General features: G+C 41.3%; 47 protein-coding genes (1 of these 47 cut by a window edge). 20 read left to right on the plus strand and 27 right to left on the minus strand.

Annotation, left to right across the window (positions count from 1 at the left end):
• Window positions 1–88: 88 nt before the first annotated feature.
• From QZ574_RS09570 to QZ574_RS09590, 5 genes are all read left to right on the plus strand, one after another.
• Window positions 89–1,285: a phosphoglycerate kinase gene (locus QZ574_RS09570; protein ID WP_297089217.1), complete on the plus strand. Its 1,197-nt coding sequence runs from the start codon at window positions 89–91 to the stop codon at window positions 1,283–1,285.
• Window positions 1,286–1,428: 143 nt separating this feature from the next.
• Complete coding sequence (locus QZ574_RS09575) at window positions 1,429–1,857, plus strand: C-GCAxxG-C-C family protein (RefSeq protein ID WP_297089219.1); 429 nt, start codon at window positions 1,429–1,431, stop codon at window positions 1,855–1,857.
• Window positions 1,858–2,002: 145 nt separating this feature from the next.
• Entirely contained in the window at window positions 2,003–2,188 is a 186-nt protein-coding gene (locus tag QZ574_RS09580; protein ID WP_297089221.1) for a DUF2892 domain-containing protein, read from the plus strand.
• 254 nt (window positions 2,189–2,442) lie between these two features.
• Window positions 2,443–5,037 (plus strand): glycoside hydrolase family 2 protein, encoded by a 2,595-nt coding sequence (locus tag QZ574_RS09585; RefSeq protein ID WP_297089222.1) that lies wholly within the window; start codon window positions 2,443–2,445, stop codon window positions 5,035–5,037.
• A 131-nt stretch (window positions 5,038–5,168) separates the two neighbouring features.
• A complete protein-coding gene (locus QZ574_RS09590; protein ID WP_297089224.1) occupies window positions 5,169–5,699 on the plus strand; it encodes a hypothetical protein in 531 nt (176 codons plus the stop codon).
• Between the two features lie 57 nt (window positions 5,700–5,756).
• Here QZ574_RS09590 and kbl read toward each other — a convergent pair whose 3' ends face one another.
• On the minus strand, window positions 5,757–6,944 hold the full coding sequence (gene kbl / locus QZ574_RS09595) for a glycine C-acetyltransferase (RefSeq protein ID WP_297089226.1): 1,188 nt from the start codon (window positions 6,942–6,944) through the stop codon (window positions 5,757–5,759).
• A 161-nt stretch (window positions 6,945–7,105) separates the two neighbouring features.
• Between kbl and gltX the strand changes: the two genes are divergently transcribed.
• Window positions 7,106–8,632: a glutamate--tRNA ligase gene (gltX, locus tag QZ574_RS09600; protein WP_297089227.1), complete on the plus strand. Its 1,527-nt coding sequence runs from the start codon at window positions 7,106–7,108 to the stop codon at window positions 8,630–8,632.
• Window positions 8,633–8,701: 69 nt separating this feature from the next.
• On the opposite strand, the gene QZ574_RS09605 is transcribed toward gltX, so the two are convergent.
• The 5 genes from QZ574_RS09605 to QZ574_RS09625 are packed head-to-tail and all read right to left on the minus strand — an operon-like array spanning window position 8,702 to window position 14,709.
• The gene (locus tag QZ574_RS09605) at window positions 8,702–8,947 is read right to left on the minus strand and encodes an LPXTG cell wall anchor domain-containing protein (protein ID WP_297089229.1); all 246 of its coding nucleotides are present in this window, start codon (window positions 8,945–8,947) and stop codon (window positions 8,702–8,704) included.
• Window positions 8,948–8,972: 25 nt separating this feature from the next.
• A complete protein-coding gene (locus QZ574_RS09610; protein ID WP_297089231.1) occupies window positions 8,973–10,916 on the minus strand; it encodes a phospholipid carrier-dependent glycosyltransferase in 1,944 nt (647 codons plus the stop codon).
• The gene (locus QZ574_RS09615; protein WP_297089233.1) at window positions 10,909–11,826 is read right to left on the minus strand and encodes a glycosyltransferase family 2 protein; all 918 of its coding nucleotides are present in this window, start codon (window positions 11,824–11,826) and stop codon (window positions 10,909–10,911) included. Before QZ574_RS09615 ends, QZ574_RS09610 begins: the two co-directional genes overlap by 8 nt.
• An 8-nt stretch (window positions 11,827–11,834) precedes the next feature.
• Window positions 11,835–13,175 (minus strand): Gfo/Idh/MocA family oxidoreductase, encoded by a 1,341-nt coding sequence (locus QZ574_RS09620; RefSeq protein WP_297089235.1) that lies wholly within the window; start codon window positions 13,173–13,175, stop codon window positions 11,835–11,837.
• Window position 13,176: 1 nt separating this feature from the next.
• Window positions 13,177–14,709, minus strand: coding sequence for an SUMF1/EgtB/PvdO family nonheme iron enzyme (locus QZ574_RS09625; RefSeq protein WP_297089237.1), 1,533 nt, complete (start codon window positions 14,707–14,709; stop codon window positions 13,177–13,179).
• Window positions 14,710–14,966: 257 nt separating this feature from the next.
• On the opposite strand from QZ574_RS09625, the gene QZ574_RS09630 reads away from it, so the two are divergent.
• Window positions 14,967–17,471, plus strand: coding sequence for a LamG-like jellyroll fold domain-containing protein (locus QZ574_RS09630; RefSeq protein ID WP_297089239.1), 2,505 nt, complete (start codon window positions 14,967–14,969; stop codon window positions 17,469–17,471).
• On the opposite strand, the gene QZ574_RS09635 is transcribed toward QZ574_RS09630, so the two are convergent.
• Window positions 17,468–18,862 (minus strand): tryptophanase, encoded by a 1,395-nt coding sequence (locus QZ574_RS09635; RefSeq protein WP_297089241.1) that lies wholly within the window; start codon window positions 18,860–18,862, stop codon window positions 17,468–17,470. The genes QZ574_RS09630 and QZ574_RS09635 overlap by 4 nt on opposite strands.
• Before the next feature lie 334 nt (window positions 18,863–19,196).
• Between QZ574_RS09635 and QZ574_RS09640 the strand changes: the two genes are divergently transcribed.
• Window positions 19,197–19,964: a beta-phosphoglucomutase family hydrolase gene (locus QZ574_RS09640; RefSeq protein WP_297089243.1), complete on the plus strand. Its 768-nt coding sequence runs from the start codon at window positions 19,197–19,199 to the stop codon at window positions 19,962–19,964.
• Window positions 19,965–20,006: 42 nt separating this feature from the next.
• Here QZ574_RS09640 and folK read toward each other — a convergent pair whose 3' ends face one another.
• The 10 genes from folK to QZ574_RS09690 form a co-directional block, all read right to left on the minus strand.
• The gene (gene folK / locus QZ574_RS09645; protein ID WP_297089245.1) at window positions 20,007–20,390 is read right to left on the minus strand and encodes a 2-amino-4-hydroxy-6-hydroxymethyldihydropteridine diphosphokinase; all 384 of its coding nucleotides are present in this window, start codon (window positions 20,388–20,390) and stop codon (window positions 20,007–20,009) included.
• Window positions 20,387–20,740, minus strand: a complete 354-nt coding sequence (locus QZ574_RS09650; RefSeq protein WP_297089248.1) for a dihydroneopterin aldolase — start codon at window positions 20,738–20,740, stop codon at window positions 20,387–20,389. Before QZ574_RS09650 ends, folK begins: the two co-directional genes overlap by 4 nt.
• Before the next feature lie 2 nt (window positions 20,741–20,742).
• Entirely contained in the window at window positions 20,743–21,471 is a 729-nt protein-coding gene (locus tag QZ574_RS09655) for an SDR family NAD(P)-dependent oxidoreductase (RefSeq protein ID WP_297089250.1), read from the minus strand.
• 104 nt (window positions 21,472–21,575) lie between these two features.
• Window positions 21,576–22,187, minus strand: a complete 612-nt coding sequence (locus QZ574_RS09660; RefSeq protein ID WP_297089252.1) for a riboflavin synthase — start codon at window positions 22,185–22,187, stop codon at window positions 21,576–21,578.
• A 92-nt stretch (window positions 22,188–22,279) separates the two neighbouring features.
• Window positions 22,280–23,752, minus strand: a complete 1,473-nt coding sequence (gene cysS, locus QZ574_RS09665; RefSeq protein ID WP_297089254.1) for a cysteine--tRNA ligase — start codon at window positions 23,750–23,752, stop codon at window positions 22,280–22,282.
• A gap of 115 nt (window positions 23,753–23,867) precedes the next feature.
• A complete protein-coding gene (locus QZ574_RS09670) occupies window positions 23,868–24,524 on the minus strand; it encodes a lipoprotein signal peptidase (protein WP_297089256.1) in 657 nt (218 codons plus the stop codon).
• A gap of 87 nt (window positions 24,525–24,611) precedes the next feature.
• Window positions 24,612–24,986: a TraR/DksA C4-type zinc finger protein gene (locus tag QZ574_RS09675; RefSeq protein ID WP_297089258.1), complete on the minus strand. Its 375-nt coding sequence runs from the start codon at window positions 24,984–24,986 to the stop codon at window positions 24,612–24,614.
• A 92-nt stretch (window positions 24,987–25,078) separates the two neighbouring features.
• Entirely contained in the window at window positions 25,079–28,516 is a 3,438-nt protein-coding gene (ileS, locus tag QZ574_RS09680; protein ID WP_297089260.1) for an isoleucine--tRNA ligase, read from the minus strand.
• A gap of 932 nt (window positions 28,517–29,448) precedes the next feature.
• The gene (locus tag QZ574_RS09685; protein WP_297089261.1) at window positions 29,449–29,763 is read right to left on the minus strand and encodes an isoamylase early set domain-containing protein; all 315 of its coding nucleotides are present in this window, start codon (window positions 29,761–29,763) and stop codon (window positions 29,449–29,451) included.
• Between the two features lie 402 nt (window positions 29,764–30,165).
• A complete protein-coding gene (locus tag QZ574_RS09690; RefSeq protein ID WP_297089263.1) occupies window positions 30,166–30,960 on the minus strand; it encodes a BtpA/SgcQ family protein in 795 nt (264 codons plus the stop codon).
• A gap of 135 nt (window positions 30,961–31,095) precedes the next feature.
• On the opposite strand from QZ574_RS09690, the gene QZ574_RS09695 reads away from it, so the two are divergent.
• Both QZ574_RS09695 and QZ574_RS09700 read left to right on the plus strand, forming a co-directional pair.
• Entirely contained in the window at window positions 31,096–31,809 is a 714-nt protein-coding gene (locus tag QZ574_RS09695; protein WP_297089265.1) for a DUF1080 domain-containing protein, read from the plus strand.
• An 82-nt stretch (window positions 31,810–31,891) separates the two neighbouring features.
• On the plus strand, window positions 31,892–32,821 hold the full coding sequence (locus tag QZ574_RS09700) for a CPBP family intramembrane glutamic endopeptidase (protein ID WP_297089267.1): 930 nt from the start codon (window positions 31,892–31,894) through the stop codon (window positions 32,819–32,821).
• A 60-nt stretch (window positions 32,822–32,881) separates the two neighbouring features.
• Here QZ574_RS09700 and QZ574_RS09705 read toward each other — a convergent pair whose 3' ends face one another.
• From QZ574_RS09705 to QZ574_RS09735, 7 genes are all read right to left on the minus strand, one after another.
• Window positions 32,882–33,619, minus strand: a complete 738-nt coding sequence (locus QZ574_RS09705) for a hypothetical protein (RefSeq protein WP_297089270.1) — start codon at window positions 33,617–33,619, stop codon at window positions 32,882–32,884.
• Between the two features lie 235 nt (window positions 33,620–33,854).
• The gene (locus tag QZ574_RS09710; RefSeq protein WP_297089272.1) at window positions 33,855–34,616 is read right to left on the minus strand and encodes a succinate dehydrogenase/fumarate reductase iron-sulfur subunit; all 762 of its coding nucleotides are present in this window, start codon (window positions 34,614–34,616) and stop codon (window positions 33,855–33,857) included.
• Window positions 34,617–34,653: 37 nt separating this feature from the next.
• Window positions 34,654–36,594, minus strand: coding sequence for a fumarate reductase/succinate dehydrogenase flavoprotein subunit (locus QZ574_RS09715; protein WP_297089274.1), 1,941 nt, complete (start codon window positions 36,592–36,594; stop codon window positions 34,654–34,656).
• A 14-nt stretch (window positions 36,595–36,608) separates the two neighbouring features.
• A complete protein-coding gene (locus tag QZ574_RS09720; protein ID WP_297089275.1) occupies window positions 36,609–37,292 on the minus strand; it encodes a succinate dehydrogenase cytochrome b subunit in 684 nt (227 codons plus the stop codon).
• A gap of 443 nt (window positions 37,293–37,735) precedes the next feature.
• Window positions 37,736–38,632 carry a GTP-binding protein gene (locus tag QZ574_RS09725; protein ID WP_297089277.1) on the minus strand — a complete coding sequence of 299 codons (897 nt, stop codon included), beginning with the start codon at window positions 38,630–38,632 and terminating at the stop codon, window positions 37,736–37,738.
• A gap of 9 nt (window positions 38,633–38,641) precedes the next feature.
• Window positions 38,642–39,997 carry a uroporphyrinogen decarboxylase family protein gene (locus QZ574_RS09730; RefSeq protein ID WP_297089279.1) on the minus strand — a complete coding sequence of 452 codons (1,356 nt, stop codon included), beginning with the start codon at window positions 39,995–39,997 and terminating at the stop codon, window positions 38,642–38,644.
• Window positions 39,998–40,187: 190 nt separating this feature from the next.
• Window positions 40,188–40,856 carry a corrinoid protein gene (locus QZ574_RS09735; RefSeq protein ID WP_297089280.1) on the minus strand — a complete coding sequence of 223 codons (669 nt, stop codon included), beginning with the start codon at window positions 40,854–40,856 and terminating at the stop codon, window positions 40,188–40,190.
• A gap of 154 nt (window positions 40,857–41,010) precedes the next feature.
• Here QZ574_RS09735 and QZ574_RS09740 point away from each other — a divergent pair, with 154 nt between their 5' ends.
• Window positions 41,011–41,871 carry an AraC family transcriptional regulator gene (locus QZ574_RS09740; RefSeq protein WP_297089281.1) on the plus strand — a complete coding sequence of 287 codons (861 nt, stop codon included), beginning with the start codon at window positions 41,011–41,013 and terminating at the stop codon, window positions 41,869–41,871.
• A gap of 44 nt (window positions 41,872–41,915) precedes the next feature.
• Here the strand turns inward: QZ574_RS09740 and QZ574_RS09745 are convergent, their stop codons facing one another.
• Both QZ574_RS09745 and QZ574_RS09750 read right to left on the minus strand, forming a co-directional pair.
• Window positions 41,916–45,794 carry a translocation/assembly module TamB domain-containing protein gene (locus QZ574_RS09745; RefSeq protein WP_297089283.1) on the minus strand — a complete coding sequence of 1,293 codons (3,879 nt, stop codon included), beginning with the start codon at window positions 45,792–45,794 and terminating at the stop codon, window positions 41,916–41,918.
• 3 nt (window positions 45,795–45,797) lie between these two features.
• Window positions 45,798–47,618 (minus strand): BamA/TamA family outer membrane protein, encoded by a 1,821-nt coding sequence (locus tag QZ574_RS09750; protein WP_297089291.1) that lies wholly within the window; start codon window positions 47,616–47,618, stop codon window positions 45,798–45,800.
• A 206-nt stretch (window positions 47,619–47,824) separates the two neighbouring features.
• Between QZ574_RS09750 and QZ574_RS09755 the strand changes: the two genes are divergently transcribed.
• The 4 genes from QZ574_RS09755 to QZ574_RS09770 all read left to right on the plus strand — a co-directional run bounded on the left by QZ574_RS09755 (window position 47,825) and on the right by QZ574_RS09770 (window position 51,302).
• The gene (locus QZ574_RS09755) at window positions 47,825–49,183 is read left to right on the plus strand and encodes a gluconate:H+ symporter (protein ID WP_297089292.1); all 1,359 of its coding nucleotides are present in this window, start codon (window positions 47,825–47,827) and stop codon (window positions 49,181–49,183) included.
• A gap of 106 nt (window positions 49,184–49,289) precedes the next feature.
• Complete coding sequence (locus QZ574_RS09760; protein WP_297089293.1) at window positions 49,290–49,742, plus strand: GNAT family N-acetyltransferase; 453 nt, start codon at window positions 49,290–49,292, stop codon at window positions 49,740–49,742.
• Window positions 49,743–49,744: 2 nt separating this feature from the next.
• The gene (locus QZ574_RS09765; protein WP_297089294.1) at window positions 49,745–50,122 is read left to right on the plus strand and encodes a hypothetical protein; all 378 of its coding nucleotides are present in this window, start codon (window positions 49,745–49,747) and stop codon (window positions 50,120–50,122) included.
• Between the two features lie 439 nt (window positions 50,123–50,561).
• Complete coding sequence (locus tag QZ574_RS09770; RefSeq protein ID WP_297089295.1) at window positions 50,562–51,302, plus strand: hypothetical protein; 741 nt, start codon at window positions 50,562–50,564, stop codon at window positions 51,300–51,302.
• On the opposite strand, the gene QZ574_RS09775 is transcribed toward QZ574_RS09770, so the two are convergent.
• On the minus strand, window positions 51,299–51,715 hold the full coding sequence (locus QZ574_RS09775) for a hypothetical protein (protein WP_297089296.1): 417 nt from the start codon (window positions 51,713–51,715) through the stop codon (window positions 51,299–51,301). The genes QZ574_RS09770 and QZ574_RS09775 overlap by 4 nt on opposite strands.
• A gap of 124 nt (window positions 51,716–51,839) precedes the next feature.
• On the opposite strand from QZ574_RS09775, the gene QZ574_RS09780 reads away from it, so the two are divergent.
• The 5 genes from QZ574_RS09780 to QZ574_RS09800 all read left to right on the plus strand — a co-directional run.
• A complete protein-coding gene (locus QZ574_RS09780; RefSeq protein ID WP_297089297.1) occupies window positions 51,840–52,400 on the plus strand; it encodes a peroxiredoxin in 561 nt (186 codons plus the stop codon).
• Window positions 52,401–52,433: 33 nt separating this feature from the next.
• On the plus strand, window positions 52,434–52,823 hold the full coding sequence (locus QZ574_RS09785) for a hypothetical protein (RefSeq protein WP_297089298.1): 390 nt from the start codon (window positions 52,434–52,436) through the stop codon (window positions 52,821–52,823).
• Window positions 52,824–52,897: 74 nt separating this feature from the next.
• Window positions 52,898–56,239, plus strand: coding sequence for a transcription-repair coupling factor (mfd, locus tag QZ574_RS09790; protein WP_297089299.1), 3,342 nt, complete (start codon window positions 52,898–52,900; stop codon window positions 56,237–56,239).
• Between the two features lie 163 nt (window positions 56,240–56,402).
• Entirely contained in the window at window positions 56,403–57,119 is a 717-nt protein-coding gene (locus tag QZ574_RS09795) for a hypothetical protein (protein ID WP_297089300.1), read from the plus strand.
• 200 nt (window positions 57,120–57,319) lie between these two features.
• Window positions 57,320–57,671 carry the 5' portion of a hypothetical protein gene (locus QZ574_RS09800; protein WP_297089301.1) on the plus strand. It continues 362 nt past the right edge of the window, so the window shows 352 of its 714 coding nt (coding positions 1–352); its start codon is at window positions 57,320–57,322; its stop codon lies beyond the right edge, outside the window.

A 57,671-nucleotide genomic window follows, 5' to 3' on the forward strand; every position in this document is an offset into this window, starting at 1 on the left:
AAGAGCATTAAAATTCCACTGTTTTTTCGTGCTATTAATTTTTATCTTTGGTTGAATTTTTCAAAAAACACTAAAAAAACAAAATATCATGCAAACAATTAGCAGCTATGATTTTAAAGGGAAAAGAGCCCTTATCCGCGTTGATTTTAACGTGCCATTAAACGAAAATTTTGAAATTACTGACGACACCCGAATGCGCGCTGCACTTCCTACCATCAAAAAAATTATTGAAGGCGGAGGTTCACCAATTATTATGTCGCACCTGGGACGCCCCAAAAGTGGCCCTGAAGCAAAATTCTCGTTAAAACCATTGGTAAATCACCTGAGTGAATTGCTTGGTGGTGCAACGGTAAAAATAGCTCCTGATTGTATTGGCGACGAGGTAAAAGCCATGGCTGAAGCGGTTAAACCTGGTGAGGTTTTAATTCTGGAGAACCTGCGTTTTTACAAAGAAGAAACTGCCGGCGACGAAGCATTTGCTGCTAAATTAGCTGAAAACGGCGACTGCTGGGTAAACGATGCTTTTGGAACTGCCCACCGTGCCCACGCTTCAACAGCTGTTATTGCCAAGTTTTTCCCAAATGATAAAATGTTTGGCTACCTGATTGAAAGCGAAGTAGAAAGTCTCGACAAAGTAGTTAAAGCCCCACAGCGTCCGCTAACAGCAATTATGGGTGGCGCAAAAGTAAGTTCAAAAATTACCATCATCGAAAACCTGTTAAACAAAGTTGACAACCTGATTTTGGGCGGTGGTATGACCTATACTTTTGTTAAAGCAAACGGAGGAACGATAGGAGATTCAATTTGTGAAGATGACTTTATAGAAACCGCAAAAAACATTGAAAAGCTGGCCAAAGAAAAAGGTGTTAACCTGGTAATTGCCACCGATGTTGTTGCTGCCGATGATTTTAGTAACGATGCCAACACCAAAATTTGTGCAGCCAACGCCATTGAAGACGGATGGCAAGGATTGGATGCCGGTCCGGACAGTATTGTAAAAATGAAAGAGGTAATTGAAAACTCCGGTACAATTCTTTGGAATGGCCCTGTTGGTGTATTCGAAATGGAAACTTTCTCGGCCGGAACAAAAGCCATTGGCGCAGCCATTGTTGAAGCCACTAAAAAAGGAGCCTTCTCGCTTGTTGGTGGTGGCGACTCGGTAGCTGCTGTTAACCAATTCGGCATTGCGCCGGGCGTTTCCTACATTTCAACTGCAGGTGGCGCACTGCTCGAGTACCTCGAGGGTAAAACACTTCCGGGTGTTGCAGCTGTTCGCGGCGAATAAACAAAAAACAATTACTATATTTTCAAAGGTCCGAGGCTCTTGTGCTTCGGGCCTTTTTTCGTTAAAATTACCCCTTTGTTTTCACTCTTCAACATCATTTTTGGCCTGGTCTCTGCATTTTATAACTAACTTTAAACAAAAAAATGAAAGACAAAACGCAACAGGTTAACGAAAGGTTCTCGCAGGTAAATTGTGCCCAAACAGTATTTAGCCTGCATGCCAAAGAACTTGGTATTAATGAAGAGCTGGCCTTAAAAATCTCGAGTGGTTTTGGGGGTGGAATGGCATGCGCCGAAACATGCGGTGCGGTTACCGGTGCATATATGGTTATTGGAACCAAACACGGACATGCAAGCCACAATGCAGAAGCAAAGGCTGCAACAAAAGCCAAAATAAAACAGTTTAACGAAAAATTTAAAGCGCAACACGGAAGCCTGATTTGCAAACACCTTACCGGGTTCGACATTTCAACTCCTGAAGGAGCGACAGCAGCAGCAGAACAAAATGTGTTTAGCAAAAAATGTCCGGAGTTTATTAAAACCGCCTGCAAAATTTTAGCAGTGGATTTTTGAACCGAAAACTCCCCTGCACTGTTTTTAAGCTATAAGTTTCAAAAAAAATACAGTAGAGGCAATGTGCTGAAACTCCATGAAAAGAACAAACAACTTTTTTTTGGGATGGCAAAGGCTAACAGTATAAACAATTAATATTTAAAAGATGAAAGGTAACGTAGGCTCGGTTGACAGGTTATTACGAATTATAGTTGGTTTATTAATTGCCATTGTTGGTGCAATATTCGACAGCTGGTGGGGATTAATTGGCATTGTTCCTTTAGCCACCGGACTATTTCGGTTTTGCCCGCTTTATTTGCCCTTAAAAATATCAACACTGAAAAAGGACTAAACCATTTTAGCCTCTTCGACAGCAGAAATTAGTTATCTTCAGCCCCTTGTTGTTGCCAATCAATCTGCTTACCATTGAGAGATCATTGGTTTAGATTTAGTTTATTTCATATTTCTTCATATGCTGGTTTTCTTCAAAATTTAATTTACATTCAAGGCTATTTGTAATTCATACAGTATCTATTATTTTTACCGCTAACTTTAGGTAATTAATGCTGTTTTAACCAAATTTGAAAACTAATAAACTAAAGAGCTATGATTGCAATTATCCGCTGGCCTATCCTGGCCACTTTTGCACTGCTGATATTAGCAGCTTGCACTACCAACCAAGCCGAACCAAACCTAATGATACAAAAAGAAATTAACACCAACTGGACGTTTAACCAGGTTGGACAAAACGAATGGCTGCCCGCCACTGTTCCGGGTACGGTGCATACCGACCTGCTGGCCAACAAAAAAATTGAAGACCCCTTTTACCGCTTAAACGAGCACGACTTACAATGGATTGACAAAGAAGACTGGGAATATAAAACTACCTTAACAGTTGAAGCAGCACTCCTAAAAATGGATCGCGTTGAGTTGGATTTTAAAGGCCTCGACACCTATGCTGATGTGATGCTAAACGGTCAGCAAATTGCCAGCACCGATAACATGTTTCGCGAATATACCATCAATGCCAAAAAGGTTTTAAAACCAGGCGATAACGAATTGCACATTGTTTTTCGCTCGCCCATTACCGAAGGCATAAAAAAATACGACGCACAGGGATACGTAATTCCGGTTTCGGATAACGACCTTGCAAAAATTGGACAGGTTGAAGGCGACAAACAAGTGAGTATTTACACCCGAAAAGCCGGTTACCATTTTGGGTGGGATTGGGGGCCACGACTGGTAACCAGCGGAATTTGGCGTCCCGTTTTCCTGAATGCCTGGGATGAAGCAAAAATTGAAAACCTACAGATTGTTCAGCAAGAAGTTTCTGAGGAAAAAGCAAGCTTTACGGCCATTTTTGAAGTTGATGCCGCTAAAAAAGGCAAGGCTCAAATTTCAATCAAAAACGACGACTTACAGCTTGCCAGCAAAGCAATAAACTTAGTGGAAGGAATTAAAACCTACAGTGTTGATTTTGAAATTGAGAATCCAAAATTGTGGTGGACCATTGGACTGGGCGAACCACACTTGTACAATATCGAGGGTACACTTCTTGCTGATGAAAGAACAAGCACTAAAAACACCCGGATTGGTATTAGAACATTGGAGTTGGTGCGCGAAAAAGACAAACATGGTACCTCGTTCTATTTTAAACTAAATGGGCACCCTGTATTTATGAAAGGAGCAAACTACATCCCCAACGATGTATTTTTGCCTCGGGTAACCGAAGAAAATTACCGCACCGTTGTTGAAACAGCAAAAAACTCGAACAATAATATGCTTCGGATTTGGGGTGGTGGAATTTACGAAAACGACCTTTTTTACGAACTTTGCGACGAAGCCGGAATACTGATTTGGCAAGATTTTATGTTTGCCTGTGCCATGTTTCCGGGCGATGAGGCTTTTCTGGACAATGTGCGCCACGAAGCCATTGACAACGTAAAACGCCTGCGCAACCACCCCAGTATTGCTATGTGGTGTGGCAACAACGAAATACTTGCCGCCTGGAAAGGCTGGGGCTGGGAAAATGCCGAACGTGCAAAAAGCGAAGAAAACGCTGATAAAATATGGCAGGCTTATGTAGATATTTTTCATAAAACCCTGCCCGATGTGGTAAAAGAATTCGATCCGCAGCGCAGTTACTGGGCTTCAAGCCCTTCGTCGGGCATGGGCGTTCCGGCCGACCTGGTTAACGGCGACGAACACTACTGGGGCGTTTGGTGGGGAAAAGAACCTTTTGAGACTTACGCCACCCATTTGCCCCGTTTTATGAGTGAATATGGTTTTCAGTCGTTTCCGGAAATTGCAAGCGTACGCAAATACGCCACCCCTGAAGATTACGATATTTTTTCGGAGGTGATGAAATCGCACCAGCGCTCGTCGATTGGCAACGGCACCATCGAGTATTACATGCTGAAAGAATATAAAAAACCAAAAGATTTTGAATCGTTTCTTTACGTAAACCATGTACTGCAGGCCGAAGGAATTAAATTCGGACTGGAAGGACACCGCCGCGCCATGCCTTTCTGTATGGGCAGCTTGTACTGGCAAATTAACGATTGCTGGCCGGTTGCCTCGTGGAGCTCAACCGATTATTACCAAAAATGGAAAGCCCTGCAATATTACGTAAAAAAAGGATTTAGCCAGGTTTTGGTTAGCCCTTACGAAGAAGGAATAAAATACAAAGTGGGCATTGTAAACGATCGCCTGGAACCACTGCATGCCGAACTACGTATGCGCATGGTTGATTTTAGCGGGCAGGTAATTTGGGAAGAGGCGCACCTGGTAGATATCCCCGCCAACTCAAGCGACGATTATTTTGATGTGAATAAAAACGAATGGCGCTATAAATATCGAAAACAGCTTAAAAATGTAGTATTTACCGCCGAACTAATCTCAAACGGACAGATAATTTCTAAAAACAACTATTACTTTTTACCCTTTAAAAACTTAAACGTACCGGAACCGCAAATAGAATACGCTATTTCAAAAGCTGAAAATGGTTTCGATATTGCCTTAAAAACCGACAAACTGGCTAAAAATGTTTACCTGCAGATTGAAGATGAAGAGGGCTTCTTTTCTGATAATTATTTCGACCTCGTACCCAACGAAAAAGCTACTATTCACTTAAAAACTATAATTTCAGAAGAGAAACTGAATGAAGTATTAAGCATCCGTACGCTGGATGATGCATTTTAATCCTTCAACGCACAGGATGTTCACCAGGTATTTGTCTTGCTGACCATCCTGTGTGTTGTTGACAGTTTGCTGTTTAAAACATAAGCTAATCCCCATTTTAATTCCCGGCAAAATTCTGCAATTTTAAACGCATGATTAACTTTCTTTTTGTACTCTTATTTTCTTTCTGGTCTGTTTTTTACGGACGTCCTGCCTCAAACACCGAGGTTTATCTCGATAAGGGAGGTCAGCTCATTGCATTTCAGGCTACCGGCGAAAAAGGAAAAGTACATTTTAAATACCTGGACCAGGGCAGCTATCGACTATCGCTGGTATTTCCGCAACAGGAAGGTAAATACATAAAGGAAAAAACACGGCACGAAAGTATGACCAAAGCCACTTACAACGCAAAAAACAGGGTGTACTACTACCAGGGCTCCGAAGGTTTTTTTGCCATTAAATTCACCGGAATTTCAGGTGTTAAAAGCCAAAATTTTGCGGCAATTTTTAAGGAAGAACGCGAGGAGGAAGACAAATACAACGTGATAGCCGAGTTTGGCATTCATAAAAACTGTGGTTCAATCGGTGTTTTTGTTGAGGCCATAACTGCAGCGCAGTTTAAAAAAGCTGCCGATAAAATTGGCCAGGATATTTCTACCCAATCCATACGGGGCATTAACTAGAAATGCCATCCGCAAAAATGATGCGAATGGCATTTTTATTTACAAATTGAACATTGGTTAGATAATTCCAAGTTCCTTACCCACTTTAATAAAAGCATCCACTGCACGGTCAATTTCTTCCGGCGAATGCGCTGCCGACAGCTGCACACGAATTCGTGCTTTTCCGCGAGGTACCACCGGAAAACAGAAACCAATTACATAAACGCCTTCCTTCAATAACGCGTCGGCAAATTTAATAGCCAAAGGTTCGTCGTAAACCATAACCGGCACAATGGCCGTATCGCCTTTTACCAGATCAAAACCGGCAGCCTCCATTTTTGTACGAAAATGTGTGGCATTGGCCATTGTTTTTGCAGGCAAATCGGCTCCTCCCGAAAGCATTTCAATAACCTTAAGTGTGGCTCCTACGGTTGCCGGAGCCAGGGTGTTTGAAAACAGATACGGGCGCGAACGCTGGCGCAACATATCAATTATTTCGCGACGGCCCGATGTACAACCGCCATTTCCTCCGCCCATTGCTTTTCCAAACGTGGTGGTAATAATATCAATCTCACCCAGCAAATCGTAATGCTCTGCCGTACCACGGCCTGTTTTTCCAATATAACCGGTTGCATGCGAATCGTCAACCATTACCAGGGCGTCGTATTTTTTTGCCAGTTTTACAATGTCGGGAAGTTTGGCAATATCGCCGTCCATCGAAAAAACACCGTCGGTAACAATCAAGCGGTATTTTGCACCCGAAGCATCTTTCAAACACTGCTCCAGTTCTGCCATATCCGAATGTTTATAACGGAAGCGTTGCGCTTTACACAAACGTACGCCATCAATTATCGATGCATGGTTTAACTCATCCGAAATAATTGCCGATTCGGCTCCCAGAAGTGGTTCAAAAACACCGCCATTGGCATCAAAACACGCACAATACAGTATGGTATCCTCCGTGCCCAAAAATTCCGAAACTTTTTCTTCCAATTGTTTATGTATTGACTGTGTTCCGCAAATAAAACGCACTGAAGAAAGGCCAAATCCCCAGTCGTTCATAATATCCTGAGCGGCTTTAACTACTTCGGGATTATTGGCTAAGCCCAGGTAGTTATTAGCACAAAAATTTAAAACCGATTCTCCGGTAGCCACAGAAATGGCCGAACTTTGCGAAGAAGTAATAATGCGCTCAGTTTTATAAAGACCTTGTTCTTTTAGCTCCTCGAGTTTATTTCTCAGATCATTTTTAATTTTTCCGTACATGCTTTTAATTGTTAGTTTAACGCTATACAAAGTAATGGAAACCTGTAAAATTAAACATTGATAAAAGACAGAATTTTATAAACATCTAATCTGATATCCAATAAGAAGGCGTTCTGCAAATTCTTCTATCTTTGCACAAAAAATAGCGAAAAAACGACAGAATGAGTGACAAAAAAGTACGGGTACGATTTGCCCCAAGCCCAACCGGCCCTTTACACATGGGCGGAGTGCGAACAGCCTTATTTAATTACCTGTTTGCCAAAAAACATGGAGGCGAATTTATACTCCGCATTGAAGATACCGACCAGACCCGTTTTGTTCCGGGGGCTGAGGAATACATTATTGAAAGCTTGAACTGGTGCGGATTAACTCCGGTTGAAGGCCCGGGAATTGGAGGAAAATTTGGCCCTTACCGCCAAAGCGAAAGAAAAGAATTGTATAAAAAATATGCCGATAAGCTGGTGGAAAGCGGCTGGGCATATTATGCTTTTGATACACCCGAAGAAATAGAGGCCTTGCGCAAAGATGCCGAAGCCAATAAGGAAACCTTTTCGTATGGAATTGGTACCCGCGAGCAACTGAATAATTCGCTCAAGCTATCAAACGAAGAGGTTCAGCAAAAAATTGAAGCTGGCGAGGCTTATGTTATTCGTTTTAAAATGCCTGAAAATACTGATGTTTCGGAAGATGACCTGATTCGAGGCAAAGTAACCTTTAACACCACCAAAAGCCTCGATGACAAAGTATTGTTTAAGTCGGATGGTATGCCAACTTACCACCTGGCCAACGTGGTTGACGATCACCTGATGGAGATTTCGCACGTTATTCGCGGGGAAGAATGGTTGCCATCGATGCCACTGCACGTGCTGTTGTATAAAGCCCTGGGCTGGGAAGACACCAAGCCACGTTTTGCGCACCTGCCCTTAATTTTAAAGCCGGTTGGAAAAGGCAAATTAAGCAAACGCGATGGCGACAAAATGGGATTTCCGGTTTTTCCATTGCAATGGACCGATCCGAAAACCGGCGATGTATCGCGCGGCTATCGTGAAGATGGTTATTTCCCTGAAGCTTTTATAAACCTGCTGGCTTTACTGGGCTGGAACCCGGGAACAGAGCAGGAATTTTTTACTCTGGAGGAACTGGGGGAAATTTTTAGCCTTGAGCGCGTAGTAAAATCAGGCTCTCGTTTTGATCCGGAAAAGGCAAAGTGGTTTAATAAGCACTATTTCCAGCAAAAACCGGTTGACGAACTGGCCACTTTATTTACGCCGGTTTTAAAAGAAAAAGGCATTGATGCCCCTGCCGAAAAAATAAATGCTGTGGTGGCAGAAATTAAGGAACGCTGTGAATTTGTTTCGGATATTTGGGAGCAAAGCAGCTACTTTTTTGTTGCTCCAAACGAGTACGATGCCAAAACAGTAAAAAAACGCTGGAAAGAAGATACTCCTGCAAAACTCAGCGAAATTGCCGGCATTTTTGAGAAAGTTAAGGACTGGAATGCCAATTCGATAAAAGATTCTTTTTCGGCTTTTATGAATCAGAAAGAATGGGGATTTGGAGTGGTAATGAATCCATTGCGACTGGCATTGGTTGGAGGAAACTTAGGTCCGGATTTGTTTGTAATTTGTGAATTGCTGGGAAAAGATGAAAGTATAGGCCGAATAAAAGCGGCCATTGAAAAAATATAGAATTAGTAACAACAAAAAAACCGGTTCGAAGCCGGTTTTTTTGTAATCAAACTTTAAGTCTAAACTTAATTACTTTTTCTTTTTCTTCATGAAAAAGAATACAGCTGCAGCAATAACCACCACTGCCACAACAATAATAATTACCGTTGAATTTGAACCTGATGATTGTTCAACTCCAGAAAGTAAATCTTCGTCCATGTACGAACTGTCCTGAGCACCCAAATTATCAATATAGGTACCTTCATCTTGTGCCTTTACTAACAGGCTTGGTAAACTCATAATAAACAATCCGATCATTGCAATTACTCTTTTCATTTTTCTCAATTTTTAATTTTACTACTTATTTATTCAATTTTTGTTGTACGCTACTTAACAGCTCATTGGCATTTTTATACCGTGGGTTTACAGCAATTAGCTGCTGCAGTACCTCGTAGCTATGCTTATATTCTTCCAAATCAAAATACATTTGTGCTTCAAGCAAATAAAACGGTTCGTAATACGGATGTATTGTACGGCCCTTTCTTAGCAATTCCCGAACTTCCCCGTATGCTCCATTAGCCAGTTTTAAATTTGCCAAATTTACAAACATCCAGATATTATTTGGGTCAGTTGCCAGTTCCTTTTTCATCAAAATTTCTGCTTCTTCCCATTTTCGCGTTTTTAGCAATTCAATGGCACGTAAATCATTTTTTGTATTTCGTTTTATTACTACAGCCAGCGGATTACCTTTGTGGTAAAAGGTTTTAACAATTTGCGTCGATTGCCAGGTATCGTTCTTCAGCAGGTAGGGATGAATGTAATTTACACCAAACAAGGCATAGTCCCAATCTACCGAGCTACGTTCAAGGTAACGGGTGTACTGAAAATCGACATTTAAAACCCGATTAAAATAATTGGGTAACTGACAGTTCATGGCCACCACAACCTGGCTGGTATCAATGGTTGCCAGCAAATAGTCGCTGGCTTCTTTCATTCCATGAAAATAGTAGTCGTACTCGTAATTGCCCCATGCAGCTTTATTTCCACCTGAAACAGCATTAAAGTAGACATAATCAACCGGAAAAGTTTTTGCCTGATGTTGCAAAGGCAGCAGCATAAGAACAAAAAATGCAGCTACAGCAGGGATTTTTATTCCCCTTTTCAGCTGCGATTGCCAAAATGAAAATAGGCCATTAACAGCCAAAATAACCATTAAGGGCACCGTAAATAGCATCTGTCGTACTCCGCTGTACAGATTCGAGCCGATAATCATAACATAAACCAGTGGAAAAAGGAATGTAAAAAAGACGAACAACTCAATAATGAGTTGTTCGCTTAACGGTTTAGAAAACTTATAGGTTAAAAAGGCTATAAAGTAAAGCAACCCCAGCAAAACAAATTCTGGTGTTGATAATAAAATCCATTTAATAAGATAGCTCCATGGGAGCGAGGTGCTCCAGAAAACTTCGCCTTCAAAAATCTGTTTAATACTTACCTTGTAGTGCTCCATCACCGACAAGCTTTCAAGCGGATGGCGCACCACGTCCTGCAAGGCATAGGGCCAGAATAATAGCCCAAGGAAATAACCTGTAAGTACTATTACAATTCCCTGGCCCATTAACCTTACAAAACAAGGTTTAGTTGAAACGATATACTTAAGTAAAAAAGGCTTCGAAACAAGAACCACCAAGTACCCAAATACCAAATAGGCAAATAGGATTAAACCGCCAATACGCACCGAACAGGTGAAAGCAATGGCCAGTGCCAAGCCAACGGTTGTTTTCCACCCGGGTTTTGGCAGTTGTTTTAAATATTTTATGATGAAATAAATTCCGGCGACGTAACCACTCGCAAACGGAATATCTTTTAAATTTCCAAAAGCCTGACCAAATAAACGCGGTGTCAGCAGCAACGATAACACAATGGTTGCAGCCACCCAAAACGAGTTACTGATTTCTTTTCCGAGCAAACCGGCAAATAACAACAATAAAAAGAAAAATAGGGCACCCGTAAAATGACGCGTTAAAAATTCGTTGTCGTTAGCAAATACCCGGTTAACCAGGGCTGTAAAATTATCAACCGATTGCCCGTAGTATTTTAAATTCGTTACAGGAGTATCGAGGCACGATGCATCTTTGCCACCAGTAAAATACCAGTTTACCACCTGCTTTGCATGCGGATAGTGTAACATTTCGTCGACATTAACAGCAGCCTTTGGGGCAAGCAGCGCCAAAACTACAGCTGCCAGCAACAGACTTGAACGAAACCCGTTTTCTGCAGATAATATGTCGACAAACTTACTCATACACCTCCTTTATTAAATAAACCGGACGGTTCTGTACTTCTTTGTAAATGCGGTAAATGTATTCGCCAATAACGCCCAAAAAGGTAAGCTGTACCGACCCAAAAAAACTGATGGCCAAAAAGGTTGACGACCAACCGAAAGGTGCCAGCCCGGTAAATTTTGAAACCAATGTGTAGACAATTGCCAGCAAAAAAACCACTACCCCTGACAGTCCGAGATATAAACAAAGTTTTATGGGCCATTTCGAGAAAGAATAGATGGCATCGGCTGCCAGTGCGAACAATTTTTTATTGCTCATTTTGCTTATTCCTTCCGTACGATTAGGCCGGTCGTAAAAAACTGAATCGTGCTGAAAGCCAATAAAATTGCGAATACCCGGGAAATAGCGGTTTTGTTCTGTAAATTTTAAAATGGCTGTAACAGCTCGCCGGCTAAGAATACAGAAATTTCCGGCCTGTTCCAGCTGCTTTTCCTCCGACACACTTTTAAAAATTTTATGGAAAACCCGGATGTAAAATCGTTTTGCACGTTTCTCTCCCCTGTCGTTCCGAACGGCAGAGACCACATCTCCTTTGCTTTTCTGAATTTTTTGAAAAAGGGTAGCAATCAGTTCCGGCGGGTCTTGCAAATCGCCATCCATAACCACCACATATTCGCCGTGTGCATGCTCCAAACCAGCTACAATAGCTGCCTGTAATCCAAAGTTTCGGGATAGACAGATTACTTTCAATTCCTGATATGCAGCTCTAATTTCAAGCAGCTGGTCAAGCGTGTCGTCGTTACTTCCGTCATCAACACACACCATTTCAAAAGCCTCACCTATATCCACCAGGTTTTGGTGTACTTTGGCAAGCAGTAGTTTTACTACTGCGCTTTCGTTATAAAGTGGTATGACTACGGATAGCTTCATACAATTTATTATGCTTTATGCTGAGTTCCCTGTAGCGGAACACTAATTTCCATATCAACCGGTCCCATTTCGTATTTCTCCGGACCTAACTTTTCATTCGAAGTCATCATTTCATCCCAGGTAACTTTTTGGCCGGTATAAGCGGCTGTACGCCCCATTATTGCCGTAAGCGTTGATTCGGCAGTACGATGCGCCTCAACAACCGGCTTGTTGGTACGTATGGCGGTTACCAAATGAATATGCTCTTGAATGTATGGCGAAACTTCAACAACTCCGGTTGAGCGACCATCCTTATTTTTTGGATATTCGTAAGTCCATTTTACCGAACCATCAGGATTGTAAATGGTATTTTTACAATTGGTGTATCCTTCTGTTCCCATAATCGACTCGCCCAACTGGTTGGCACAACCATCAATTTGCCGCGAGAAACTATGCGAAGAGATACCGTTGCCAAAATCAAAATCGATGCTGAAAAAATCGTACTGATCGCCTGTTAATCGGCGGTGTCTGCCACCAAAACCAACTGCAGTTTCGGGGGTTTTGCCCATAAACCAGTTAACAATATCAATATTGTGTACATGGGTATCTAAAATATGGTCGCCACCCAGCCAGCAGAAGCTGTTCCAGTTGCGCAACATATACTCCATATCGCTCCAGCCTTCTTCGCGTGTACGAAACCACACGTGCGACTGCAACCAAAATGCTTTTGCCGAAACTAAATCGCCAATAGCTCCTGAAGCCACCTGCCGGTAAGTTTCAAGGTAATCGCGACTGTGTCGACGCTGTGTACCGGTAATTACCGATAATCCCATGTTCTCGGCTTTTTTTGAGGTTGCCATTATCTGGCGCGCTCCAACCGGGTCAACACAAACCGGCTTTTCCAGAAAGACATGTTTTTTGGCTTGTACAGCTGCATCAAAATGCATCGGCCTAAAATGAGGAGGAGTAGCTAAAATTACCACATCCAGGTCAACCTCTAATAAACTTTTATACGCATCAAAACCCCAGAAACAGTTTTTCTCGGGTACTTCAACACGTTGCTTCAGCAATTTATCGCGGCAATCCCATACTTTGTCTTCAAATACATCGGCCAGTGCCACCAGGTGCAAATCATGCCCTGCAGCCAAAAAGTTCAAAGCTGCTCCGGTTCCACGGTTTCCACAACCTACCAGTCCAACCTTCAACTCCTTTCCATCAGGAGCCAGATCAATCAGTGGTGGAAATTCATAATCAACTTCTTTGTTTGCTTTTTTACAAGAACTTAGAGCATTAAGCCCTATAACACCGGCGGCACCAATCAGGGCCGATTTTTCCAGAAAATTCCTGCGTGATAGTTGATCTTTATTCATCTTATTTGGTTTTATTTTTTTCTGATTTTAATCCTTCTTCGTCGTATTCGCACACTACTCTGAATCCTACACTTTTTGAATCGGAGTACCACCATATACTTTTTGGTATTTGCGGATCGGTAACTAACCAAGCTTCCGTTCTAGTAAAATCGCGGCGCGCCACTCTCAGGTCTTTTGGCGAGTTTCTGAATGAGCCTCCCCGAACTACATGTTCCATTCCGTTTCTTGGTCCTCTCGGATTACGTACAACACCTTTCGGGTATTTTCCGTAAACTTTAGGATCGTAGAAATCAAGACAGAATTCAGCAACGTTACCCAGCATGTTTTTTAAACCAAAGGGATTGGCTTCTACCTTGTCGGGTTGCTGTGTTTTATCCGGACTATTCAGGTGCGAAATCACATACTGATTGAACACCTCGGCATTGCTACCCAATAATTTTTTTATAAAACCATCGACCTCAAAATCTTTAGGTGATCCTTCAAAGAAGTAAGGCATTTGTGTGCCGCCACGCGCTGCGTATTCCCACTCCGCCTCGGTAGGTAACCGGTACTTTTTACCGGTAACCTGGCTTAGCCAACGGCAATAGGTTTCTGCGGCATGATGGCTCATTGTAATGGCCGGACGTGTACCTTTTCCCCAGCCCTGATCAGGGGCACCCCAAGGCGGCGTAGCTCCTGAAATACCATCGGTTTCTTCATCCACCTCAACCGCTTCTTTTCTTCCCTGCGAACCGGTAGCAGTAAAAAAGGCCAGGTATTCATTCCATGAGACCTCAATCTCGCCCATCCAGAAACTATCAACCAATACTTCCCGAACAGGACCTTCATCTCTTCCACGATATGGCTCATCAGCAGGACTTCCCATTTTAAACTGGCCGCCCGGTATTGCAAGCATTTTAAACGCTACTGCTGTTCCCGGAATTTGTTCGTCAAAAGTTTCAAAAGCGTACACTTCTGCTGGCTCATTAAATATCTCTTTCGGATCAACAACTTCTTCTATTCCTGTCAACAAGCCGGTTTCTCCGCGATAATGGCCAACATCGTGGTGGCACTGCATACACGAGTTGTTTTCCGGATCGCGAATGTACTTTATATGCTGCAGGCACCCCTGCTCGCTAAGTGTTGACGGAAACATATTGGTATGACACTTTAAACAACCATCTTCGTAGACAAAACGTTTTGAGGCCTCAACCGAACGTTTTGCTGCCCAATCAATTTCTTCCGGATCCTTTGTAAGGAAGGCATATAAATCATGAAATCCGTGATAAGCCTTGCGAGTTAAAAAACGGGCGGTTTCGTCTTCAGGTGGCAAGTGGCAATCAACACAATTAACCGATACACCACTTGGGGTATTATGGTGAACAGAAAGTTTCCAACTGGTTTCTGCATGCGGATGCACATGGCATGAATTACAAAATTCGTTGGTTGACGTATAGTGCACTGTTTTGTTAAACAAAAGCAAGAAGAGTATAACACTCAATCCCCCCACAATAAACAGCATGAAATGCTTACGTTTAATCGTTTTATCAGTCATTCTTAATCAATTTGAGACACAAGTATAATCGCGCGTAATTAGCTACCTCTTAACGCTTTTACTAAAAACCTCTTAACACACTCTTAATTTTATCTTAATTCAAAATGTAACTCGCTGAATAAAAAGATGTTTTAACATGCTATTTTTTTATCAAAAAAATTTATCATCGCACATATTTTAATATATTTGAATCCAAAATAATAATAAATTAAGTACAAATAGATTGGCGACAGAGGCATAACCAACGCTTTTTAAAGATGAAATTGAAACTCTTTTTCTTACTATTTATCCTGAGCCTGATTGTACCCGAAAGCAAGGGAAACGAATTTGCAGAGAATACTTTTCTTATCGCCCGGCTAAGTCCTTCTGAATATCGGAGTAACCGGGTATGGAATTTTATGAATGCCAATAACTGGACAGGTATTGAACTGGACCTTAGCACCGATAGTGCTACCCGTACAATTTTCTTAAAAAACAGCAATATCCCATTTGAGGAAGTACTGATAAAAGTAAGTGCCCAGCTTAAAAACAATGAATCAAAAATTACGCCGCTGTTTATCAACTACAGCGGAAATGTGAACCTGCTCGACTCTATCATTAATTCGTCGGACCTGAAAAATCAGATTTTTTACCTGCCCCAGGGCGAACGGTGGCCATCGGTTGAGTACCTCGTACAAGCCAACCGACGTGCCATTTTTTTTATTGAGGGCAAACTGCAGGACGAAAGCAGAATTCTACACCATACCAACAATTATGCGCTGGAAATCAGTGCCAGTCAAATCACTCCCAACTCAGTAATTTTAAACATTGAGTCCAACATTAACAAAGAACTTTTTAACATCCGAAATTTCGATCGGCTACCAACCGGTGTTTCAACCCGGCAATTAAACAGCAACCTGGTTCCCGAATACATTAACTTTTTGTTGGAAAGCTGGACAAAATATGGCAAAAAACCCAACTTCCTTTTTGTAGGACGGAACATCTATAATTTTGGTTTTATAATCGAACACCTCAATTCGTTTGTAGCAGTAAAAGGGCAGGTTAGAACTGCCGGCAAAAACCTTGAACGTGTATACTGGAAAAATGCAGAAACACTTCTGACCGGTGGCAAATTCAGCTTTCCCATTCGTGGAGGCGAGGAAATGATTTTAACTCCATTTGTGCCGGGATTCAGTCTTACTCCTTCTCAACTTATCATTACGGCAGAAATGGTAATGCCTGAAAACTACTCAATTATGGCACATCCGCTAAATTTAAGTCAGGGGTTAATGGCCAGCTTTGATTTTGAGAATAATTTAGCAGATCGGGTAAATTCAGAACGATCGTTTACTGGAAATGGGTACTCTTTTAGCCAGGATATTGATAGGGGCACAGTGCTTCGTTTACCTGAAAATGCCAATGTAAACCTGGGCGATCCGGCTTTGTATAAATTACCAAACAGCAGTTTTACGGTAAGCTGTTTTGTGAAATTTACCGATATTCTTGAATATGGCGATAATGCCATTCTTGGCAACGATGAACGTGGTTACCGGCGAGGCTTGCACCTGGTTTTACGTTCCGGTCATCCTTACTTTGGACTTTGGGCCAACGATTACATGTCGGAAGAATTGCTGGAAAGCAACCTTTGGTACCATTTAACCTGGCGCTATATTTTGGAAACAGGCCAACAGGCGATATTTGTTAACGGACAATATGTAGGTGGTTCAGATGGTCATCCGCCCTACTCAGGAACCAACGATATACACATCGGGAAAGCCCTATCAGGAGGTGCCAGTTTGCGGGGTTATATCGATAACCTTTATATTTGGAACCGCCCTTTGGGTAATGAAGAAATAAACCGACTGGCGCTTGACGAAGAAATTGTTTACTCCAGCGATGAACAATCAACAGGTTTTTTGGAGTCAAAAAACATTGTTCTGATATTAGGACTTATCGCCTTATTTTTCCTGATTCTTATTTTCATTTTACTTCGGATTGTGCACGTACGAAAACAATCAGTACTGGTTAGCAAGCCCGAAATGCCCACTAAAAACCAAATTCAATTGTTTGGCGAATTTAAAGCCATTAACAGCAAAAACGAGGATATTTCAGAGCTCTTTACACCTAAAGTTCGCGAATTGTTTATTTATACCCTGATTCAAAACGTAAAAAGTAGCGCTGGTGCCCCTGTGGCCGATGTTGACAAAACTCTTTGGCATGGAATTGAAGCAAAAAAAGTAGCTAATAACCGGGCAGTTACACTAAATAAACTACGAAAACTACTGGCCCAGTTCGATGAAATTGAAATTATTTCGAATAACGGTTTTTTGCAACTCCAAACAACAGGCAACTTTTTTTGTGATTATGTGGAAGCCTTTAAACTTTGTAATATCCCGGAAGGAATGACAAGAGGACAGCTACAACTGTTTTTCCACCTGGTAAAAAAAGGCCGCTTACTTAAAAGAGCCAATTGGCCATGGTTGGATGAAATAAGAGGCTTTACCGGCAACCAGGTGATCGACAACCTGCTAAAACTGGCTATTATTTACAAAAAGGAAAACAAACTTAAAGAGCTTGAAAAAGTTGCACAGCGTATTATCGATTACGATGATTTAAACGAAGAGGCCATTTACCTGCAAATATGGGCTTTACAAAAAGCCAATAATCCGCACCTTGCCCGCTTTAACTTCGATTCGTTTTGTGCCAAATACGAAAAAAGCATGGGCGAAGCCTATTCAATGGATTTTAAAGCTTTCACCCACTACTTTTCTGATCAGCTTTAATCTTGATTCGTATCATCGGCATGTTCCAGTTCAACTGAAAAATGGCGCATTATTGGTGCTTCTTTTTTTATCCGGTAGCCATGATTGATGAGCTCCCGACGATCGAAAATATTTTTTAGCGCTACCGCCACTACATCCATATGGTTATTGGTATAGGTTCTGCGGGGAATAGCCAAACGCAACATTTCAAGTTTCGGGTAACGGTTTTCGCGTGTAAGCGGATCACGGTCGGCCAACAAAGTCCCCACTTCAACACCCCTCACCCCCGACTCAAGGTATAACTCAATTGCGAGTGTTTGTGCTACATATTCCTCTTTTGGCACGTGGCCTAAAAACTTTTTGGCATCAACAAAAACAGCATGCCCCCCTATGGGTTTCTGAACAGGAATATTGTTAGCAATTAACAGATTACCCAGGTATGCCACCTGTTGTATACGGTTCTCCAGATAATCATCGGTTGTCACCTCATCCAATCCAACTGCGAGGGCATTCATATCCCGTCCAGCCATACCTCCATAAGTATTAAATCCTTCAAACATGATATTAAAAACCGACGCCTGTTTATACAAAGCTTCCTCTTTTACCGCAATAAACCCGCCAATATTTACAATTCCATCTTTTTTACTGCTCATGGTCATTGCATCGGCATAAGAGAACATTTCTGCCACAATTTCCTTGATGGTTTTGTTGCGGTATTCATCTTCGCGTTGCTGAATAAACCAGGCATTTTCAGCAAAACGGGCCGAATCGAACACCACTTTAATACCGTACTTTTGCGATAAGGCATACACATCGCGCAGGTTTTGCATCGACACCGGTTGTCCGCCTGAGGTATTGCATGTTAGGGTAACAATTACCATGGGTATTTGCCCCACCGGATGTGCGGTATAAACTGCTTCCAGTTTTTCAAGGTCAATATTCCCTTTAAACGGGTGCAACGAGTCGGTATCAAAAGCTTCGTCAATGGTGCAATCAACAGCCGAAGCTTTTCGGTATTCAATATGGCCTTTTGTCGTATCAAAATGACTGTTACCGGGCACTACATTATCGGCTTTTACCAGCACCGAAAAAAGCACATTTTCGGCTGCCCTACCCTGATGGGTTGGCAAAAAATACTCAAATCCCAAAATAGTTCTGATAGCATCTTTTAAATGATAATACGATGAAGATCCCGCATAGCTCTCATCTCCTGTCATTATTGCTGCCCATTGGTTCTGGCTCATCGCTCCTGTGCCGCTATCGGTTAACAGGTCGATATAAACCTGTTCGCTTTTCAAATTAAAAAGATTATAACTGGCTTGTTTTATCCAGTCTTCACGTTGTTTACGGGTACTTCGGTAGATACGTTCTACCATTTTTATTTTATACGATTCTGCAAATGGTAATTCCATAATTCTTATAAATTGAGAAAGAATAGCCGTTCATGTAAACCACTACTAAATACTTTCCGGTAAATAAATTACGTTGATTTGCCGACTCATTTCGGCAGGATTCAGCATTACAGAAGAATAAAAGCATCCCTGTTTTTTATGTTCAGGAAGCTCCTATTATGGAGATAAGTAGCCATCAAAAATTTAATCATGACTTTTTCTTTATCGTACTGTACAAATTTAACACGCTTACAACGATAAGAAATACGATAAATATCAGTTTTAAACATTTTTAAAACGAGGGTTAAAAGAATTGCCGTAATTTTACCGCGAAACAAATTGAAAAGAAAAGAAAATGGGAAAATTAGCATTTGACGCAGTTATTTTTGATATGGATGGTGTAATTACAAAAACCGCCATAACCCATGCAGCAGCATGGAAAAAAATGTTTGACGAATACCTGCAAAAACATGCCTACGAAACCGGAGAACCGTTTAAAGAATTTACACAAGGCGATTACCTCACCTATGTTGATGGAAAGCCCCGCTATAAAGGTGTGGCCTCTTTTCTGGAATCGCGAAACATTAGCATTGCTTTTGGCGATACCAGCGACGAACCCGGCATGGAAACAATATGTGGTTTGGGCAACCGTAAAAACGAAGCATTTAACGAAGTAATAGCCCGCGACGGTGTTGAAGTTTACGAATCAACTGCCCAACTTTTAAACGACCTGCAGGCAGCCGGAATTAAATTGGGTGTTGCCTCGTCGAGTAAAAATTGTGCCCCTGTACTTGAAGCGGTTGACATGCTAAAAATATTCGGTGCCCGCGTTGATGGTGTTGTTTCGGCGGAATTGGGATTGCACGGAAAACCAGAACCAGATATTTTTACCACGGCATGCGAAATGCTGGAATCTGTTCCGGCAAAAGCCATTGTTGTTGAAGATGCCGTTTCGGGTGTTCAGGCCGGTGCTAAAGGGGAGTTTGGCTTAACGCTGGGAATTGCACGCGAAAACAATGAAAAGGAGCTTGCCGATAACGGTGCTGACTTTGTTGTTACCGACCTGGAAGAGCTTGGAGGAATTTCAGGTTTAAACAATTTGTTTTTAAAGAATAACAAGTAATAAAATTGGTCAAACTATCGATTTTATGTTGATGGTTTGACCTTATTTTTTGGATAAACCATCCAACTCATCTACACTTCTTCGTAAAAAATCGCGAGTATAATAGTCCTCATCTACGATTTCCCCGTTCCATACCAAAATATCCAGATCGATGGTTCGTGGGCCAAATTTAGGCACCGAACGGTCGCGCCCCAGCTGGTCCTCAATTTTTTTGAGAAGTTTATTCAACGATTCTCTGTCCTGCAGCGTAACGATTTTTACCGCTCCATTTGTAAAGTCTGACTGATTTTCAATGCCAATTGGTTTGGTTTTGATCATGGCTGAAACCTGAAGCACCTTTACTTCTCCTTTCAGGATTTCCAGCATTTTGGCAATATTCTCATCAGCATTAATGTTAGAGCCAATGCCAACGATTACCTCATTCATCGCGAAGCCTCCATTTCCATCGAAACCGATTCGGCAAAACGAAGGGCATGCGGTTTATCCACTTCAACACGGGCCCATTTAACCTTTTTATCTTCCATTATGGTATCCAGTATATTTTGGGTAAGCACTTCCAGCAATTTGAAACGCCCTTCCTGCACCAAGGCAATAATTTTTTTTGTAATTACTTTGTAGTTAAAAATATCTTCGGGTTCGTCTGATTCCAAAGCCGATTGCGGAATGTCTGTTTCAATTTCAAGATTGATAAGCACATCCTGCTTGTTTACCAACTCGTCGGGATTAAACCCGATATAGGTTCGAATCAACAGATTTTTTACACGTATTTTTGCCATAATTAAAGGTTTTTTCCAAGGTTTTCGCCACCGTCGGCAAACAGCAATTGCCCGGTCAGATGGTCATTTTCTAAAATATAATCCAAACTCTTCAGGATGGGGTCTACACCCCCCGGTTTTTTCATGGGTATGCCTTGCGCCAGCTTTTCCAGGTAATTTTCATCTTCATCTTCTGGAGGCAGGGTCACACCCGGAGCAATGGCATTAACCCGAATGTCGGGTGCTAATTCAAGCGCTGCCATTTTTGTTAAGTCCCAAAGGCCCTTTTTTGAAATGGAGTAAGCTGCAAAATTAGAAGCATTCACTGTTACCCGTGTATCCACAAAATTTATGATGTTTCCCGTTTTAAAATAATTGGAAAAATCGCGGATTAGAAAAAACGGCGCTTTAAGGTTAACATCCATTTGTGAGTTAAATAACTCGAGTGAAGTACCTTTCAGGTAACCTCGATCAAATACTGAAGCATTGTTTACCAGCAAATCAACAATTATATTGTTGGCTGCAAGTTGCGGAATTAAGCCTACCACTTCATCGGGATGAGCCAGGTTGGCTTGCACAGCGCTAAACTGCTGATTGGGATATTTATCCGAAAGTTCTTTTACCAACTCATCTGCACCTTTTGCCGAAGAATTGTAATGCACCACAACATTCCATCCCTTTTCTGCAAGATGTTCTGTTAACGATCGGCCAATGCGTTTTGATGCTCCGGTTATTAAAGCTGTTTGTTTCATACACAAAAGTTAGTGTTTTTTTCTAACAAGAACAGGGCTGCCAGACTTATGTTCATAAAAAAAGGCCCGCAAAACGGACCTTTTCAAAACTTAATATGGTTTTTCTATTTGCTGTATGAATTCAATTTACTCAGGTACTTGCCAATAATATCAAACTCGAGGTTAATAACCGTTCCCACTTTAAACGTGTGAAAATTGGTTACTTCCTGGGTAAAAGGAATAATGGCGACCTGAAAAGAATTGTCTTTTGAATTTACCACAGTAAGGCTAACACCATTAACTGTTACCGACCCTTTTTCAACGGTCATGTATCCTTGCCTGGCTTTTTCAATATCAAATTCGTATTCAAACGTGTAGTACCAGCTACCGTCGGCTTCTTCTACTTTAACACATGTTGCTGTCTGGTCAACATGCCCCTGAACAATGTGTCCATCCAAACGTCCATTCATCATCATGCTGCGCTCGAGGTTTACTTTCGAGCCCACTTCCAACAAACCCAAATTTGATTTCAGCAAGGTTTCCTTAATGGCTGTAACCTTGTATTTCTTTTCAGCTTTATCTACCCAAACTACGGTTAAACACACGCCGTTGTGCGATAAACTCTGGTCAACTTTCAGCTCATCGGCAAACGAACAGGTTAAGGTAAAATGTACATTCTCCTGCTCTTTTTCAATGGCTACAACTGTTCCGAATTCTTCAACTATTCCTGAAAACATAGCTTTATATTTTTATTGAAGAATGTTGATTAATTAGTTGCGATGTCTGGTCTTTCTTGATCAACTATTAATCATCATTCTGTATTCCACAATTATTTTACACTCCATTCAACACCATCCTTGGTGTCTTTTATTTCCACGCCAATTGCACCCAATTCATCACGAATTTTATCGGCAGTTCCCCAATCTTTATTGGCCTTAGCGTCTTTTCGCAGGTTAATAAGTAACTCAACAGCACCCGCCAAAACTTCGTTGTTTCCACTTTCTACAGCTCCTTCTTCTTTAAGCCCAAGAATATCAAAAACAACCTTGTTAAAAAAGGCCTTTAAATCCTCCAGATCAGATTGCGAGATTTTTTCGGTGCCCGCTTTTACCGAGTTAATCAGTTTAACGCCATCAAAAAGGTGCGCAATGGCAATCGGACTGTTCAAATCATCGTTAAGGGCAGCAAAACATTTGTCTTTTAAAGCGGCCACATCAATAGTTGAGGTAGCGGAAACAGCTAACTCCTCCAGTGTTTTTAATGCGGTCATCAATCGTTCAAGTCCTTTTTCTGAGGCCTGTAAAGCTTCATTGGAAAAATCGATTGTGCTTCGATAATGTGCCTGCAAAATAAAAAAGCGAATGGTCATTGGCGAATAGGCCTGCTCCAGAATTTCGTGCGTGCCGGTAAACAATTCATCGAGGGTGATGAAATTACCAAGTGAGCGCGCCATTTTCTGGCCGTTAATGGTAATCATGTTATTGTGCATCCAGTAACGTACTGATTCGGTTCCGCGGCAGGCGGTATTTTGTGCAATCTCACACTCGTGGTGCGGGAAAGTAAGATCCATTCCACCGCCATGAATATCAAATTGTTCGCCCAGGTACTTGGTACTCATAGCCGAACACTCGAGGTGCCACCCCGGGAAACCATCGCTCCAGCGCGAAGGCCAGCGCATAATGTGCTCAGGTGCTGCTTTCTTCCACAAAGCAAAATCAAACGAGTTTTTCTTCTCATCCTGCCCATCCAGCTTGCGAGTATTGGTTTTTATGTCATCGAGGTTACGCCCCGAAAGCTTTCCATATTTGTAATCGTCATTGTATTTTTCTACATCAAAATACACCGAACCGTTGGCTTCGTAGGCGTATCCATTTTTCAGAATACCTTCAATCACCTGAATTTGTTCGATAATATGACCTGAAGCACGCGGCTCGATACTTGGCGGCGTAACATTTAGGTCATCCATATTCCGGTGAAAAGTATTCATGTATTTCTGAACCACTTCCATTGGCTCCAGCTGCTCCAAACGCGCTTTTTTTGCAATGCGGTCTTCGCCAACACCTTCCACTTCATCTTCCAGGTGGCCCACATCGGTAATGTTGCGCACGTAACGCACTTTGTTTCCGAGGAAAGTAAGGTAGCGATACAACAAATCGAAAGTAATAAACGGACGGGCGTGCCCAAGGTGCGAATTACTGTAAACCGTTGGTCCGCACACGTACAAACCAACACGACCTTCAACCAATGGCTTAAACGCTTCCTTTTTTCGGCTAAGCGTATTGTAAATATATAGTTGACTCATAATTTTTTTTGAAAATCAGATGATGATGCAAAGGTAAAACAAAATGCCTTATTATAGTGCCAGTTTTGTACCACACGGTAGCTACAACAACCCAAATTAACCTTTGCCAAAACAATTATTCCGCCTGGTTGGCTTCGGTACTTTCATTTTGTTTTTTCTGCTCATCGAGCTTGTTAAAATACTTGCGGTAAAAAATCAGAATAGAAAATATTCCAACTGTTATAGCCGAATCGGCAATGTTGAATACCGGTCTGAAAAAGATAAACGGATTTCCTCCCACCTTTGGCAACCATTCGGGATAGCGGCCTTCAATTAAAGGAAAATAAAACATATCAACTACCCGGCCATGCAAAAAACTGGAGTAACCACCCTCTTCAGGAAACAGGCTTGCCACCTGCCCATAACTGTGGTTAAAAATTATTCCGTAAAAAAGGCTATCGATAATGTTACCAATTGCACCGGCAAAAATAAGAGCAATACAGGCAATAAACCCAAATGGCACATCTTTCTGTTTTGCCAGTTTAAATAAATACCAGCCAATGGCAATAACGGCAACAATGCGAAAAACACTCAGAAACATTTTACCGTATTCGCCGGCAAATTCAAAACCAAATGCCATTCCGTTGTTTTCAACAAAATGCAGAATAAACCAATCTTTAAACACCACAATTTCGTCGCCAATTGAAAGATTGGTTTTTATCCAGAACTTGAGTACCTGGTCAATAATTAAAATGGAAAATATTATTATCAATGACTTGATTGTACGCGACATATCCTTACCCTTTATAACAGAAATGCTCTTCGAAAACTTTTAATTTGTTTTTCGAAGAGCAAATCCGAATCTTTTTTGTTCTACTTTTTATTGTCCTTTTTTCGCATCAATACTTAGTGTTGCATGAGGAACTGCACGCAGTCTTTCTTTTGAAATTAACTTACCTGTTTCGCGACAAACACCGTATGTTTTATTTTCGATACGAATTAGAGCAGCTTGTAAATGCTGAATAAATTTTAACTGACGCTGAGCTAATTTTCCGGCTTCCTCTTTAGAAAGGGTAGCTGCGCCTTCTTCCAATACCTTAAATGTTGGCGATGTATCAGAAATATCATTTCCATCGCCTTGAGTAATCGAATTCTTGTACATGGTATAATCTTCCTGGGCTTTTTCAAGTTTAACCAGAATGATTTTTTTGAATTCCATCAACTCCTCATCCGTATATCTGTTTTTGTCTCCCATAGTTCTTGGGTTTTTAAGTTCCTCTCAAATGTTTCAACAAGGCCCTAAAGTAATAAAAAAGTCCATCATTTTAAGTGCCTGTTAACAATTATTTACTTCACTTTTTCCACCTCAATTTGCGCCATCACATCTTTGTCGATTTCTACCTCATTCGATTTTGCATCATCAACCTTATCAGTCAACTCCAGGGCATCGGCAAGTGTTTGTGCACAAATGTATTCTATGTGGTTTTCAACGGCCTGATTGTATTCGTCATGTTTTAAAACAGTGAGCTTAATCCGGTCGGTTACTTCAAAGCCACTTTCCTTCCGCAGGTTCTGTATTTTATTAATAAACTCGCGGGCAATTCCTTCCTGTTTCAACTCTTCCGAGACATTTATATCCAGGGCAATAGTCATCTGACCTTCAGTGGCTACGGTCCATCCCGGAATATCTTCGGTTTGAATTTCAACATCGTCTAACGACAACATAATCTTTTCATCACCCAATGTTAACTCATATTCTCCGGTACTTTCAAAATCCGAAATCGCGGTCTGATCCAACTGATTTACAGCCCCGGCAATTTGTTTCATCATTTTACCGTATTTCGGGCCAAGTGCTTTAAAATTCGGTTTAATTTTCTTTTTAATCACTCCGGCCGTATCGGTTAAGAACTCCACTTCTTTAACGTTAACTTCTGCTAAAATGATATTTGAAACTGCTTCAAATTGCTCTTTAAAATGCGGATTTAATACCGGCACCATAATTTTACCTAAGGGCTGGCGTACTTTCAGCTTCTCTTTTCGGCGCAGGGCCAAAATCATTGATGAAGCTTTTTGCGCTATGGCCATTTTTTCTTCCAGGTCTTTGTCAATTAAGTTATTATCGCAAACCGGGAAATTATCGAGATGCACACTCAGGTCGCTTGTCTTTCCGGTAACTTTATTTAAATCGTTGAAAAGCAAGTCGGCGTAAAATGGTGCGATTGGTGCCATTAATTTTGCAACAGCTTCCAAACAAGTGTAAAGTGTTTGGTAAGCCGAAACTTTATCTGTAGAGTATTCGCCACCCCAGTAGCGTTTACGGCTTAGGCGAACAAACCAGTTACTCAGGTTTTCGCTTACAAATTCCGAAATAGCACGGCCTGCGCGGGTTGGTTCGTAGTTTTCGTAGCTTTCGCCAACCTCTTTTATCAGCGAGTTCAGCAAGGAAATAATCCAGCGGTCAATCTCAGGACGTTTCTCAACGGGGATTTCTTCTTCGGCATATTTAAAGCCATCAACATTGGCATACAATGCGAAGAAATTGTAGGTATTATAAAGTGTTCCGAAGAACTTACGTTTTACTTCTTCCACCCCGTCGATATCAAATTTAAGGTTATCCCAGGGTTGCGCGTTGGTAATCATGTACCAGCGCAGTGGGTCGGAGCCGTATTTATCAATGGTTTCAAACGGATCGACAGCGTTACCCAAACGTTTCGACATTTTCACGCCGTTTTTGTCGAGTACCAAACCGTTTGAAATAATATTTTTAAATGCTACCGATTCATCAATCATGGTGGCAATGGCATGCAGGGTAAAGAACCAACCACGGGTTTGGTCTACACCTTCGGCAATAAAATCGGCCGGGAACACATCTTTAAACTTGTCCTTCCATTGAAAAGGATAGTGGCGCTGCGCGTAAGGCATGGCACCCGAGTCGAACCAAACATCAATCAGATCGGCTTCGCGCTCCATTTTTTGCCCTGATGGAGACACCAGAATAATATTATCGACATGCGATTTATGCAGGTCAACCCGGTTGTAATTATCTTTGCTGTAATCGCCAACTTTAAATTCGGCAAATGGATTTTCCGACATAAATCCGGCTTCAACCGCTTTGTCTATTTCGGCCATCAATTCTTCCATCGAACCGATACAAATCTCTTCCGAGCCATCTTCTGTTCTCCAGATTGGCAGTGGTGTGCCCCAAAAACGCGAACGGCTAAGGTTCCAGTCCACCAGGTTCTCCAGCCAATTGCCAAAACGCCCGGTTCCGGTTGATTTGGGTTTCCAGTTGATGGTGTTGTTTAAGGCCACCATTTTATCTTTAACAGCTGTTGATTTTATAAACCACGAGTCGAGCGGGTAATACAATACCGGTTTATCGGTTCGCCAGCAGTGCGGATAACTATGCACATGCTTTTCAATTTTGAAAGCTTTGTTCTGCTGTTTCAACATTACGGCAATGTCAACATCAACGGTAGCAGCATCTTCTTCCAGCTTGTCGTCGTATTCGTTTTTCACCGAGCGGCCGGCAAAATCATGATAGGTTTCAGTATTTACAAACTTTTCTACAAACTCAGGATCAAGATCGATGGTTGGATAAAATCGTCCTTTCCGATCAACCAGTGCCTGACGTTTTCCTTCGGTATCAACCACCACCAGTGGCGAAATGCCGTGTTGTTTGGCCACGCGGTCATCGTCGGCACCAAAAGTAGGTGCAATGTGTACAATTCCGGTACCGTCTTCAATGGTTACAAAGTCGCCGGTAATTACTTCAAAAGCTTTGCCCTCGGGCCTTACCCAATCTATCAGTTGTTCGTATTGCACACCTTTTAACTGCTCGCCGGTGTATTCGGCCAATACTTTAAAAGGTATTTTTTTATCACCGGGTTTATAATCTTCCAGTGCCAGCCCTGCATTTTTCGAATTGAAATAAACCGGGAAAAGGTCTTTTGCCAAAATTAAAGTAACAGGATCGCCGGTGTATGGATTAAACGACTGAACTTTTACATAGTTGATGTTCGGTCCCACACAAAGTGCCGTGTTCGATGGCAATGTCCATGGCGTGGTTGTCCATGCCAGGAAATACAAATCGGTTTCAACTCCTTCAAAAAGGAATTCCGATTTTTCGTTGCGCAAAGCCTTAAACTGGGCAATTGCTGTGGTGTCTTTTACATCGCGGTAGCAACCCGGCTGGTTCAGCTCGTGCGAGCTTAAACCTGTTCCGGCAGCCGGCGAGTAGGGCTGAATGGTGTAGCCTTTATACAACAATCCTTTTTGGTAGATTTGTTTCAGCAACCACCATACCGATTCAATGTATTGGTTGTCGTAGGTTACATACGGATCGTCCATATTTACCCAGTACCCCATTTTTCGGGTCAGCTCTTCCCATTCTCGGGTGTATTTCATCACCTCTTTGCGGCAGGCATCGCTGTATTCTTCAACGGTAATTTTCTTACCTATATCGTCTTTTGTAATGTTCAGCGCTTTTTCAACGCTTAATTCCACCGGCAAACCGTGTGTGTCCCAACCGGCTTTACGGTGCACACGAAAACCTTTCATGGTTTTGTAACGGCAGAAAATATCTTTAATGGCACGCGCCATCACGTGGTGAATACCGGGCATTCCGTTTGCCGATGGCGGTCCTTCGTAAAATACAAATGTTTCTTGTCCTTCGCGGGTTGAAATACTTTTATGAAAAGTATCGTCATTTTCCCAACGTTCAAGTACGTCCTTGTTTATCTGTGCTAAATCTAACTGCTTATATTCCTGAAATTTATTACTCATAAGAACACCTTATAATCCACTGATTTTAAAAAACATGCAAATATAGAAAAATTTTGATGGGTGGCGAGGATGATTCCGACCTTAATTAAAACGGACTAAAAAGCTAATATCAACCAGCTTGCCTTACAGCCCAATGCTTTTTACAAGTTGCTTACACAGTTGTGTAAATTACTGACTAATAGCGTCCTGTTAACTTTTATGGCGTCCTGTACCATTTTTATCACATCCTGTTAACTTTTTAGCCTCCCTGTTGGTTTTTGGGCTGTCCTGTTACCTTTTATTCTAATCCTGTTAAGTTTTTGGGCATCCTGTTAAACAGGATTTAGGATTTTTGTAACAGGATGGGAGAAATGGGTACAAAAATAGTCATCTAATCACCGATGAACTTCCTTGTTTACTTCTAACTTTAGATTGCTAAACCAGATTTAGCAAATGTCTTTTCAGACAGAAAATACTTTTTCCTATAGCTGAAAAAGTATTCAAAAAAGCCACCGCTGACGATAAAAAGCTAAAGATAAATTCGTTGCATTGAAAAAACGAAAAGGTTATTTTTTGATCCCGATAAATCGGGAGTTTCTTTTGATCGAATGTAAAAGGTACTGCCCGTCTGGCATGAAGACAAATTCACCCGTATTAATTAACTAATACGATTTGTGGTTCTGTTTAAATACAACTCTATACTTGTAACTTGCTTTTACCGGCTTCAAATCAAATAAAGAAAAAGCCGCTTTACCGGGAAAGATAAAGCGGCTTTGGTGGAATACCTTATGTAGATGCCCGATTAAAACCGGGTCTTACTATTTTTTGCAATCTATAGCGAAGCTAAGCAGCCGTTTTGCATCCCTTTGGGAAATTGGGCGTAACAAAACACCGAACTTAGTTTCCTGAGAAACTGTATTCTCTTACCACAGATCCGTTTTTTAATGCTTTTATTAATTCAGGTCGAGAACCGAATTAAATTCACCCTCAACAATACCGTTTGGAGCAGTACTGTCGGCTTCAGTTTCGTTTTCCCAAACCGAACCATCAATTAAATATTTAAACTGGTAGGCTTTACCGGTTTCAAGGTTCAGCGTTTGTGTAAAATCACCACTTTTCAGTTTTTTCATTGGCTCAACTTCTTCACTCCAGCCGTTAAATTCTCCAACAATTTTAACAGTTTCGGCGTTTGGCGCATCAGCTTTGGCCACACGGAAAGAAACTTTACACTCGGGTTTACTTTTCAAATATTGTTTTTTAATACTCATAATTCAATTTTTTATGAAACAAAATCTGCCAGCGGAAATGCAGGTAAGAAAAAATCAGGAAGAATTCGCATCCGGCGCCTGACGAGAATTCAAAATTCATTTAACTACCAAACAAAGCCGATTAAGCGATCTGAATCGTTTTTGTTATTAATTTCAAATTTTGTTTTAGCTCTTACTGGTTTGGATTTGAACGTTTATCAATTTGTAAATCAAATATATGGCATTAACATTAATTAACACCTTGATGAGAATTTATTTAGCCGGAGATTTAACACACTGATAAAATTAAAAACTCTAAGTATCTTCTTGTAAATCAGACGCATTGGGACAAACCTCAATGTTTACAGGCTCTGTTGTACGCTATATCTGTTAAAAATAGCGGTAGTTAAAACTAAGTAAATGCTAGCTTTTCGTGCGCAGTAAATCAACTTTTTGCATGAATGTTTTTACACGCGCCAAATCAACCGTGTTTTGCCAATGCCCATTGCACTTAAACGACGACCCTACTATAAAAGCATCGGCATAGGGCCAGTAATCTTCAATATTTTTGCTATCCAATCCGGAGCCAATAATAAGGGGAAGCTTAGTACTTTCCTGTACCTCCACAACATCATCAAGCGATGCCTGCATTCCTGTTGCATTTCCGGTAACAATTACACCATCGCTAAGGAAAAATTCGGCTGCCCGAGCCATTTCAGCAACCGACACATCAGCAGAAACTGCATGGGAAGAGTGTTTCTTTTTTATATCGGTCCATATTTTTATGTTCCCGGCTCCAATTTTCTTACGGTACCGCAACAGTTCTCCGGCATCGCTGTTCATCATTCCTTCATCGGCGAGGTGCCCAAAAACAAAACCTTCGGCACGAATAAAATCAAGTCCAGCCGCCATGGCTACTGCCAGTGCCTGTTTATTTGCGCCGGCCAGAATTTGTATTCCCAATGGCAATCCAACTTCCTGTTTAATTTTTTGGGCAACCACTGTCATGCTTGCAACAATTTCGGGCCCAACAGTACGATTCAGGTACGGTCGATCATGCATATTCTCAATCATAATGGCAGCCACTCCACCCTTTGCCAATTTTCTGGCATCTTCTACAGCGTCATTAATTATTACGTTTATTGCCACGCTGTTTTTGGGTGTTCCGGGCAGGGCAGCCACATGCACCATCCCTATTATTGTTTTATTCAATTGCATTGTTGATGTGTTTTATGCTTATAAAGTTAAATGAAAACAACGAACTTATTTCAAGGCCATTAAAAAGAAAGTTGACTTCTTTTTGTTTGCGGCAGAATTTGTACTTTTACGCTTACAACCTAAATCAATATTATAATGAGAAATTTAAACCTTCTGATTACCATTATTACTGTACTCGTTTTTTGGGGTTGTTCGAGGCCCCAACAAAAATCTGTTAACACCTTATCGAAAAAAGAAATTTCTGATGGATGGCAGCTCTTGTTTGACGGGGAAACCTTGAGCGAATGGAAAATGTTTAATGGTGGTGCAGTTTCGGGCTGGAAAATCGTTGATGGAGTTTTGCATAACTCGGGCCAGGGTTCCGATCATGGTGGCGATATTATTACCAAAAAACAATATGCCGATTTTGAATTGTACCTGGAGTGGAAAATAGCTCCCGAAAGCAATTCGGGTATTTTTTATCGCGTACAAGAGGGGCTTACCGATGCCATATACGAAACGGGCCCGGAATACCAGCTACTGGATGACAAAGGCTGGTCAAGCCCCCTTGAAGCCCACCAGTATTCGGGAGCCAATTACGGTATGAATGCTCCCGAAAATGCCCGGGTAAAACCAACAGGCGAATGGAATACAACACGAATTATTGTGAACAAGGCACATGTTGAGCATTGGCTTAACACTACTAAAGTGGTGGAATATGAACTGTGGACTGACGATTGGGCAAAGAACAAGGCACAAGGCAAATGGGCCGAAACCCCTCACTATGGTATGGCTAAAACAGGCCATATCGGGTTGCAGGACCACGGAGGATTAACCATGTTCAGAAATATAAAAATTAAAGAACTCTAACGCAAACTCCATTCCGTTCCGAAGAAACATCAGCCAAGTGGTTTGCCAATAAAAATTATCTTTGCCCAAAACATTTTCGAAAATGGAAATTACGGCATTCAGAGACTTGAGACCCTTCTCTCAATTGGTTTTTACCGCTTTTATTGTTATGGTCAGCGTTATGATATTTTTTATTTTATCGCTTGTTGTGGCCATTCCCATCTGGGGTCTGAGTACGGTATTACACCTGCCCGAAGTAAATGCTGCAACTCCTCAAAAAATCATCAGGCTCTATAAATTTATTCAGGTAGTGCAGGCTATTGGCTTCTTTATTGTTCCTCCCTTTGTTTTAGGCTACCTATTCCATGGCAAGTCAAACGATTACCTGTATCTCAACAAATCTTTTCGGTCGCAAAATGTAGTCCTGATTATTGTTCTGATGTTTATTATGGCCCCGTTTATTAACCTCGTTGGCGAACTAAACAACAATATGCGCTTTCCTGCATGGCTTTCGGGAGTAGAAAACTGGATGCGCAATGCAGAGGAACACGCTGCAGAAATAACCAATGCATTTTTAGCTGTAAAAAATATTAGCGGACTTGCATTTAACCTATTTATGATTGCCTTGTTACCTGCACTTGGCGAAGAGCTCCTGTTTCGGGGTGTTATTCAGAAAATTTTTAGCAAAATAACACGCAGTCACCATTGGGGAATATGGATTTCGGCTATACTTTTCAGTGCCCTGCACATGCAGTTTTTTGGATTTGTTCCGCGTGTGTTACTCGGTGCATTATTTGGCTACCTCCTGGTATGGAGCGGATCGATGTGGCTTCCTATTCTTGCTCATTTCCTGAACAATGCCATTGCCGTAATTGCAATTTACCTGATTAACAAACAAACAATTACGCCCAACTATGAAAACATAGGTTCTACAGCCGACAGCTACTATATGGCGGGCATTAGCCTGGCACTAACTATTGTGTTTTTGCTGATGATAAGAAAACAGAATAAGGGAAAAACAATTCCTGTTTAAAAAAACAATTCCAAACCAGAAGTACTGATTTGGAATTGACTACTTATAATTAGTTGTTGTTTATGCAAACTCAAACAATAAGTCGGTTTGCATTTCTTCGGCACTCATTTTTTTCTTTTCGTTACGGCGGAACACATAAACAATACCATACTCCTGGGCCAATTGACGTTTAACTTTTGGCGATTCAGCCTCAATACCCTCTTCTATTTCGGTCCACAGTTTACTGATGAAATCATTGGTTGTTTTTCGCAGTTTCTGCATTTTTTCAAACGATCGCAGCGTATTTCTTTTTAAGGTTTGCTGAAATACCGAAGCATCATGCAACTCTTGCACCTTAAATTTCACCAATGCAATTGATGGGTTATAGATAGCGCTTCCACCGTTCTGCATCCTTTTTTGTTCGCCTTCCACCATAATTTTTCCCCATTTCAATACTTCTTCTTCGGTATTCAATGGTGGAACTTTACCCTCAAACGAAGCCAGATCTTCGTAAAACTTAATTCCTCCGTTGATCTCGCCGCGCTCTGATGCAAATAACAAAACCTGAGTAAAATGCGAAACATACATTTTAGCCCGGTCAAAAGCCTCTTTGTAATCTTTTATATTTTCAGCCTGAAGTCGAGTGTCTAACTCGTATTGTGTAAGATGATTCTCGAAATTATTCTTTACATTCTGCAGTTGTTCTACCGAATGATTTGAAAATGCCAGCTTGCGCTCATTCTTAATCACCTTGCCAAGCGCTGCATTTAGTGCGCGCATTCTGGCTTTATCCGTTGTTGGTAAACGTCTGTATGGCATAATTATCCTTTGTGTTTATGCGAAGTTATTGATTGTGTATGGAGAATAGATGTGTTCGCCCCTGCACTTATGCACATCTATATGTTTATTATTGTAAAAAACGGAAGGTGGTTTTTAGCGAACAGCCATATTTTGACACCTTTCAGTGGCCCTATTCGCAAGAAGTTAACAGGGTTAAAAACAAAAAAGCCTCCTCAGTAACTGAGGAGGCTTTCGAGTATTTAGCTTAAAATTCTTATTCGCTAACTTTTGCACACAAGTATTCGCGATTCAAACGTGCTATGTTTGTAATAGAAATACTCTTCGGGCACTCGGCCTCGCAGGCCTGCGTATTGGTACATCCACCAAAACCAAGCTCATCCATTTTAGCAACCATGTTTTTGGCACGGCTGGCAGCTTCAACTTTACCTTGTGGCAACTTGGCCAGGTGCGAAACTTTTGCCGAAACAAACAACATAGCTGAAGCGTTTTTACAAGCTGCAACACATGCTCCACAACCAATACAAGCTGCAGCATCCATAGCCTCTTCAGAGTCTTCTTTTGGCACAGGAATAGTGTTGGCATCAGGAACACCTCCGGTATTTACCGACACGAATCCACCAGCCTGAAGAATTTTCTCGAAAGCGGTACGGTCAACTACCAGGTCTTTAATTACCGGGAATGCACGTGCACGCCAGGGCTCAATAACGATGGTTTCACCATCCTTGAACTTACGCATGTGCAACTGGCAGGTAGTAACCTCGGTGTCTGGTCCGTGCGGGCGTCCGTTAATATATAAACTACAAGTACCGCAGATACCTTCGCGGCAATCGTGGTCGAAAGCAATTGGGTCGATTCCTTCTTCAATAAGCTGGAAATTCAGAATATCCATCATTTCAAGGAAAGAAGACCCGGTTGAGATATTTTCGATTGTATAAGTTTCGAATTTACCTTTTGATTTGGCATTCTTTTGACGCCAAACTTTTATTTTGAGTTTTTTTAGAATTTTATCAGCCATAATCTTACAGATTTATGATTTATAATTATTCGATCGATTATTTGTAAGAACGCTGCGTAAGCTTCACATTCTCAAATACCAAATCTTCTTTATGCATATCCGGCTCAGTGCCCTCTCCTTTGTACTCCCAGCATGATACGTAGGTAAATTTTTCGTCGTTACGTTTTGCTTCGCCTTCTTCGGTAGCCGACTCTTCACGGAAGTGTCCACCACACGATTCGTTTCTGTCGAGCGCATCGCGAGCCATTAACTCACCAATATCGAAGAAATCGGCAACACGACCGGCTTTCTCCAACTCAGGATTAAGGTTATCCAATTCACCAGGAATACGAACATCTTTCCAGAATTCTTCGCGAATTTCCTTAATCATCTCAATCGCCTTTTTCAAACCTTCAGCATTACGGGCCATACCAACATAATCCCACATTACTTGTCCAAGTTTTTTGTGGAAATAGTCAACCGGTTTCGAACCTTTAATGTTGTATAGTTTCTCGATACGATCTTTAACCTCTTTTTCAACTTCAGCAAACTCAGGAGCATTTGTATCAGCCATCGGCGTCATAATTTCATCGGCCAGGTAATCACCAATAGTGTATGGTAATACAAAATATCCATCGGCTAAACCTTGCATCAGTGCCGAAGCACCCAAACGGTTAGCACCGTGATCTGAGAAGTTTGCTTCACCAATCGAATACAATCCGGGAACAGTTGTCATCAGGTTGTAATCAACCCAGGTACCACCCATCGAGTAGTGAATTGCCGGGTAAATCATCATTGGTTCGGTATACGGATCAACATCGGTAATTTTTTCGTACATCTGGAAAAGGTTTCCATAACGTGCTTCAATTACACTCTTACCTAAGCGCTCAATCGAGTATTTAAAGTCGAGGAACACTGCTTTTCCTTCAGCGTTTACACCAAAACCAGCATCGCAACGTTCTTTTGCCGCACGCGACGCAACATCGCGAGGTACAAGGTTACCGTACGAAGGATACCTTCTTTCCAGGTAAAAATCACGATCTTCATCAGCGATATCGTTCGGATGAAGTTCACCTTTCTGTAATTTTACTGCATCTTCTTTTTTCTTCGGAACCCAAACACGACCATCGTTACGCAACGACTCCGACATCAAAGTCAGTTTCGATTGCTGATCGCCATGAACAGGAATACAAGTTGGGTGAATCTGTACAAAACATGGGTTCGACATAAAAGCACCACGTTTGTAACATTGCCATGCGGCCGATCCGTTACTTCCCATTGCGTTGGTTGACAGGAAAAATACGTTTCCGTAACCACCTGTTGCCACAACAACGGCATGTGCACCAAAACGTTTAATCTCGCCGGAAACAAGGTCGCGGGCTATAATACCACGTGCTTTTCCGTCGATTTTTACCAGGTCCAGCATTTCGTGGCGGTTGTACATTTCAACGGCACCTTTCGAAATCTGACGGTTCAACGCCTGGTAAGCACCAATAAGCAACTGCTGACCGGTTTGCCCACGTGCGTAGAACGTACGGCTAACCAATACACCACCAAACGAACGGTTATCTAACAAACCTCCGTATTCGCGTCCAAAAGGTACACCTTGCGCCACACACTGGTCGATAATATTTGGTGAAACTTCGGCCAAACGGTAAACGTTGGCTTCGCGTGCACGGTAGTCACCACCTTTAATGGTATCGTAAAACAAACGGTAAACCGAGTCGTTATCGTTTTGATAGTTTTTTGCCGCATTAATACCACCCTGTGCCGCAATTGAGTGTGCACGTCGCGGGCTATCCTGGTAACAAAATGCTTTAACTTTATATCCTAATTCGGCCAGCGAAGCAGCTGCAGAAGCACCACCTAAACCGGTACCTACCACAATAATTTCTAATTTACGTTTGTTAGCCGGGCTTACTACTTTAATGGCTGCTTTGTGTTTATTCCACTTTTCAGCCAGTGGCCCTTCAGGTATCTTGTTATCTAAAATGCTCATAATTTTTTCCTTTCTTATTTATACAATCCTAACATAAAATAAAGTGGAATAACGGCGTAACCCACAGCAATAAGAATTGCGTAAATCTTACCAACAACTTTCCAGCGGTTTAACCAATGCTTGTTGTTTAAACCCAGCGTTTGAAAAGCCGACCAAAAACCATGTGATAAGTGAACTCCCAGTAAACCTCCGGCAATAATATACAGGATACTTAGCGGAATACTGTTGATAAATGCCGCTGAAACCAATGTATAGGCATCGTGCATGTGTACACCATGAATTTCCACTTCGCCAACATCGCCGGTAATTTTCATTTTTACATAAAAATTAACCAGGTGTATGGCCAAAAATACCAAAACCAAAGCACCCAAAACCAACATGTTACGCGATGCCCATGTGCTGGCGCCACTCATGTTCTTTTTAGCATACCTTACCGGACGTGCTTTCCAGTTTTGAAATTCAAGGAAAAATGACCAAACAATGTGAATAATGAAACCCAATCCAAGAATCGGCTCCATAATTTTAATCAAAGGGTTTGTTACCATAAAATGAGCCCCTTGATTGTACAATTCACCACTGTTATCGAAAATCAGTAATAAGTTGATGCTCAAATGGACAGCAATAAATACCATCAGAAATAATCCCGACAGACTCATCACAAACTTTCTTCCAATTGAAGCTGTTAAAAATTTGCTCATAATCTATTTTTTATTTTGGTTGTTTTTTGAATTAAGTTCAAAGCAGCACAAATGTAGACGAACGCAAATATTCTTGCAAAAAAGGAGTTCTAAATTAGCTAATTTAAAACGATTCTACAACTGATTTAATTCTGGGGTAACAAAGCAGGAAAGCACAGCGAACAGGGAATGTTTAGTTACCCTTAAGAAAGGCCTGACACAAGGGGTTTGGGCTTAACACAAAAATCATGATTCCCGGAAATTACCAACAGGAATAAAAGAAGTACAAATATTTGGCTAACTCTTCCTCGTTCTCCCGATAAAATCGGGACAAGCACTCTCTTTGTAAAGAAGGAAGATTGGGTCGAAGGCACAATCAGGGTGAGTCAATCGATTTTGAACCAGCTATTACTATTGATTTTCAAGAAACATAAACAATAAAGTACCAGACGGAAGTATGTTGCCTACAGTGCTTTAAAGGCTCTATTCCACTCGCGCAAAGTAAACTGGTCGGTAAGGGCAACCAATTCGGTGGGATGAAAGGCATCTTCCACTTCAACAATATTTATCGAATCGAAACTGCATTGAACGGCCGCCGATTTATTTCCTTCGAGTTTAACAAAACCTTTTATCCGGTAGGCTTTTGGCGCCCATTCTTTTAAAAATTGCTGAAGGGCTTGTTGTGAAACGGCCCGGGCACTTTTTATTACCATGGAGTTAACATCGGGGCGTGCCATGGGTTTTACATCGCCAAAATAAAATTTAGTAAGCGCCGTGTTACCCAACTCAAAATCAATGTTGCAAAAACTGGCGTGTTTAATTTCGGTGAATGGATTTATTTTTTTTATTTCCTGATCGATACCGGTCAGATTTTCCTGCACTAAATCGGTTTTATTTACCACTGTGATATCGGCCATTCGAATTTGGTGCAAAACACGTTGTTTCATCACGCCCAATTTCGAGAAATTAAGCGCATCAACCACACACCAGTTGGAAGCCTGGTATATTTTCTCTGAAAGTTTTCCGGCAGAAACAATTTCTGCAATAGTAGTGGTGTCGGATAATCCCGAAGCTTCAATAATGATACTATCAGGATGGTATTCGTCAATAAATTTTTCGAGCGATTTTACAAAATCACCCAACAAACAAACACAAAATACCGATCCGTTATTAATTTCCAGCAGGTTAAAATCTTCGCCCGATTTTTGCAGTTCGGCACCATCAATGTTTGATGGAGCAAACTCGTTTTGGATAATCCCGATTTTTTTTTGCGCAGCATATTGTTTTATAATGCGTTTCAGAAAGGTTGTTTTGCCACTTCCCAAAAATCCGGAAATAATATGGAACGGTATTTTGTTCATTCGCTAATTCTATTTACTGTCTATACTTTCCTGAATAGCTTTTACCAGCTCTTTTTCAGGCGGAATCTGCGAAACAAAAGCTACTTTCCCGTCAATACAGATGGTAGGAATATTTTTTACCCCCAGGGCAGCCATGTATTTCAATCCTTCTTCGTTTTTAATCGAGTGCTCAAACCAATCTACCTGGCCATCGTCGAATTTTCCGGCAGCAACTTTTACGGCATTCACCATATACTGGCAGGGTGCACACGAACCCGAGTCGAGAGTAATTACCTCAACCACCGTTTTCTTTGTTGAATAATCTTTCAGTTCAACCTGGCCAATTTCAACAGCTTTTTTATCCATTGCCCGCACCACATCTTGCTTGTACGGATCAAAAACCAATTCGGTAACTGCTTTTAGGTTGGCAACAGGTGTTTCCATAGGCAGATCGCAGCCCGGAGCCAGGATAAATCCTTTTTTCCCTCCAAGGTCGAGACACTCCAGGGCATCGCGACGCGAATCGTCTTCGTCGCCCATTAGCAGCACAACAGTAAGTTTCATGTTTCCGCCAAAGCTAATGCCTTTGTCAAGCGCAATGTCTTTTACAAAATCAAGCGGTATATTTTCGTCAATCGAAACATTGTCGGGTTTACAATCGCACATGGCCTCGATGTTTTGCTGGGCGTGGCCGCAAACAAAGAAAGAGCTTAGTTTTTCGCGCTCTCTAACGTAGTCGAAAATGCTTGTACAGTACGGCGAAACAAAGGTTTCAAAAGTCATTGGGTCAATCTGGCTGGTCATTGGGTCAACCACGGCAATAATATCGCAACCGGCATCCAACAGGTATTCCGACATTTTTATACCCACCTGGGTACAAAATTCCATCACCTCGTTTACTTCGTCTGGAGCCTCAAAAAGTTTCATAAAAATATCAGTTCCCAGCAAGTGTAAGGCAAGGGTAAATGGCCCGGTAATTAAGCCATACAATGCAAGATCGGGATATTTTTCGCGCAATGCTTTTGTGGCATCAACGGCAACCGGTATGCGTCCGTCGGTAATTTTGGGTAATTTTAAATCGGCAATTGTTTTTCCGTTTGCCAGCGGATGCGAAACCACTGCCGGAGGATTATTGGAAGCCCACTTTAATTCGCAGCCCAAAATTTCAGCTTCAATCTGCAAATCAAAAACCACCGGCACACCATCGGGCTGGTACTCCTCAACGGACCGGCTCACGCCTTTAACCACCTCATCGGCTGATTTTAGATAGCTTATGGCATCAACACCCGTTAAATGCCCACCATGAACACCTACAAACGGTACCCACGGAACACGTTCTACTTCTTTTAAAGCAAACGCCTGTTTAATTAGTTCTAATCCCTTCATATTTATTGTTTTGAATTTCTATTTTTTGTGTTGACTCTTTTTACTTTTCTACCGGTTTTAAGCGTGTACTTTCCCCATTTCAGAAAACCCCGGCTTTCCAATCAACTTAATTACAATAATTTATGTGATTTTATTCCTACTGCAAGCTAAAGCGGCAAACTGCTAAAAAGCTTACAAGCTAAAACCTAACTTACGCTACTTCAGTATTTAGGTATTCAACCAGCCCCTGCGGATCAGCCGAATAGGCATCTGCTCCAATTTTATCGCAGAAATCTTTTGTTACAGGCGCTCCACCAACGGCAACCTTAGTACCCGGAAGTTCATCTTTGATTGCTTTGGTAATTTTTTCCATGTTTACCATTGTAGTTGTAAGCAGCGCCGACAAACCAACAAAGGCATTTTCGTGTTCTTTTGCAGCGGCAATAAACTGGTCGGCTTTAACATCGGTACCCAGGTCAACCACTTTGTAGCCGCTACCTTCAACCATCATCGATACCAGGTTTTTACCAATGTCGTGCAAATCGCCTTCAACCGTGCCAATAATAAAGGTTCCTTTTTGTTTTACATCGCCCGAAGCAAAAAACGGTTTTAGGTGCACCATTGCTGTACTCATGGCTTTTGCCGACATTAATACCTGGGGTACAAATATTTTGTTTTCTCTGAATTTTATGCCAACCTTTTCCATTCCAACCATTAATCCCTGGGTAAGAATATCTTGTGCACTAACCCCCTCGGCAATGGCTTGCGCGGTTAACTCATCAGCTCCATCCTGTCCTTTCATTTGCGGAGGAAACGGTGCAGCTTTATTTATTTTTCCAAACTCTATACAGTCTGCAATTTTTGCTAATAGTTCACTCATGGTTATTTATTGATTTTTAATTGATTATGATACCGTCAAAAGTATGACACCCATGAAACTGAAAAAATAGTATTTTTTTAGAAAAAGATGGAAAATATTACTTTTATTAAACACGTGTTTAGTAATTTTATCCTGTTATTTAGTCAGATTGTCAATGATTCGCAGAATTCGCTACTTTGAGATTCCCCGCCCCCTGGTAAACGAACAGCGCCGTAATCCTTTAGTGCTTGATTTATTTTTAACCGAAACCGGAGAGATTGAGGTGGAGCAGGGAACCATCTGGGGCTCGGCTACTGATATAGAAAAATACCTGTTGGTTTTCTGCACACGGGGCAGTGGTTTTGTGCAAATAGATAATGAACAGGCATCGGTTAAGGCCGATCAGTTTTTTATCATTCCAAAGGGAATGGCCTTTAAATACTACTCGGAACAAAATACAACCACGCGTTTTTTAGTTGCGTATTTTGAGGGTTGGAAGGCCATGCGCCTCGGAAAAGAATTTGCACTTGTGCGCAACCTGGTTCCATCGGTAAATAATATGGTTGCCAACCGCGAGATGCTTTTTGATGAAATATTTAACAACCTCTCAAAAGGCTATCACGATGAGAACCTGGAGTACATTAATTTTTGTTTTGGACACCTGCTGGCTACGTTTATTTATGCCAGCCGCACCGAGGATGAGGTGCAGGAAGAAACCAACCCGGTAGTTCGTCGAGCTGTAAACTACCTGGGTAAAAATTTGGGAGAAAAATTAACTTTACAAAAACTGGCTGATGAAATGGGCTATTCGCCAACCTATTTATCCACCTTGTTTAAAAAGGAAACCAACTATTCGCCAATCAGCTATTTCTCGCACCTAAAAATTTTAAAAGCCTGCGAATACCTCGACTATACCAATTTAAAAGTAAAGCAAATATCTTTTCACCTGGGTTACACCGATCCGTACTATTTTACAAAAGATTTTAAGAAAAAAATGGGCATGTCTCCGCGTGCCTACCGCAACAGGGTTGTATAAGCCCAAACATCACCTTCCGTTTTTAATGCTTAATTAACCCGAAATTATTTTCGAGGTATGTTTTTTATATTTGAATGCTTTTCAAGCTCCTGCTCAAATTTTAAGATTACATCAACCCCCGATTCTTTAGAATTACCACTTTGCAAACGCAAAAACAGCTTATCGTTAATTTCGTATTCAATAGTTACGGTTTCGGGGGTAATTTCGTCGCCACTAACTTCGCCAAAACCACGTTGGTAGATTACAAAAATATCGTTGGTAATGTATTTCCCCACAACAAAAGCAGCACTCTGCCAGTTTTCTGTTGTTGTAATTTCAATCATATCCAGGTTTAACTGCGAGCCAATGGTTTTACTCAACTGCGAAGAAATCATACTGGCAACGGCATTTGAACCAATAGAGTTAATCAAGCCATTGTTTCCGCCGTAGCCAATCTCATCGCTTGTTGCTCCAAAAACCAGCACCGAAATTCCGTCCGTTTCCGAAATTTCCACATCGTCGAGCATAAACCTTATTTCCGGATCCGACATTTCACCCGTAATAAGCATCTCGAGGTAACGTTTTTCTTTATCGCTCCCACGGTAAACGTATTCGGCCTCAATATTTAAAGTCGGATCAAACTCTTCACCACCCTGAAAAATGATCTCACTTTCCTTGAGGTTGAGTTTTCGGCCATACAAAATATATTGTCCGCGTACCACTTTTACATTTCCGAACAATTCGAAATACGGACCATTTTTTACAATTTCAACTTCGCCGTTAAGCTCGGCCCTGATGTCGTTACTTCTTATCCAGGTATTTCTCGGAATTTCAACCTGCAAGCGACCCGTTAGATTGTTTACCCAAGCGGTTTCTTTTTTGTTTTTTGCTTTTGCCACAACCTGTCCAGCCAAGGTATTTTGTAACGAATCATCGGGCTTTTCGAGGGCCTGAACCAGCAGCGGAACATCAAGTTCTGTTTCACCTTTGGAGTCTTTCATAAACGCGGGAAGATACAAGTCGGAGCGTAAAACTTTTATATTCCCGCCAAACTCTGGCTTATTTCTCTCAGAGCGAACAAAAGTATTGGCATCTACCAGAATTTCATAATTGCGGTGTTTGGCCAGGAAGAAATTTTTTGCATCAAGCTCTAACGACGAACTGTTGATTTCACCGGTAACAATAGTCGAATCAAAGGCCAGTTCTCCGAATACCGAAATCAAGCCGTTCTTTTGTTTTACCAGCAAAGTATCAATGGCCACTTTGTTTCCGTGAAAGCTAAGCGCGCCAAAAATATCCTCGTAAAAAATTCCAATATTTTCATTCAGGTAAGTACCATCCTTAAGGTGTAGGTTACCATAAATCAGCGGATCATTCCATTTTCCCTTTGTTTGAACATTAACTTGCAGAATCCCTTTAACACTATCGTTTGGTGTGTAGGTTTTCACTAAATCCCGAAGGTCAACCGAATCAATGCGGAATATTCCGTCAAAGGTTTCAGGGAGACTAAAGTTCAGCTGCAAAGAATCGAGATTAAGATCAAATGCAGCAACTGCTTTTGCAAAGAACAGTTCTCCCAATTCGGGCATGGTAAGTTCAACTGCACCTTGTTTGTTTGCATAGGTAAAAATGGCCTGAAAAGGATTAAAGGCATAGATGTTATAACGCGGATCAGTAACATCAAGTTTCCCTTCAATGCTTGGGGCGTTTGACCAGCCATGTAGGGCCATATCGACATTAAGCCTGCCTCCCAGTTGATATTCCTCTCCCAGGTATTTGTTCAGCTCTGCAAGGTCGAACTTGTTTATTTCAACACTAAAGTTACTTGAATCCACAGCTGAAACCAGGCCATTGGCGGCAAAAGAAAACTGTTCCTGATTTCGGTCTTTAAGAACCAGGTTCGAGATTTCCAGAAAGCGGTTGTTGAAAATGCTCGCCGTCATGGTATCGGGAAGAAAAATATCAGCCCATTGCGAGTTTACCTCCAATGCCGACAATTCAAGCAAAATGGTATCTCCGGCTTCAATAACGCTGCAAAAACGGGCTTTCAGCACATCATTCCAGGCAAGTTCACCCAGCACATTCATTTGTTCACCATCAAAAGTATAATCCACCGCTAACGTATCTAAAAGAATTGTTCCGGTTTTTACCTGCAGGGCCTCTGCGTTAACAGCAACCTTATACGAGTCGTTAAAAACATTAACCTTATAATTTGCCTTTGTTTTGCTCAGGTCAACTGCGTAAGCATTTGCATTGTGCAAATCGAGTGTTCCGTCTATTTCAAGGTCGTTAAAGGGCCCATGCAAGGTTGCCGTTGTATATGCCGAGTCAAAAGTTAGGGGAAGCTCCACCAGCGAATCGAGAAATCCAGGCGTTTCTGCAGAAGCTAAAAATCTGGCATTTAGCTGCATCGAATCGAGCATTAGCTGTCCACTTCCGTTTAGCAAAACACCCGGTGCAAAGGCCTGCAGCGTATCAAACTTTAGCTGTTGCCTGTTTGTGGTTGCCAGAGCAAGCAAACTATCTACCTCAAAGTTATAAATTGTACTACTGCCCAGGTTAAGGTTAACTGCTGCTTGTATTTTTTTCGGGTCAAAACCTTTTCCTGTTGCGTATATCTTACCATTCAAAATTGTTTGTTCCAAATCGGTCACAAAACGGTGTAGCTCCAGATTTTTAGCATTAATATTTACATTGTATTCTGGTTGTCCTGAAAAATCCAGGCCGCCAGCCAAAGCTACTTCTCCATAATCAGATTGAGCCAAAACAATAGCATTCACACTATCATCCGCATAAACCCCTTTCAGGTCAACTAATTTCAGATTAATAGTGTTGTAAACCGAGTTATAAAACTGACCTTCAATATTGGCTTCTGATTGTATATTTTTTAAATTATCGCCATTTATTTTCAATTCACCATTAACAAGCAACTGCGCTGTACCTAAGCTTATCCAGTGGTTAATATTTACATTCCCTATCTTAAGTTGCGCCTGGTATGGCACTGCTGCGTTTGGCAGCTGCAAATGGCTAAACGCACCTAAGGCTAGGGTTGCATCAATTGTTTCGTCGCTATTTTGCAACAAAATGTTGGCAACCAACGAATCGTTAACTGCAGAAAAACTGGCCTTAATGGCTGGCGAGCACAGCAATTTAAACGACGGAACAAACAAGGAAAAATCCTCTTTATCAACTTTACCAGCCGTTATTGCCCCTTCAAAATTAGCTGCTGAAATATAACTCCCGTTAAAATCGATGCCCGAGTTACCTGCCAAAAGCAACAGGCTATCCACCTGTATTTTTTCATTACCGATTACACATTTCCCACTGAGTTGTTTTAGTTTAAAATCAGGTTTGATTGTTGTGCACCCAAAACTTTGCAAGCCTATTTTTATTTCGTCGGAACTGTACACTCCGCCTGCCAATAAATTGATATCCTTCGCGCCTGAAGGCAATGCCTCTGACAAGGCTGTAATTGCCAACTCTCCCTGTTTAATCACCACATTTTTCACATCAATCGTAAGGCGAAAAGGCTTGGGTTTACGCTCCGTATTGTGGCTGTTGCCGGGAATAAAAGTTGAAATATTCCATACGCTATCGGTGTTTTGCCACAGGTTTATGTAGGGATTTTTTAGCACAATCGAATCGACACTAACGGTAGCGTTCAAAAGGGGCTTTAGATTATACTTTAACTTTAAACTACCCAGGGAAGCCAACAGCGAATCGCCATCGAGGAGCTTTACCTCCCTTAAGATTAAATTATTGTAGAAATTGCCATCTAAATTGCCCACAGAAAGATCAAGTTCCAGCTTGCTTTCCACCAGCTGTTCTACCTTTATTCTTGCTTTTTCGCGGAAAAAAGCTGTTTGGGTTAACAGCAACATACCTCCAATTAGCAGGATAATTACTGCTAACACGATTGCTAAGTATATTAAAAGCTTTCTCATTTATTAGAAGGTATGACCAATATTAAAATGAAGTTGCCACTTGTTTTCCGAGTCAAACACTGGCCGGGCCACATCAATACCTGCCGGGCCAATTGGTGTTTTTAGTCGTAGGCCAAAACCGGCAGCATATCGTAAGTCTGTAATATGGTAGTTAAAACTTTTCTCCCAAACATTTCCGGCATCCATAAAAACATTAAATTTCAATTTTCGGGCAACATCAAAACGAAACTCTGCCGAAGCTTCCAGCAAACTGTTTCCACCAATAGGCACACCATTTTCGTTACGCGGTCCCAGGTCGCTTCTCGACCAGCCCCTAACCGAATGGCTACCACCTGCAAAGAACTTTTCTTCTACCGGGATAAAATCGGCATCGTCGGTTCGTTTTATACCTCCCATTTTACCCTTCAGCGCCAATACCAAACCACGCCTCAAACCAAAATAGGTTTTTACTTCGCTTAAGATTCGGTAAAATGGTATTTCTTTGCCTAACAGCAAGCCATTTGTTTTTATATTTAGCGAAACGGCGTAGCCCTGTACCGGATCTAAAATTGGGTCGGCATTGTTATAAATACCCCCCAGAACTATTCCTGTTTTTTTGTAAATCGTCTCATCATAATCAACCGTTTCGTTGGCTACAAAAGCGGTGGTATCCAATTCCACATCCTCAAAAACATAACCTATTGATGTATTTAACTCCTTTGAGAAACTTTGCAAAAATGTAATGTTTGTACCTATTTTCTGAAGCTTATAACCCGGTTCATTCTCCTCCTGAATAAATGGATGAACGGTAAGCGTGTTCATGGGGAAGAGAAACGAGGGCTGCGAAAATTTCAGGTAAATATTGTAGGGTTCCAGCCCCGAGTGTTTTGCATACAAATTTAATCTGCCAGTATGGGTTAAAAACCCCAGGTACTGCACATCGGTAAAAGCACGTAATTTATCTTCGCGTCCATAACCGGCCCCAAAACGTACCGACCAGCGCGGTGCTTCGCGTATTTGAATGTGCATGGGAATGGTATCGGGTTGCTCATCTCCAATATTTGCACGAACTGAGGCTACCCTGTAGTTACCCTGGTTGTAAATTTGTTTTTGCGTTTGGTCAATTTTCTTTTTGCTCCAAACCTCTCCCTCATGATAATCGATTTGACGAAGAATATTTTTTGAAGGCACCCGGCTATTGCCAACAATGTTAGTTGAGCCAAAATAAGCCAAAGGCCCCCGGGTAACCTGCCACATTATGGCAGTGGTATTTAAAATGGTATCAACCTGCAAATGATGATTAACTCTTGTGTAGGGGTAACCATAATCGTAAAAAGCTTCGGCAATAAGTAATTGGTCATTGGTAATGTCCTCGTCGCGAAAAGTTTTGTCGTTATTTGCCTGAGTTTGCAAAAGTAATTTTTTTTGGTCTTGCAAACGCATCACCTCATCCAACTGGTAAAGGCTATCTACCTGATACGAAATTTCCGAGATAGTTACAGGCTCACCTTCATCAATAAATATAGTTAATACAACTTTGTTTTTTTTTGTTAGTTCAACCTGTGGTTCATTAAAGCGCACATCCAAATACCCCTGTTTCTGATAAAAAACTGTTAGCCGTTTTACATCTTCATTATAAAGCGATCTTGAATAATAAACCGGCTCCTTACCAAAAATCTTTTGTTTTACCCAGGAACTCGATTCCAGTGCCACCTCTTCTTTTAAATGGTAGGTTTGTATGTGCTTATTTCCACGAAACTTTACTGTGCGTACCTGCAGGTTCTCCTGAGCCCAGCCCAATGCAAAACCAAAAACAAACAGTATAACCAACACAATTGCCTTCAACCAGATTTATTTTAGTGTTAACCAAAGATAAAATAAGGCACTATGTAATAAAAATTTATGAATAAAAGTTTCGGGCCTTTTTTAAGAAGAAAAACTGAGGTGCTGTTATGGATTAATCAACAGCACTTTAATAAAGTTAATATTTACATGGTTTTGCGAAAAAGACTACAAATTTTAACTTTAACCAAAACTAAATCTGAACCGGCATGACAACACCCTTCCTAATCTTTATTGTAATTTCAGCGGTAGCCCTGCTCCTTTTTATGGTGCTAAAACTAAAAATCTCAGCTTTTATTTCGCTACTTATTACGGCCATTTACGTGGGAATTATTGCCGGAATGCCATTAAAAGATGTTACCAAAGCCATTCAGGATGGTATGGCTGGCACGCTGGGTTTTGTAGCAACCGTTGTTGGCCTGGGAGCCATTTTTGGGCAAATGCTGGAAAGCTCGGGTGGGGCAGAATCGCTGGCGCATTACCTAATAAAAAAATTTGGCACCGACAAAGCTTCGTGGGCCATGGTTATTACCGGTTTTATAATTGCCATACCAGTTTTTTTGGATGTAGGTTTTATTATTCTGGTACCCATAATTTACGCCCTTTCGCGCGATACCAAACGCTCGCTTTTGTATTACGGAATACCTTTGCTGGCCGGATTGGCTGTTACCCATAGTTTTATTCCGCCCACACCCGGACCGGTGGCTGTTGCCGATATTATCAACGTTCAACTGGGATGGGTGATCTTTTTCGGAGTTATTTTGGGTTTCCCAACAGCTGTGATTGCCGGGCCCATCTGGGGTAAATATATTGCAAAAAAAATCCACCTTCCACCTCCGGCTGATTTTGAAGTTAGTAAAGAAAAAACCTACGACGAAAATAACCTGCCCTCTTTCAGAATGATTGCTTTAATTATTGCCATTCCGCTTGTATTAATTCTGGTAAATACCTTTACCGGCCTTGCTGTTAAAAAAGAATTTATTGGCCAATCGATTTATACAGATGCACTGGAATTTATTGGCCACCCTTTTTGTGCACTAATTATTGCCACATTAATTGCTACCTACTTTTTGTGTTTAAAACGGGGCATAAACAAGCAAAAAGTGTTGGAACTTTCTACCAAAGCTTTGGGCCCTGCAGGTATTATTATTTTAATTACCGGAGCCGGTGGAGTTTTAAAACAAATACTGGTAGATAGCGGAATCGGAAAAATTATGGCCGAAGGAATGGCAAATTCTGCACTTCCGCCCATTTTACTGGCCTGGCTGTTGGCTGCTGTTGTGCGTGTAACACAAGGTTCGGCAACGGTTGCAATGATTACCGCCGCAGGCATTATTGCCCCCGTGCTGAGTGAATTTGGCCTGAGCGACCCCCACCGTGCATTAGTGGTTTTATCGATTGCTTCGGGTGCCACATTGCTTTCGCATGTTAACGACAGTGGCTTTTGGCTGGTAGGAAAATATTTTGGAATGAACGAAAAACAAACCCTGCAAAGCTGGACGGTTATGGAATCGATAATTGCAGTTTGCGGGCTTACTTTTACCATGCTGGCCAGTCTGTTCTTTTAACAACTGCCGCTGCACTCCAAAATAAAGAGAGGATGCCACGAGCTGATTAAAGCAGATTGCTATTTATTTCGCAATAGTTTTTGCTGAATTTTTCTATTTTCACTTCATGACTTTTACGTTTAAACATTTTTCCGAACTCACCACCATCGAATTATACAATATTTTAAAGCTTCGGGCAGAAATTTTTGTGGTGGAACAGAATTGCGTGTACAACGACCTTGATGAATTGGATAAAGATGCCATCCATCAATTTCTGGAAAAAGATGGACAAATTATAGCCTACTCGCGTCTTCTAAAACCGGGAACGCGTTTTAATGATTACTCTGTTGGGCGCGTTGTGGTAAAAGAATCGGAACGCGGAACAGGATTGGGAATACGGATGATGGAAGAGGCCAAAACTTACATTTTAAAAACTTGGAAGCCCGGGAAAATAAAAATAAGTGCACAAAAATACTTGCGTAAATTTTACGAAGACCTCGGATTTAAAGTTGTTACCAACGAATACCTCGAGGACGGAATACCACATTACGGTATGCTGTTTGAAAACCAGGCAGACTAAACATGCAAAAATTTATAATTCTCCTTTTGCTTTTTCTTTCCTCTTCGGCTTTTTCAGCTAAAAAAGATAGTATTGTTGAGCGCATTTTTAATGAAATATACAACCAACATTACTCACAAGCAGAAAAAATGCTTCGCTCTAACCAAGAAAACATTGACTCTGTTTTTTTCGTCGTTCTTTCTGTGGATCTGAGCTACTGGAAAAATGTTACCGGAACCAACACGCCCGATTATCAATCTTTTGAAAATCACATACAAGATCTTTCGCCAATAAACCCAGCATCAACAACACATCAGGCAATTCGGATGGTTACTTTGTCGTATCAGCTGCGTTACGAGCTCAAACGTTTTAAACTCATGAAAGCAATTTCAACGCGGTAGGAAACAAAGAAACTTTTCACTTCATTTAAAACAAACGTAAAGCTACCTCCCGAGCAGTTGGAACTTTACCAACTGTATTCCGCCTTATTTCAATATTTCGATAATTACCTGAAACCTTTTTTCATTTCGCGAAAAAAAGAAAATTGCAGCGCAGCATTAGCAACCATGACGCGCTTGTTCCAATCGGAAAATCGAATTTCGAAAACACTGGTTGCTTATTTTTTGGGGAAAACCTGGTTGAAATACGAAAACGAGCCGATTAAAGCTTATCCTTATTTTGTTTGGCTAAACAAAAACTACCCTGACAACCAAAAATTTTACGCCTTACTTCAAACTTGCAACAACCAGTTAAACCAATAATTCAGGCATTTCATGAAATTTTTTTTGCATCGCGAAGTTTTCAACTAATAAACTATTTATTTTACAAAAAAATTCAGCGATGATTCAGCGACTTATAGTTACTTTTTTATTAGTTACTTCCGTAAGTTTTGCCGCCAATGCAATGAATAACGATAGCATTGCAAGCCGCATATTTACCTTAATTTACGACCAAAACCTTAGCGAAGCAGAACACTCCTACACCACCAAAAAACATGAGTTGAGCGAGTTTTACAAAACTTTCCTCAATCTCGACCTGCACTGGTGGAAATACCGAACAACCTACTCAAAAGAAAACTCACGCAAACTTGATGAGCTGATCGAGGCATCAATACTTCCCGAAACCGATACCTACGAAAAAAAAATGCGGCAAATAATCGTTCGCTCTTACCAGTTGCGCTTCGAAAAAAAGAAATTCAACATTTTCGGAATGTTATCTGCCCGTTCAAATATCAGAGACCTGATTAAAGAAATTGAAAGTGAAAATCCTCCATTCTCGGGTGACGAGCAGAAGCTTTTCGAAAGCTATGTAATTATGTATCAATATATTGAGAATATTAACTTTTTTGCCAATGCAAAAAAATCGGAAGCCCGCGAAAAAAAGTTACAGCGAATGGAAAAATTTGCCGCCGAAGACAATGTAATTTTAAATACAGTGGCTCATTTCTTTTTGGCACGCATGTATCAGAAAATTGAAGATGAACCGGCAATAGGATTAAACCACTTTAAAATACTTACCACAAAATATCCAACCAATAAAACCTTTGCTGAATACCAGGCCGAATGCGAAGAAAAGATCTAAGGAAATAACTCGTGCTGTGCATAATTTCGATGAAAAGTTCGCTGTCTGCAACGCGGGCAAATCGCCTTTTTTAAACGATGAATATTAGTAAGTTTCAGGCGTGTTTTACAATCTTTGCAACGAAACTCGCTTTTATGAACAATTTTATCCTCATCATAAACACAAACTTCAACTTTATCGTAAAGTGTTTTGCATTGGGGGCATTTATAAATCTGAAAACCGGCCTTTAGGTGCAAACCAGTTTGCTGTTGTGCCAGTTTACAAAGCAGGTTATGCGTTTTGTAATGAAAAATACGGGTTTGCTGCTTTAGGTAATCGCTAACCAGCTGTGAATGCACCTGAAAACCATGTCCCTGATTAAAGCTTTCTGAAAAGCCGCAATGATCGCATCGGTATGAATAGGCATGCCCCATGGTTTAAATTTAGGTATTTTCATTGGGCTTATAAATGTTGTAAAGTATACTTCGTTAAAAAACTCACCGGCTCAAACATTTTTTAAGTTCATCTGTATTAATGTCATACATAAATTAAATAACCATGAAAATTACTTTTTTTGCCACCTTATTATTTACGCTTACTCTGAACAGTTTTGCACAAGAATTGAACCTTGGCGATACAGCACCTGAATTTTCAGCCTTAGCTGACGATGGTTCGATGTGGAATGCAAAAGATTACCTGGGCAGCAAATTTATTGTGGTTTATTTTTATCCGGCAGCAATGACCGGAGGCTGCACCAAACAAGCATGTGCTTACCGCGATTTAAAGAATGATATCGATAAAGCCGATGCCCTGGTAGTTGGCGTAAGTGGCGACAATGTTGACGGCCTAAAGCTATTTAAAAAAGTACACGAACTAAATTTCCCGTTGTTATCAGACGAAAATGGTGAAATAGCCAAAAAATTTGGTGTTCCGATACGCGATGGAGGAAGTATTACTCGAGAAATTGATGGGCAAAACATTGAACTTTTCAGAAGCAATACACCTTCGCGCTGGACATTTATTATCGACAAAAAAGGCAGCATTGTGTACAAGAATACTGCTGTTGATGCCAGTAACGATTCCAGCGAAATTTTAGAGTTTATCAAAAACAATTCTTAAATTGCGCCCATACGAACCCATAAATTAAAGAAAATGAAAAGATTGTGTACGCTTTTTGCACTGGTTTTTGTTTTCTCCCTTACAGTTCCAAAATCTTCTTCAGCACAAGTTAAGCAAACCGAAACTTACGACGTTACCATTAAATTTGGTAACGATGTTGTTTCATTTACTCTTAACTCCGGAGTTGAGAGTATAAAAATTTCTCCATCGGGTAATTACCTGAAAATCCTTACTTTCCAGCTTGATGCCGATGATCCGTTATTAAACCTGGCCATGCCTTATGCCGTGGTTAAAATATCGTTAAACGCCGATATTGATGGCGATGGAAAAACAGACTTAAGTTTAAAAGATAAACGGGCAGTTATTACGCCCAGCGGAAATGTAAAACTGGTTTATCATTACAACGGAAGTAAAAAAGAATAAATTAAAGGAGCAAGATTGCTCTTTTTTTGTTCGTCACATGGGCATAAAAATTATCTTTGCCCAAAATTGTAGTTTTGGAAACATCCAGGTTTCTAAAATATTTTGAGGGGCATCAATTATTTTCGCAGGCAATAAAAAAAGCCATGGCCCCCCCGGGTGAAAAAATTCACCTGCATGGGCTTATTGGCTCTTCCAAAACCATCCTACTCTCCCAACTCTTTCAACAGGTTCAAAAAAATTCTGTTGTACTACTCAACGATCGTGAGGAAGCGGCCTATTTTTTCGACGACCTGAATAACCTTGGGCTGACAGAAAACACGCTCTTTTTCCCGTCGTCGTACAAACGCTCTGTGCAGTACGATAATCCAGAGCAAGAGAACGTGGTGCAACGCACCGAAGTATTAAACCTGTTGGCAGGAAAGGAGCAGCCTTATCTTATTATTACCTACCCCGAAGCACTTATCGAAAAAGTGATTTCGAACGAAAACCTGGAAAGCAACACGCTACAAATAAAAAACGGCGATAAAATCTCCATCGATTTCATCAACGAATTTTTATATGAATATGGTTTTGAGCGGGTTGACTTTGTTTACGAACCCGGCCAGTTTTCAATTCGTGGAAGTATTGTCGATATTTTTTCCTTTTCACATGAAGACCCCTATCGCCTTGATTTTTTTGGCGAAGAAATTGATTCTATCCGTAGTTTCGACATCGAAAACCAGCTTTCAAAAGAACGGTTTAAGCAAATTACCATTGTTCCAAATATTCAAAACAATAGCCTTGAAGGGAACCGAATATCGTTTATTGATTTTGCAGGAACGGAATGCCTGTGGTTTGGAAACAGCCTGAATCTTTTTTCTGATCGGCTTGCAGAACTTCACCGGCAAACTATTATTTCGCGCGAAGATGAGGCCATTGCCGACCAGCTGCTTACTGCCAACGAACTGGAAACTCAACTAAATGCAAAAACTGTATTTGATTTTGGCAACGACCTGGCCTTTCCTGCTGAAAATAAAATTGATTTTGCCACTTCGAAACAACCGGTATTCAATAAAAATTTCGAACTGCTGGGTTCGAACCTCACCGAACACCGGAATAATGGCTACGAGATTTTTATTCTCTCTAACCAGGAAAAGCAGATTGAACGCCTGCAATCGATTTTTGCCGATACCGATATTAAGCTAAGCTTTAATGCTGTAAACTTTGTGTTACACGAAGGATTTATCGACCACGAGCTAAAGGCGTGTTTTTACACCGACCACCAGATTTTTGAACGCTACCACCGGTTTAAACTTAAAAACCGAAAAGCACAACGCGAAGCCATTTCGTTAAAGGAACTGAACAAGCTGCATCCGGGCGATTATGTGGTGCACATCGACCATGGAATTGGGAAATTTGCAGGGTTGGCGCGTACTGAAGTGAACGGAAAAATGCAGGAAGCCATTCGTTTGGTTTATAAAGATAACGACTCGCTACTGGTAAGTATTCACTCCTTACACCGCATATCGAAATACAAAGGCAAAGACGGTGGCGAGCCCAAAATTAACAAACTGGGTACCGGTGCGTGGCAAAAAATGAAAAACCGCACCAAATCAAAAGTAAAAGACATTGCCAAAGAGTTAATTGCTTTGTATGCCAAACGTCGGGCCGAAAAAGGATATGCTTTCTCGCACGACTCGTATTTACAAACCGAACTGGAAGCTTCTTTTATTTACGAAGACACGCCTGACCAGGAAAAATCGACTGCGGCAGTTAAAGCAGATATGGAAAAAACAATTCCGATGGATCGACTGGTGTGTGGCGATGTGGGCTTCGGGAAAACAGAAATTGCCATACGGGCGGCTTTTAAAGCTGTTACCGATAGTAAACAAGTGGCAGTATTGGTTCCCACCACCATTCTTGCTTTTCAACATTTTAAAACATTTACCGAACGTCTGGCCGATTTTCCGGTTAAAATAGAATATGTTAGCCGCTTAAAATCAACTGCGCAAATAAAAGCGGCATTGCGCGATGTTGCCGATGGAAAAACCGATATTATAATTGGAACACACCGTTTGGTTAGTAAAGACGTAAAATTTAAAGACCTTGGCTTATTAATTATCGACGAGGAGCAAAAGTTTGGTGTATCGGTTAAAGAAAAACTAAAACAGTTTAAGGTAAACGTTGATACCTTAACACTTACGGCAACTCCAATTCCGCGTACCTTACAATTCTCGCTGATGGGTGCCCGCGATTTATCGATTATTCAAACGCCGCCCCCCAACCGTTACCCCATTGTTACCGAAGTGCATGGCTTTAACGAACAAATGATAAAAGAGGCCATTTTATACGAAATGGACCGAAACGGGCAGGTATTCTTCATTCATAACCGCGTTCAAAATATTTATGAAGTTGAAGCAACCATAAAACGAATCGTTCCGGGTGTGAAAACGGTTGTTGGCCACGGGCAAATGGAAGGACCAAAGCTTGAAAAAGTAATGCTCGATTTTATAAATGGTAAATTTGATGTGCTCGTTGCCACCACAATTATTGAATCGGGACTTGACATTCCGAATGCCAATACAATAATTATTAACCAGGCGCAAAACTTTGGGTTAAGCGATTTACACCAGTTGCGCGGACGCGTTGGCCGGTCGAATAAAAAAGCTTTTTGCTATTTAATTGCCCCACCACTGTCAACAGTGAGTCCCGAAGCTCGGCGCCGGTTGCAAGCTATTGAGCAGTTTTCGGAATTGGGCAGCGGTTTTAACATTGCCATGCAAGACCTTGATATTCGTGGGGCCGGAAATATGCTGGGAGCCGAGCAAAGTGGCTTTATTGCCGACATTGGTTTTGAAACCTATCACCGCATATTAAACGAGGCCATTCAGGAATTGAAACAAGATGAATTTAAAGACCTTTTTGCTGCAGAAGACCAAGGCCAGTCGCAAGCCTTCCTGAAACTAAAATACGTTAACGACTGTACCATCGATACCGACATGGAATTACTTTTTCCAGCCGACTATATTCCGGGCAACTCAGAGCGAATGATGCTGTACCGCGAACTGGATAACATTGAAAGCCAGGAAGAACTCGACCGCTTTACCAAAGGCCTTGAAGACCGGTTTGGCCAGCTGCCGCGCGAAAGCCGCGAGTTAATCGATATCCTTCCCCTACGCTGGAAAGCCATTAATTTAAGCATGGAAAAAATCATCCTGAAAAACAAAAAAATGATTTGCTACTTTGTGGCCGACCAAAAATCGTCGTTTTACCAATCGGGCGATTTTATAAAAATTGTACAGTACGTACAAAAAGGAAAAACAAAAGGCCGGATGAAAGAAACCAAGGGAAAACTAACCCTGAGTTTTTCGAACGTACCAAATGTGGAAACTGCCGATTATATTTTGAAAGAGATTGAAGCCGAAGTAAAAAGTTAAGGCGCTGTGCTTTCAATCCGCCTTTAAGCGTTAAAACCCAATCAATTCTGCACCAATAGTAAATGCGATTTAAAAAAAAATACCGATATTGGCGTGCAAAGGCAACCAAATCATTTGAAGCAACATCTGTAATAATAACTCAGAAAAATTTAAAATCAGGAATATGAATAAAATGAAAAAACTTGGAAAAATTCTGACAATAGTTGCACTTGCTACAGCGCTGTTTGCCTGTAGCGACGACGATGGCGGAGAACCATTTGAAATTATTGGTGATGTGTTTGTAATAAAACGTACCATGGATGACGAGGTTAAGTACGCCAATTCGTACGCAGCATGGGGCAACCAACCTATGAGCATGGCAAAAGTAACCACTCCCCTTGGAGCAGAAATTACCTTAAGCCCGGCTTCTGAAAATTCGTATACCTATGCAAAAGAACCAACAACAAGCGACTACAGCACCGCATGGCCGGTTGAAGACAACTACCAGTTTTTGGTTATTAACGAAGACATTACACACCAGGCAGTTGATTTACTGGATTTTGATGATATTGAATTTTCAACCATTTCTTCCACCGGTTTTGTAGGTACTGATTTAAGTGTAGAGTGGGAAAGCAATCCATTGGCCGAAGCTTATATGATCCGGCTCTTTAATGCGAACAAACAAATTGCATTTCTTAGCCAAACTTTACCCACACAAATGACCCGCCTTGACTTTGGCCCTGGTACAGCATCCGGTTCGTGGAGCGAAACTCCGGAAGCTGGCAAGGTTTATACGCTGGAGTTGCTAACTTTTAGGTTTGAAGATGATGCAACCAGCAGCGATGCAGCTTTTCATATTCAGGAAATTGCCATAACCGAAACAGAAGTTACCTGGCAGTAAAAAAATATTCAACAAGAGAACCGCCTGATTTTCAGGCGGTTTTTTTATGTCCAAAAGTAAGGCCGGTTGCTGTTATCCTGTCGGCGCCTATTTTTATTACTGCCAAAAGCAACTTTAAGGCCGGTAGTTGCATCCATCATGAGTAAACATTTAACGTAGGGAATCAGAAACTGATTCTGTATAATAAAAAAAGACAAGTGATGAACATTCAGAAAATTGGAAAACTGCTGGTTATTTTATTTATAGTAACCGGCTTTGCGGCATGCAACGAAGACGAAACAGAGAATTTTGAATTAATCGGTGAGGTTTTAACTACCAAACGTACAATTAACGGAGAAGACAAATACGCCCAAACCTACTACGCGTATGCTAACCAGGGCATGGACTCGGCCGTAGTTATTCTTCCCAACGGCACAAACGTTGCACTTTCCTCCGGGGGCTCGCAAAATCTTACCTACATGAAAGAACCTTCAATGGAAGATTATTCGGCCTTTGCTGCCGGAGCCGGAACTTATGAATTTGTGGTTAAATCAAACGACCTTGAATACACTG

It is taken from the genome of uncultured Draconibacterium sp. (assembly GCF_913063105.1).
Taxonomy (GTDB): domain Bacteria; phylum Bacteroidota; class Bacteroidia; order Bacteroidales; family Prolixibacteraceae; genus Draconibacterium.

Bases quoted from the DNA above. Each gene is read 5' to 3' on its own strand.
- QZ574_RS09760 (WP_297089293.1), top strand. From the start codon at position 49,290: ATGACTTTTACGTTTAAACATTTTTCCGAACTCACCACCATCGAATTA.
- QZ574_RS09705 (WP_297089270.1), bottom strand. From the start codon at position 33,619: ATGCCATACAGACGTTTACCAACAACGGATAAAGCCAGAATGCGCGCA.
- QZ574_RS09785 (WP_297089298.1), top strand. From the start codon at position 52,434: ATGAAAAGATTGTGTACGCTTTTTGCACTGGTTTTTGTTTTCTCCCTT.
- QZ574_RS09625 (WP_297089237.1), bottom strand. From the start codon at position 14,709: ATGACTGATAAAACGATTAAACGTAAGCATTTCATGCTGTTTATTGTG.
- QZ574_RS09780 (WP_297089297.1), top strand. From the start codon at position 51,840: ATGAAAATTACTTTTTTTGCCACCTTATTATTTACGCTTACTCTGAAC.
- QZ574_RS09690 (WP_297089263.1), bottom strand. From the start codon at position 30,960: ATGCAATTGAATAAAACAATAATAGGGATGGTGCATGTGGCTGCCCTG.
- kbl (WP_297089226.1), bottom strand. From the start codon at position 6,944: ATGTACGGAAAAATTAAAAATGATCTGAGAAATAAACTCGAGGAGCTA.
- QZ574_RS09710 (WP_297089272.1), bottom strand. From the start codon at position 34,616: ATGGCTGATAAAATTCTAAAAAAACTCAAAATAAAAGTTTGGCGTCAA.
- QZ574_RS09795 (WP_297089300.1), top strand. From the start codon at position 56,403: ATGAATAAAATGAAAAAACTTGGAAAAATTCTGACAATAGTTGCACTT.
- QZ574_RS09740 (WP_297089281.1), top strand. From the start codon at position 41,011: ATGATTCGCAGAATTCGCTACTTTGAGATTCCCCGCCCCCTGGTAAAC.
- QZ574_RS09605 (WP_297089229.1), bottom strand. From the start codon at position 8,947: ATGAAAAGAGTAATTGCAATGATCGGATTGTTTATTATGAGTTTACCA.
- cysS (WP_297089254.1), bottom strand. From the start codon at position 23,752: ATGAGTCAACTATATATTTACAATACGCTTAGCCGAAAAAAGGAAGCG.
- QZ574_RS09700 (WP_297089267.1), top strand. From the start codon at position 31,892: ATGGAAATTACGGCATTCAGAGACTTGAGACCCTTCTCTCAATTGGTT.
- QZ574_RS09775 (WP_297089296.1), bottom strand. From the start codon at position 51,715: ATGGGGCATGCCTATTCATACCGATGCGATCATTGCGGCTTTTCAGAA.
- ileS (WP_297089260.1), bottom strand. From the start codon at position 28,516: ATGAGTAATAAATTTCAGGAATATAAGCAGTTAGATTTAGCACAGATA.
- QZ574_RS09630 (WP_297089239.1), top strand. From the start codon at position 14,967: ATGAAATTGAAACTCTTTTTCTTACTATTTATCCTGAGCCTGATTGTA.
- folK (WP_297089245.1), bottom strand. From the start codon at position 20,390: ATGAATGAGGTAATCGTTGGCATTGGCTCTAACATTAATGCTGATGAG.
- QZ574_RS09635 (WP_297089241.1), bottom strand. From the start codon at position 18,862: ATGGAATTACCATTTGCAGAATCGTATAAAATAAAAATGGTAGAACGT.
- QZ574_RS09640 (WP_297089243.1), top strand. From the start codon at position 19,197: ATGGGAAAATTAGCATTTGACGCAGTTATTTTTGATATGGATGGTGTA.
- gltX (WP_297089227.1), top strand. From the start codon at position 7,106: ATGAGTGACAAAAAAGTACGGGTACGATTTGCCCCAAGCCCAACCGGC.
- QZ574_RS09770 (WP_297089295.1), top strand. From the start codon at position 50,562: ATGATTCAGCGACTTATAGTTACTTTTTTATTAGTTACTTCCGTAAGT.
- QZ574_RS09570 (WP_297089217.1), top strand. From the start codon at position 89: ATGCAAACAATTAGCAGCTATGATTTTAAAGGGAAAAGAGCCCTTATC.
- QZ574_RS09575 (WP_297089219.1), top strand. From the start codon at position 1,429: ATGAAAGACAAAACGCAACAGGTTAACGAAAGGTTCTCGCAGGTAAAT.
- QZ574_RS09610 (WP_297089231.1), bottom strand. From the start codon at position 10,916: ATGAGTAAGTTTGTCGACATATTATCTGCAGAAAACGGGTTTCGTTCA.
- QZ574_RS09755 (WP_297089292.1), top strand. From the start codon at position 47,825: ATGACAACACCCTTCCTAATCTTTATTGTAATTTCAGCGGTAGCCCTG.
- QZ574_RS09695 (WP_297089265.1), top strand. From the start codon at position 31,096: ATGAGAAATTTAAACCTTCTGATTACCATTATTACTGTACTCGTTTTT.
- QZ574_RS09720 (WP_297089275.1), bottom strand. From the start codon at position 37,292: ATGAGCAAATTTTTAACAGCTTCAATTGGAAGAAAGTTTGTGATGAGT.
- QZ574_RS09670 (WP_297089256.1), bottom strand. From the start codon at position 24,524: ATGTCGCGTACAATCAAGTCATTGATAATAATATTTTCCATTTTAATT.
- QZ574_RS09580 (WP_297089221.1), top strand. From the start codon at position 2,003: ATGAAAGGTAACGTAGGCTCGGTTGACAGGTTATTACGAATTATAGTT.
- QZ574_RS09660 (WP_297089252.1), bottom strand. From the start codon at position 22,187: ATGTTTTCAGGAATAGTTGAAGAATTCGGAACAGTTGTAGCCATTGAA.
- QZ574_RS09620 (WP_297089235.1), bottom strand. From the start codon at position 13,175: ATGAATAAAGATCAACTATCACGCAGGAATTTTCTGGAAAAATCGGCC.
- QZ574_RS09715 (WP_297089274.1), bottom strand. From the start codon at position 36,594: ATGAGCATTTTAGATAACAAGATACCTGAAGGGCCACTGGCTGAAAAG.
- QZ574_RS09685 (WP_297089261.1), bottom strand. From the start codon at position 29,763: ATGAGTATTAAAAAACAATATTTGAAAAGTAAACCCGAGTGTAAAGTT.
- QZ574_RS09730 (WP_297089279.1), bottom strand. From the start codon at position 39,997: ATGAAGGGATTAGAACTAATTAAACAGGCGTTTGCTTTAAAAGAAGTA.
- QZ574_RS09615 (WP_297089233.1), bottom strand. From the start codon at position 11,826: ATGAAGCTATCCGTAGTCATACCACTTTATAACGAAAGCGCAGTAGTA.
- QZ574_RS09725 (WP_297089277.1), bottom strand. From the start codon at position 38,632: ATGAACAAAATACCGTTCCATATTATTTCCGGATTTTTGGGAAGTGGC.
- QZ574_RS09590 (WP_297089224.1), top strand. From the start codon at position 5,169: ATGATTAACTTTCTTTTTGTACTCTTATTTTCTTTCTGGTCTGTTTTT.
- QZ574_RS09765 (WP_297089294.1), top strand. From the start codon at position 49,745: ATGCAAAAATTTATAATTCTCCTTTTGCTTTTTCTTTCCTCTTCGGCT.
- QZ574_RS09655 (WP_297089250.1), bottom strand. From the start codon at position 21,471: ATGAAACAAACAGCTTTAATAACCGGAGCATCAAAACGCATTGGCCGA.
- QZ574_RS09675 (WP_297089258.1), bottom strand. From the start codon at position 24,986: ATGGGAGACAAAAACAGATATACGGATGAGGAGTTGATGGAATTCAAA.
- QZ574_RS09650 (WP_297089248.1), bottom strand. From the start codon at position 20,740: ATGGCAAAAATACGTGTAAAAAATCTGTTGATTCGAACCTATATCGGG.
- QZ574_RS09745 (WP_297089283.1), bottom strand. From the start codon at position 45,794: ATGAGAAAGCTTTTAATATACTTAGCAATCGTGTTAGCAGTAATTATC.
- QZ574_RS09735 (WP_297089280.1), bottom strand. From the start codon at position 40,856: ATGAGTGAACTATTAGCAAAAATTGCAGACTGTATAGAGTTTGGAAAA.
- QZ574_RS09585 (WP_297089222.1), top strand. From the start codon at position 2,443: ATGATTGCAATTATCCGCTGGCCTATCCTGGCCACTTTTGCACTGCTG.